Here is a 57,671-nt window from a genome sequence, read left to right as displayed (position 1 = left end):
TCCCGGCCCGAACTGCCCGATCCGCTCACCCCGCAGGAGCGGCAGATCGCCGATCTCGCAGCGCAGGGGCTCACCAACCGGCAGATAGCAAGCACGCTGGCGCTGAGCCCGCGCACCGTCGGCTACCACCTGTACAAGATCTTCCCGAAGCTGGACATCACTTCCCGCGCCCAGCTAGGCGCAGCGCTGCGTCGTCTACCCGGCTGACCGGCGGGTCAGTCCTCGTCGGTGTCGTCGCGGGCGAGGAATGTGGCGAGGCGTTCGGTCGCGTCCTCGAATTCCGGGTTCAGGTCCACGAACGCGCGCATCCGGTCCGCGAGCCACGCCAACGTCACCTCTTCATCGCCGCGACGCTGCTCCAACTCCTCGATGCCACGGTCGGTGAAGTACACCGGCTCCTCCTCACACCCGACGGCCACCGGACCGCCAACCTGCACGGCAACCGAGAACCTTACGGCCACCCGCCGTCGGACTACGCGGGCCACCTGCGAAAAGCAAGAAAGCGGGCCGCCGGAGTGTCGGCGGCCCGCTTCGAGGGAGTGCGGATCAGGCGAAGGTGTTCTGCACGACCTCGGCCTGCTCCACGTCGTGCACCGCCTTGAGCCCGGTGGCCGGGGCGGCCATCGGCCGGCGGGACACCCGCTGCAGCTCGCGCAGCCGCTCCGGGAAGTGCTCGCGCAGCTTCAGGCCCAGGAACGGCCAGGCGCCCTGGTTCGCCGGTTCCTCCTGCACCCACCGGACGTCGGTGGCGTTCGAGTAGTGGTCCAGCAGCGCACCGAGCTTGCGGTGGGGCAGCGGGTAGAGCTGCTCCAGCCGCACGACCGCGGTGTCGGTGTGGCCCTGCTTCTCCTTCTCCGCGGCCAGCTCGTAGTAGAGCTTGCCGGAGCACAGCACCACGCGGCGCACCGCGGACGGGTCCGGCTGCGTCGGATCGTCGATGACCGAGGTGAACTTGCCCTCGGTGAAGTCGCCGACCGAGCTGGTCGCGGCCTTCATCCGCAGCATCGACTTCGGCGTGAACACCACCAGCGGCCGGTGGATGCCGTCCAGCGAATGCCTGCGCAGCAGGTGGAAGTAGTTCGCCGGAGTGGACGGCAGCGCGACCGTCATCGAGCCCTCCGCGCACAGCTGCAACCAGCGCTCGATGCGCGCCGAGCTGTGGTCCGGGCCCTGGCCCTCGTGGCCGTGCGGCAGCAGCAGCACCACGTCGGAGCGCTGGCCCCACTTGGCCTCACCGGAGGAGATGAACTCGTCGATGATCGACTGCGCGCCGTTGAAGAAGTCGCCGAACTGGGCTTCCCACGCCACCAGCGCATCCGGGTTGGCCACCGAGTAGCCGTACTCGAAGCCCATCGCCGCGAACTCGGACAGCGCCGAGTCGTAGGGCAGGAACTTCGCCTGGTCCTCGGAGAGGTTCTGCAGCGGGGTGTACTCGGCGCCGGTCTTGCGGTCGATCAGCACCGAGTGCCGCTGGCCGAACGTGCCGCGGCGGCTGTCCTGCCCGGTCAGCCGCACCGGGCGGCCCTCCATCGCCAGCGAGCCGAACGCGAGCAGCTCGCCGAAGCCCCAGTCGATCTCGCCCTCGACGGCCATTTTGGCGCGCCGCTCCAGCACCGGCTTGACCCGCGAGTGCGGGGTGAAGCCCTCCGGCAGGTCCACGTGCGACCGGGCGATGCGGTCCAGCGTGTCCTGCGAGATCGCGGTGATCAGCTTCGTCGGCACCTGCTGCTCCGACTCCACCGACGGGCTCGGCTCCGGCGGGTACTTCTCCAGCTCGCGGACCTCGTTGAACACGTGCTCCAGCTGGCTGGCGTAGTCCTTGAGCGCCTTCTCGGCCTCGTCGACGGTGATGTCGCCGCGGCCGATCAGCGCCTCGGTGTAGGTCTTGCGCACGCTGCGCATCTTGTCGATCGCGTCGTACATCGACGGCTGCGTCATCGACGGGTCGTCGCCCTCGTTGTGCCCGCGGCGGCGGTAGCACACCATGTCGATCACGACGTCCTTGCCGAACTTCTGGCGGTACTCCACGGCCAGCTTCGCCACCCAGACGCACGCCTCGGGATCGTCGCCGTTGACGTGGAACACCGGCGAACCGGTCATCTTCGCCACGTCGGTGGAGTACTTGCTGGAGCGGGAGTGCTCCGGCGCGGTCGTGTAGCCGACCTGGTTGTTCACCACCACGTGCACCGTGCCGCCGGTGCGGTAGCCGCGCAGCAGCGAGAGGTTCAGCGTCTCGGCGACCACGCCCTGCCCGGCGAACGCGGCGTCGCCGTGCATCAGCACCGGCAGCACCGTGAAGCCCTCCTGGCCCTTGTCCAGGATGTCCTGCTTGGCGCGGACGATGCCTTCCAGCACCGGGTCCACGGCTTCCAGGTGCGAGGGGTTCGAGGTCAGCGACACCTTCGTCTCGCCGTCGCCGAACATGCGGAAGTACTTGCCCTCCGCGCCCAGGTGGTACTTCACGTCGCCGGAACCGTGCGCCTGGCCGGGGTCCAGGTTGCCCTCGAACTCGCGGAAGATCTGCGAGATCGGCTTGCCGACGATGTTGGCCAGCACGTTGAGCCTGCCGCGGTGCGGCATCCCGACGACGACCTCGTCCAGGTCGGATTCGGCCGAGGAGTCCAGCACCGCGTCCAGCAGCGGCACCACCGTCTCGGCGCCCTCCAGCGAGAACCGCTTCTGCCCGACGTACTTGGTCTGCAGGAACGTCTCGAACGCCTCGGCGGCGTTGAGCTTGGACAGGATGTACTTCTGCTCGGACTGCTCCGGCTTCTCGTGCGGCTTCTCGACCCGGTTCTGCAGCCATTCCCGCTCGTCCGGTTCGAGGATGTGCATGTACTCCACGCCGACCGTGCGGCAGTAGGAGTCCCGCAGCACGCCCAGCACGTCGCGCAGCGACATGTACTGCTGACCCGCGAAGCCGCCCACGGCGAACTCCCGGTCCAGGTCCCAGAGGGTGAGGCCGTGCGAGAGCACGTCCAGGTCCTCGTGCCTGCGCTGCCGGTAGTTCAGCGGGTCGATGTCGGCCATCAGGTGCCCGCGCGTGCGGTAGGCGTCGATCAGCTCCAGCACCCGCGCGGTCTTGTCCACCGCGCCCTCGGGGATGTCCTGGGTCCAGCGGATCGGCTCGTACGGGATGCGCAGCGACGAGAAGATGTCGTCGAAGAACCCGTCCTCGCCCAGCAGCAGCTCGTGCACCTTGCGCAGGAAGTCGCCGGACTCGGCGCCCTGGATGACCCGGTGGTCGTAGGTCGAGGTCAGCGTGACGATCTTGCTGATGCCCATCTCGACCAGGGCCTTCTCCGAGGCGCCCTGGAACTCCGCCGGGTAGTCCATCGCCCCGACGCCGATGATCGCGGACTGGCCCTTGGTCAGCCGCGGCACCGAGTGGTTCGTGCCGGACGGGCCGGGGTTGGTCAGCGAGATCGTGGTGCCCGCGAAGTCCTCCGCGGTCAGCGCGCCGTTGCGGGCCTTGCGGATGATGTCCTCGTAGGCCTGCCAGAACTGCTGGAAGCTCATCTGTTCGCAGCCCTTGATGGAGGCCACCACGAGGTTGCGCGAACCGTCCTTGCCGGGCATGTCGATCGCCAGGCCGAGGTTGACGTGCTCCGGCGTGATCGCGGCGGGCTTGCCCTTGGCGTCCTCGCCGAAGTGCCGGTTCATGTTCGGGAAGTCCCGCAGCGCCCGCACCATGGCGTAGCCGATCAGGTGCGTGAACGAGACCTTGCCGCCCTTGTTCCGCTTCAGGTGATTGTTGATCACGATGCGGTTGTCGAACAGCAGCTTGGCCGGGACCGCGCGCACGCTCGTCGCGGTCGGCACGGTCAGCGACTGCTCCATGTTCTTGGCGATCGCCGCGGCCGCGCCGCGCAGCGGCTTGGTCTCCTCGCCCGCGCCGTCGTCCTTGACCGGAGCGGCCTTCGCGGCCTGCTGCGGGGACGGCTTCGGCTCGGCGGGCTTGGCCGACTTCGACTCCGCCGCGTTCTGCTCCGCGGGCTTGCCGGCCTTCGGCTCGGCGGGCTTGGCCGGCTTCGACTCCGCCGCCTTCGGCGGTGCGGAGTTGCCGGCCTTCGGCTCGGCAACCTTGGCGGGCTGGGACTGCTGCGCGTTCTGGGTTCCGGCGGATCCGATCTGCCCGTTGCCGGTACCGCGCGACGCGGTCGCCGTGGTCGTGCCGGAAACGGTCGTCGTGCTGCTCGCAGAACCGGCCGCGCTCGCGGAGTTGTCGGCGGCTACCGAACCCGAGGCCGCCTGCCCCGGCTTGTAGTCGGCGAAGAACTCGTGCCACGCGGGGTCAACCGACGCGGGATCTTGGAGGTACTGCTCGTACATCTCCTCGATCAACCACTCGTTGGGGCCGAACTGTGACGCAGGGCTGCTGCTGGACACGGCTGGCGCTCGCCTCGATCCATCTTCTCGTGATGTACACACACTCACGTACCAGGCTAGCGGTCCGATTCGTGCGGTTGGCACACAGTCGGACGTCCGCCGGAAGAGTTCGGTCACAGGATCGATACGGAAACCCCGATACCGGGCCGAGTTGGCCCGTCCGGGTCTCGCCGCCGGATGCGGCTCGCTCGTATCATGCGCCGTTCTCGTCGCCGGTCTCGCCGGTACGCCTCGCACCGTTGTCGCGAGCATCCGGCGCAACGTTTCGGCAGCGGCCGCGGATTCCCGCGACGTGAGCGGTTGGTTCCCACATCGCGGTCGATTACGCGCAACGCATCGCGCGCGGACACGCCGGGTAGCAGCAGCTCAGTGCCGTGTCCGCACCGTTCCGACGCCTGGTGCGGAGTGCGAGTGCGCGTCGGTGGCGTGCCACAGCCGCGCGTACTGGCCGCCGAGCTCCATCAACTCCGAGTGGCTGCCGTCCTCCACGACCTGCCCGCCGTCGATCACCACGATGCGGTCCGCCCGGGCTGCGGTGCCCAGCCGGTGCGCCACCACGAACGTCGTGCGGCGCGCGGCCAGCTTGTCGCTCGCCGAGATGACCAGCGATTCCGTCGCCGGGTCCAGCGCCGCGGTCGCCTCGTCCAGCAGCAGCAGGTCGGGGCGGACCAGTTCCGCGCGGGCCAGCGCCACGAGCTGGCGCTGACCGGCCGAGAGCTCCCGGCCGCGTTCGCCGACCTGCTGGCGGAACCCGTTCGGCAGCATCGCGATGCCGGGCAGCGCGCCCACGTCGCGGGCGGCGGCCTCGATCTCCGCATCGGTCGCGTCCGGGCGGCCGTAGGCGATGTTCGCGGCGACGTCGCCTGCGAACAGGTAGCCCTCCTGCGGGACGACCGCGAGCCGGTGGTGGTAGCCGGCAGGTTCGAAGCGGCGCACGTCGATCCCGTCGATCAGCACCGCTCCCGCGGTCACGTCGTAGAACCGGGCGAGCAGCTTCACCAGCGTCGACTTGCCCGCCCCGGTCGGCCCGACCAGGGCGACCGTGGTACCCGGGTCGATCTTCAGCGAGATGTCCCGCAGCGCGGGCTCGTCGGTGCCCGGGTACCGGAACGACACGTCGCGCACCTCGACCTCACCGGCGAACCGGGGCGGCACCTCGACCGGCTCGGCCGCCGCGGGCACCGAGGTCGGCGTGCGCAGCAGCTCACCGATGCGGCGCAGCCCGACCCGCGCCTGCTGGTACTGGTCGAACACGCCCGACAGCTGCTGCACCGGCGAGAAGAACATGCCCAGGTAGAGCAGGAACGCCACCAGGACTCCGGCGGTCAGGTCGCCGGTGGCGACCCGGGTGGCGCCGACGCCCAGCACCGCCGCTTGCGCCAGCTCGGACAGCAGCGTGGTGAACGGGAAGAACGTGGCGATGTAGCGCTGCGCCCGCAGCCTCGACCGCCGGTAGGCGTCGCTGCGCTGCGCGAAAACCTTCGCGGAATGGCGTTCGCGGCGGTGCGCCTGGGCGACCCGCAGGCCGGAGACGTTCTCCTGCAGGTCCGCGTTCACCGTGCTCACCCGTTCCCGGGCCTCCGCGTAGGCGGTCGCCGCGACCCTGCGGAACAGCACCGTCGCGACGATCAGCGGCGGCAGCACCGCCAGCGCCACCAGTGCCAGCGACAGGTCGGTGATCAGCAGCGCGACCGCGATGCCGACGATGGTGAACACGCTGACCACGGCGGTGGCCATGCCGGTCTGCAGGAACGTCGACAACGCGTCGACGTCGGTGGTCATCCGGGTCATGATCCGCCCGGCGAGTTCGCGCTCGTAGTAGTCCAGCCCGAGCCGCTGCAGGTGCGCGAAGCTGCGCACCCGCAGCAGGTACAGCAGCGTCTCGCCGGTGCGGGCGGTGATCACGGTCTGCGCCTTGATCACCAGCCAGGCCGCGAGCACCACCGCAGCGCCGACCGCGGTGACCGTCCACAGCGTCGCCGGATCGCCCGCGCCGACTCCGCGGTCGACGCCCTCGCGCACCAGCGACGGCAGTGCGATCGAAGTCAGCGCGTCTCCGGCGACCAGCGCGACGGTGAGCACCAGGCCCCAGCGGATCGGCCGCAGCAGCCGCGTCAGCCGGAACTGCGGGTCGGGGGCGGTGGCGTCGACGCCGGGCAGCCGCGGAGCCTCGGTGGCCGCGGGCAGTCGTCGGATCCCTGCTTTCAATTCCGGGGTCAGGGGAGTGGCGTCCTTGCTGCTCGTCGAGGTTCCGCGCGCACCAGGGCCTTGCGGCGCCGTGATCGTGTGCGCTGCCTCCGGCTCGTCCGCGACCTCCGGCCACAGTTGCGCCGAGGTCGTCTCCGGAGCCGCGTGCGGCGTCTCGATCGACTCGCCCGGCCCGGCCAGCAACGAGCGGAACAGCGTGCAGCGCCGCTCCAGCTCGTGCTGCGTCCCCACATCGACGACGCGGCCCTCCTCCAGCACCGCCACCCGGTCGGCCAACGCGAGCGTGGAGCGGCGGTGCGCGATCAGCAGCGTCGTGCGCTGCGCGGTGACCGAGCGCAGCGTGTCGTGGATGGCGGCCTCGGTGGCCGGGTCGACCGCCGAGGTGGCGTCGTCGAGCACCAGGATCCGCGGGTCGGACAGCAGTGCGCGGGCCAGCGCCACCCGCTGCCGCTGACCGCCGGAGAGCGTCAGGCCGCGCTCGCCGACCATCGTGTCGTAGCCGTCGGGCAGCTCGGTGATGAACTCGTGCGCTTCCGCGGCGCGGGCCGCGGCGACGATCTCCGCTTCGGACGCGTCCGGCCGCCCGTAGGCGATGTTGCCGCGGATGGTGTCGGAGAACAGGAACGCCTCTTCGAACACCACGCCCACGGCCTTGCGCAGCGACTCCAGCCGCACGTCGCGCACGTCGTGCTCGGTCGTCCCGTCCGCGGTCCCGATCCGCACCGCGCCTTGCTGGACGTCGTAGAAGCGGGGCAGCAGCAGTGACACCGTCGACTTGCCGGAGCCGGCCGAGCCGACCAGCGCCACCGTCTCGCCGGGCCGCACGGTCAGCGACATGCCGTCCAGCACTCGCTGATCGCGGGTGTACCCGAACCCGGCGTCGTCCAGCCGCACCCGCAGCGGCACCTCGGGCAGGTCCACGGCGCCGGGCCGGTTGCGCACGTCCGGCCGCGAGTCGATCAGGTCGGTGATCCGCTCCATGCCCGCGCGGGTCACCTGCCCCTGCACCAGCACGCTGGCCAGCATCCGGGCCGGGCCGCCGAGCATCGTGACGTAGGCGGCGAACGCCACGAACGTGCCGATGCCGACCTGGCCCTGCAACGCCATCCAGCCGCCGAGCCCGAGCACGCCGACCTGCCCTGCCGAGGGCAGCGCGGTCAGGGTCGCCTGCGGCAGCGAGGTCATCCGTGCCGCGCGGAGCCGTTCGGCGAACAGCCGCCGCGCGCGGGCCTCCAGGCCGGAGACCTCCCGCGCCTCCTGCCCGAAGCCCTTCACCACGCGGACCCCGGCGACCGACTCCTCGACCTGCTGCGCGATGTCCGCGGCGCATTGCTGCGCCGACCACGTGGCGGGGAACAGCCGCTTGCGGCTGTGCGCGGACACGATCGCGATCAGCGGCATCACGACCAGCACGACCAGCGTCAGCAGCGGGGACAGCCACAGCATCGCGGTCAGTGCGAACACCGCGAGCACCACGGTGCCCGCCGCCAGCGGCAACATCGCCAGCAGCGCGTTCACCAGCTGCAGATCGGTGATCGCCCGGGACACCACCTGCCCGGTGCGCAGCGCGTCCTGCTTGCCGCCGTCCAGCCGCTGCACCGAGCCGAACACCGCTCGCCGGAGGTCGTGCTGGACGTCCAGCGCCAGCCTGCCCGCGGAGTAGCGGCGCACGAACGCCGCGCCGAAGCGGAACACGCCCAGCCCGGCCAGTGCCGCGGCCAGCCACCACAGGCGGCCGGTGCTACCCGCGACCGCGTCGTCGACGGCCGTCTTCGTCAGCAGCGGGACGAGCGCCTCGAGTCCGACCGCGGCCACCGAAGCGCCCATCGCCAGCAGCACGGCGATCGGATGCCGCCAGCAGGCGGCGAACAGCCGGCGGATCCACCCGGGGCGGGTGCGCTCGGCGCCGCCGTCGGCGGCCGTGTCGGAGTCGCTCACCAGGCCAGGTTATGTCCCGAGCCCGACATCACGGCCCGTTCGACGACGTGGTGTTCGTTGCCCCTTCGGGTCGTTGTGCTGGGCGGAATGCCACGTACCGAAACAAAACGGACCCCCCGTTGCCGGGAGGTCCGTTCGTCGCGGCGTCGGGTCAGGTGATGTCCCGGCGCCTGCTGAAGTACCAGCCGCCGAGCACGAACACCGCGGTGTAGCCGGCGAACGTCAGCAGGCTCAGCCACCACGGGTGGTGGTACGAGCCGCCGAAGAAGAAGTGCAGCACGTCGAACACGTCCTGCGGCACCATCTGCTCGTTGCTGCCCGCCGCGGCGCGGATGAAGATCGGCACCGCGAGGTTGCCGACGATGCCGCTGCCCGCGGTTCCCGGCAGGTACGCGCTCACGCCCTGCGGGTCGGAGGTCATCAGGAAGCTGGTGACGATGAACTCGAACACGAACTTGTAGATCAGCAGCACCATGATCGCCACGACCGGGCTGGAGACCACCGCGCCGAACCCGACGCCGAGCAGCGTCCACAGCACCATCGCGAGCAGTCCGGCACCGCCGACCGCGAACCAGTCGGCCAGGTTGCCGAGCCCGTTCGTCCCGGCGCCCACCAGACCCCCCGCGGTGGCGGCCAGCACGTTCACCAGGCCGTAGAGCAGGCCCAATCCGGTGTAGCTGATCAGCTTCGCGCTCAGCACCGCTCCGCGCGAGCTGGCGGTCAGGTACGTCGTGGTGATGCTCTTGCTGCGGTGCTCGCCGGTGATCGCCAGCGCACCCAGCAGCCCAGCGAAGATCACGCTGAAGTTCGTCGACATCGACATGGTCAGCAGGCCCAGCGGCAACGGCCTGCCGATCTCCTGCTCGATCGAGTTGATGGTGCCGAATCCGGTGCCCATCCAGCCGGAGCCGAAGCTGATCACGGCGACCGGGATGAGCAGCGCCCACCACAGGTTGGTGGTGAAGACCTTCCGGAACTCGGACTTGATCAGGCCGCCCATCAGGCGCCACCTCCGAGGCCGTCGCGTTGCTGGGAGTCCGACTGCTGCGCTTGCTGGTACGGATCGGGCCCGTTGCCGGGTGGTCCCCAACCGCCCGCCGGGCCGTGCTCCGGCTGGTAGGCGCCCGCCACGTACTGGCCGCTGGTGAGCCGGAAGAACAGCTGCTCCAGGTCGACCTGCTCGTCCTCCAGCCCGTAGATCGCCACCCCGGCTTCCAGCGCGAGGTCCGCGACCGCCTTGGAGTCCGAGCCGGTGACGCCCAGCCGCCCGTCGGCGAGGTACTCCACCTCGTTGCCGGCTTCCTGCAGCTCGGTGACCAGTGTGTTCGGGTCGCTGGCCTGGACCAGCACGCGCGAGCTCTGCTGCGCGCGCAGTTCGTCGAGGTGGCCGTTGTAGACGCACTCACCGCGACTGACGATCACGACGTGATCGACGGTGTGCTCCATCTCCCGCAGCAGGTGGCTGGAGACCAGCACCGTGCGCCCGGACGCGGCGAACGATCGCAGGAAGCTGCGCAACCACGCGATGCCCTCCGGGTCGAGGCCGTTGGCCGGTTCGTCCAGGATCAGCACCTGCGGATCGCCCAGCAGCGCGGTGGCCAGCGCCAGCCGCTGCCGCATGCCCATCGAGAACCCGCCCGCGGCGCGGCCCGCGGCGCCGGTGAGCCCGACGAGTTCCAGCGCGTGGTCGACCTGCTGGTCCGGCACGTTCATCGCCGCGGCGTAGCAGCGGAGGTGGTTGCGCGCGGTGCGCGACGGGTGGAAGCTCTGCGCCTCCAGCACCGCGCCCACCACGGTGGCGGGGTTGCGCAGCTGCGCGAACGGCACCCCGTTGATCGTGCTCGAGCCCTCGGTGGGGTTCACCAGCCCGAGCACCATGCGCAGCGTGGTCGTCTTGCCGGAACCGTTCGGTCCGAGGAACCCCGTCACCACCCCGGGCTCGACCGCGAAGCTGAGGTCGCGGACCGCGCCGACCTGGCCGAAGTTCTTGCTCAGGTGCTGCACCAGGATCCGGCCGCTGCCGTCGTGCACACGCTCCTCCATCGTCGCCGTTGGCGCGCCGGTGCTCGGCGCGGCCACCATCCTGCCTGACGGTGCAGCGGTGATCGTCCAGGCGTGGGCGGGTCAGCCGCCGCGGTGCGGTGGCCAGGAGATTTGCCGCTCCGCGCCGGACGCGGCGGTGCGGCTGCGAGGCACCCGGTCGAACTCCAGGTGACCGCCGACCGGCGGGAAGCGGTGGGGGCGCGGGTCGTGCGCGAGCGCGGTGAACTCCGGCCCCGGCGATGCGGTGCCGGGTTCGCCGGTTTCGTCGTCGTGCCACTGCGGCCAAATCGGGATCTCGCCGGTCTCGCCGGAGTCCGCGGCATCCCCGGCGTCCTGCTCGGGGTCGTGCTCGGGCGGCGGGAACTGCGGGGCGGGTTCGGCCGTCGCCTGCCCGAACCGGTCGCCGATGAGCTGGCGGTGCACCACCAGCCACACCTCGCACGGCCACCGCCGGCTGCGCAACGTTCCCGAACAGGCAGGGCAGTGACCGTCGAGATCGGGCTGGTGCCGGGCCAACAGCGCGCGGAGACCTTCGGTGAGGCGGCGCAGCTCGGAACGCGTCACCGGCAGCAGGGCCTCGGCGCCGCCGTCGGCGGCCACTCGGTCCAGTCGCGCCAGCCGGTCCAGGACGGCCTCGCGCATCTTCGCCTCGTCCACGGTGGGCTCCCCCGTATTCTCGGGCCCGATCGTCGGCCCTTCGCGTCCGGCCGGGTCGCGGCCGGTGCGCCGAGCGCGGGCGCCCGCGGCCGATCTTCGCGCCCTCCCATCGGCAGGTGTCCGGCCGAGCTGCACCCGGACGCGTCGAACTCACTCCTTCGGGTGGTTATCGATTCGGCTGCCGATTCGAGTCGCCGACGCGCTCCGCGTCGTCGGAAATCAGGCGTTCGTGGCCTACACTGGTGTTGGCGGCCCGCTCCCGGTGACCCCCAGGCCGGTTGAGCGGGCCGCCCCATACGTTCCGTGCAGCGCTCCGGGGCTCTCGCCCCCGTCAGTCCAGTACCCCCGTCAGTCCAGTACCGCGGACGGATCCGTCAGCGGCAGGTCGTGCGCCTCCGCGACCGCTGCGTTCACCAGCTTCCCGCCGTGCGTGTTCAGCCCGCCCGCCAGCGCCGGGTCCGCCGCGCACGCCGCGCGCCACCCGTGATCGGCGATGCGCAGCGCGTACGGCAGCGTCACGTTGGTGAGCGCGTGCGTCGAGGTGTTCGGCACCGCGCCCGGCATGTTGGCCACGCAGTAGAACAACGAGTCGTGCACCCGGTAGGTCGGGGCGTCGTGCGTGGTGGGCTCCGAATCGGCGAAGCAGCCGCCCTGGTCGACCGCCACGTCCACCAGCACGCTGCCCGGCTTCATCCGCGACACCAGCTCGTTCGAGACGAGCTTCGGGGCTTTCGCGCCGGGGATCAGCACCGCGCCGATCACCAGGTCGGCCGCCTGCACCGCGGATTCCACGGTGTACCGGTTCGAGGCCACGGTGCGGATGCCGCCGCGGTAGTCGCGGTCGATGTCGCGCAGCTTGTCGACGTTGGTGTCCAGCAGTTCCACGTCCGCGCCCATGCCGAGCGCGACGGTCGCGGCATTCAGCCCCGCGACCCCGCCGCCGATCACCACGACCCGCGCGGGCGCCACTCCGGGAACACCGCCGGGCAGGACACCCCGCCCGCCGCTGGGACGCAGCAGCGCGTAGGAGCCGACCTGCGGGGCCAGCCTGCCTGCGACCTCGCTCATCGGCGCCAGCAGCGGCAGGTTCCCGCCGGGTGCCTGCACGGTCTCGTAGGCGATGCCGGTGACCCCGGCGCGCATCAGCGCCCCGGTCAGCTCGGCCGATGCGGCCAGGTGCAGGTAGGTGAACAGCAGTTGCCCCTCGCGCAGCCGCGGGTACTCCTCCGGTACCGGCTCCTTCACCTTGAGCACCAGTTCGCCCGCTGCCCACGCCTCGTCCGCCGAACCGACCAGCTCCGCCCCCGCCGCGAGGTAGTCCTCGTCCGGGATCGACGAGCCGGACCCCGCGCCGGCCTGCACGAACACCTCGTGGCCGTGTGCGCGCAGCTCGTGCACGCCTGCCGGGGTGCACGCCACTCGGTACTCGTGGTTCTTGATCTCTTGCGGCACCGCGATCTTCACCCGTGCTCCCTTCCGCGTGGCTGCCACCATCCTCCGCCGGTACGCCGCGCCCGTGCTCGTCGCCGCGGTGCCATCGGCGCGGTGGACGCGCCGCGCGAAGGGCTCAGCCCGGCCAGCTGAAGGTCGCCAGCCCGCCCGCGGGCAACGTGTAGTCGAAGGCGCGGTTCTGCGCGGACACGGTGAAGGTCTGCTCGCCACCGGTCGGGTTGTGCGCGATCAGCGCGATGGAGCCGTCGGGGTTGCGGAACGCGGCGTTGCGGACTTCGCCGAGGTCGTTCGAGCCGACCCGGACGGCCCCCGGCCGCACGAACTTGCTGGCGTGCCCGAGCGCGTAGTACTCCGCGTTGTAGCGCACGTCCCCGCCATCGACGGTCGTCACGCCGGTGCAGTCGGTGCAGGCGCCGTCCAGGACCGGCCCGTGCGCGGGATCCAGCGCCAGGTTCCACAGCAGCACGCTGCTCGCGTGGTTCCGGGTGCCGCCGATGATCAGGTTGTCGGCCTGCCAGGCCAATGTGTCGCGGAAGGTGTTCGCGGGGTCGGCTGATTCGGTGCCGGAGCACTCCGTCAGGTGGATCTCGGCGTCCGGATGCGCTTCGTGCACCGCGGACTGCGCCGACGGGTCGCCGCCGTAGCAGTGGAACGCCGCGCCGTCGGTGTACTGCGCGGCGGCATCGAGGACCTGGTTCGGGTAGTCGACGTCGTCCCAGTTGTGGTCGTAGGCGAACACCTCGGTCCCCAGCCCGGCCTGCTCGAGCTTCGGCCCGAGGTCGTTGCGGACGAACGCGGCCTGCGCGTCCGGTGCCATCGGGCTGCCCGGGTACGACTCCTGCGTGTTCAGCGGCTCGTTCTGCGGGGTCAGCGCATCGATCGGCACACCAGCCCGCTGGTACGCCTGCACGAACTTCACCAGGTAGTCGGCGAACACCTGGTAGTTCTGCGCGGGCAGTTCGCCGCCGATCATCGAGCCGCCGGATTTCATCCAGCCCGGCGCGCTCCACGGCGTGGCGACCGCGTTCAGCTCCGGCGAGAGTTCCTTCGCGCGCCGCAGCAGCGGCAGGATGTCGGCCTCGTCGTGCGCGATGGAGAACTCGGACAGGTCGTAGTCGTCCTGGCCCGGAGGCACCTCGTCGTAGCTGTAGACCTCGCGCGCGAAGTCCGAGGCGCCGATCACCTGCCGCACCGCGGTCAGCCCGATGCCCTCGCGCTGGTCGAACAGCTCGGTCAGCAGTTCGTCGCGCCGCGGCGAGGCGTTCATCAACGCCGCCGACGAGTCGGTCAGCGCCGCACCGAACCCGGTCATGGTCTGGTGGGTCTCGCCCGGATCGACGGTGATCGTGCGATGCCCGCCGCCCGAGCCGAACTCGACGTCCGGCTGGCGCGCGAGCAGCTGCCCGCCGTCCTGAGTGGTCAGCCACACGCCGACCGACGGCTCGGCGTGCGCCGCAGGCGCGAGCACGAGACCCGGCGCGAACGCCGACAACACCAGCGCAGCCAGCTTTGACCTGCGAGTTCCGCGCACCGGAACCTCCCGTCGATCGGTTCCCGACCAGGGTGGTTGAACCAATCTCGCGGTGGCTAGCGCCGTTCGGCGGCACCTGCGCACCGACCATCGGGCGTGCCCGGTCCGGTGGGAGGGGCTTTGCCAGCCGCAGCGGTGCGTTTATCGTTGCCGCACACGCGACAACCGCATACCGCCGCAGAACCCGGGCGGGAGAGACCCTGCGCAGCAGGGCGCCGAAGGAGCAAACTCTCCCCGCAAACTCTCAGGCACCATGACCGCTCGGGCGAGGCGACTCTGGAAAGCGCGCGCTCCGGCGCCGCACCCACGGTGCAAGCCGCCTGCGGCGGTGAAGCTCTCAGGTTCCGCAACAGAGGGGGAGGCCCAGGACCCGGGCACGACCGTGCCCACGACGCCCTTCAGGAGCCTCCATGTCCCTGCCCGAGCAGCTGCGCTACACCGAAGAGCACGAGTGGATCGAGGACCGCGGTGACGTGGTCCGCATCGGTGTCACGCCGTACGCGGCTGAAGCGCTCGGCGACATCGTCTACGTGCAGCTCCCGGAGACCGGGGAACGCATCGAATCCGGCCAGTCCTGCGGCGAGCTGGAATCCACCAAGTCCGTCAGCGACCTGTACGCCCCGGTGACCGGTGAGGTCGTAGCGGTCAACGAGGCCGTCGTGGACGACCCGGCGGCGGTCAACGCCGACCCGTTCGGCAACGGCTGGCTGCTCGAAGTGCGCGCGGAGAGCACCGGTGCTGTGCTCACCGCCGAGCAATACGCCGCGTTCACCAGCGGCGAGTAGCCGAGCCAGGCCGGAAGGGGCAGGCCATGGCGATCAGTGTCTTCGACCTCTTCTCGGTGGGCATCGGGCCGTCGAGCTCGCACACCGTCGGCCCGATGCGGGCGGCGGGCCGGTTCGTCGCGGGGTTGCACCGCGACGGGCTGCTCGACCAGGTGGTGCGGGTGAAGGCCGAGCTGTTCGGCTCGCTGGGCGCGACCGGGCACGGCCACGGCAGCCCGAAGGCGGTGCTGCTCGGGCTGGAAGGCCACGACCCGGAGACCGTCGAGCCGTCCTCGGTCGAGCACCGGATGGACGAGGTGCGTTCCGGCGGCGGCTTGTTGCTCAACGGTGCGCGCGAGGTCCGGTTCGACCCCGACAAGGATCTGGTGATGCACCGGCGCAAATCCTTGCCGTTGCATCCGAACGGGATGCGCTTCAGCGCGCACGGGCCGCTCGGCGAGTCCGGCCCGCTGCGCGAAGCGGTGTTCTATTCGGTCGGCGGCGGTTTCGTCGTGGACGAGGACGCCACGGGCGCGGACCGGATCAAACCGGACGAGACTCCGTTGCGGCACCCGTTCAGCACCGGTGCGCAACTGCTCGAGCAGTGCTCGGAATCCGGCGCGCGGATCAGCGACGTGATGCTGGCCAACGAGCTGTCCTGGCGATCCGAGGAACAGGTGCGCGCGGGACTGCTGCACATCTGGTCGGTCATGCAGGAGTGCGTGGAAAACGGCTCCCGCAACGACGGGGTGCTGCCCGGTGGGCTCAAGGTGCGCAGACGCGCGGCGACGCTGCGGGCGAGCCTGACCGAGCGGGACGACCCGATGGAATGGCTCACGCTGTTCGCGCTGGCGGTGAACGAGGAGAACGCCGCGGGCGGGCGGGTCGTGACCGCGCCCACCAACGGTGCAGCGGGGATCGTGCCCGCGGTGCTGCACTACTACGCGCGGTTCGTGCCGGGCGCCGACGAGGACGGCATCGTGCGCTTCCTGCTCGCGGCCGGGGCGATCGGGGTGTTGTTCAAGGAGAACGCTTCGATCTCCGGTGCCGAGGTCGGTTGCCAAGGCGAAGTCGGTTCGGCGTGCTCGATGGCCGCCGCCGGGCTCGCCGAAGTGCTCGGCGCGACGCCGGGGCAGGTGGAGAACGCCGCGGAGATCGGGGTGGAGCACAACCTCGGTCTCACCTGCGATCCGGTGGGCGGTCTGGTTCAGGTTCCGTGCATCGAGCGCAACGCGGTCGCCTCGGTCAAGGCGGTCACGGCCGCGCGGATGGCCTTGCGCGGCAACGGCAGCCACGTCGTCTCGCTGGACAAGGCGATCCGCACGATGCGCGACACCGGCCGGGACATGAAGGTCAAGTACAAGGAGACGGCCCGCGGCGGTCTCGCGGTGAACGTGATCGAGTGCTGAGCCTGCGGGGAACGGGTCGTTCACCGCAGGCCAGCGGTTCCGCTGGATGGTCCGCGGAAAAACCGCGGCGGTCCGCTACAGGATCAGCGCGTAGGCCAGTGCGGTGGCTGCGGCCACCAGGGACAGAGCGGTCACGCCGGCGTGCAGCACTCCGTCGGGGAGCGGCTCGTCCGCTCGGAGGTTGCGTTCGGCCCGCCGGTGGCGGCGCCACGCCAGGAACGCGATCACTGCTGCCACCGGCAGGAACACCGCAGCGGACACCGCGGCGGCCACTGCGCTGCGGTGCGCGATCAGCCGCAGCAGCACCGCCATCCCGGCGACGAAGGCCATGATCGTGCGCAACCACGCGAGCGTGGTGCGCTCGACCTGCAAACCGGGATCCCAGGGCTCCTCGTGCGGCACGCTCAGAACCCGGTGATCAGCAGCAGGACGAACGAAGCCACGCCGATCGCGCCGAGGCCGTAGCCGATGAACGGCGCGAGCTTCGGCGACGGCAGCGGTGCGCCGGTGCGCAACGCGCGCTCCAGCCGCACCCAGCGCCCGAACGCGGCCACGCTGCACACGACCCCCGCCAGCAGCAGCAACACCGCAAGGGCGGTGCGCAGCGGGCTGTGCGTCGCGGCCGCGGCGTTCAACGCCTCCACGCCGACCCCGGCCGCCATCAGCGCCAGCGCCGTCCGGATCCACGCCAGGAACGTCCGCTCGTTGGCGAGGGTGAAGCGGGGATCGGGTTCGGTGCCCGTGCCGTAGAGCCGCTGCGGCCACCGAGAAGCGGACGATTCCCGTTGCCCGTCCGGTCTCCCGGCGGATTCGTGCTGCTCTGCGGCCATGCCGTCACGGTAATACGTCCAGTGTGGCCAGTCGGTCGAGTAGTGGTGCCGCACACGCGAACGACCCCGCGCGAAAGCCTTGCGCGGGGTCGTCGTGCGGCGGGATCAGAAGTCGTACACCGCGCCCAGCTTCGCCGCGGCCACGCACTCGTTGCCGAACTCCTGCCGGAAGTGCACCGGCTTGCCCTGCCAGTTGCCGTGCGCGGTCGCCACGACGGGCTTGAGCACCATCGGACACGGCGTGGCCGCGTGGTTCTGGCTGAGCCGGTGGAAGTCCCCGCCCGCGTCCCGCAGGCTCGCGCAGGCGGCGTCCGCCCGCGGGTGCGTGCCGCCCGCCGGGTCGCAGCTCAGCAGCGTCGTGCGCGGGGTTTCGACGCCGTTCTCGGGTCCGACCGAGAGCGTGAAAGCGCTGCGCTCGGCCGCGTCCGGGGCCGCGTTGGCCACTCCCGCGGGCACGGACGCGGCGGTGAGCAGTGCGGTCAGCAGCAGGGTGCGGGTCAGTTTGGTGGCAGCCATGTCAGGTGCGCCTCCGGGGATTCGGGGAAGTGTCCGCTCAGATGTATCGGCACATTCCCGGTCCGAACCGCACCAATACTCAAAGATCACCGAATCGAGGTTCCCCCGGTGGCGCTTCGGTGACCATCAGTGATCAACGGCGGCGATGCCGATCGGCTGCCACCACTCGGTGGTGAGCAAGTCAGGAGTACAGCGACTCCAGCACTTCGGCGTACTTGTCGTGGATGGCGTGGCGGCGCAACCGCATCGACGGGCCGAGCTCGCCGCCCTCGGCGCCCCACGTGCGGTCCAGCAGCCGGTGCCCGCGGACCTGGCCGGACGCGTCGAGCCACGAGTTCGCCGCCCCGACCGCGCGGTCCACCTCGGCGAGCACCTCCGGGTGCCGGGCCAGTTCGGCAGGCGAGGTGCCGTCGATGCCGTGCTGCCGCGCCCATTCCGGAGCCGCTTCCTCGTCCAGCACCAGCAGCGCGACCAGGTGCGGCCGTCCGTTGCCGAAGACCAATGCGTGCCCGATCAACGGATGCGCTCGCAGCGCGTTCTCCACGACGTCGGGAGAGACGTGCTGCCCGTCGGCGTCGACGATGAGCTCGTCCTTGCGACCGGTGATCGAGAGGAAGCCGTCCGCGTCGACGCTTCCCGCGTCGCCGGTGCGCAACCAGCCGCCGGAGTCGGTGATCGAGCGGATCACCCCGTCGTCCTCGAGCCTGCCCGCGCACACCATCGGCCCGCGCACCAGCAGTTCGCCGTCCTCGGCGCGCACCTGGACACCGGGCAGCGGGCGTCCCGCGGTGCCCGGCCGGGTGCTGCCCGGGGAACCGGACGCGGTCCAGCCGGCGGTCTCGGTCAGGCCCCAGCACTCGAAGATCTCCAGGCCGCTGGCGGCGAACAGCTCCGGCACCTCCCGGTTCAGCGGCGCGGAACCGCTGGCCGCCCAAGTGGTGGCGTCGAGTCCGATCTTGGCGAGCGGATCGTGCCCGTCGGCCGAGGCGCGCAGTTTCGCCGCGAGCCGTTCCCACAACCGCGGCACGCCGACGAGCGTGTGCGGTCGGATGTCCGGCAGCGCATCGACGACCTCACTGATCCCGTTGCAGAAGTGCACGTGCGCGATGTCGTGGATGGCGCTGTACAGGCTGGTCGCGCGCTCGGCCATGTGCGCCATGGGCAGCGAGCAGACGGTGCGCGAGTGCGGCTGCGCGCCGGTGAGCCGATGCCGTGCATCGGCTGCGGCGAGCACGTTGCGGTGGGTCAGCACGACACCGGTCTGCTGTCCGAGCGGGTCCTGCGAGTACGACACGGTCACCGGATCGTCCGGTCCGACGTCGTCGGCGTGCCGCCGCACCAGCCCCGGGTCTTCGGCGAGCAGCCGTTCGCCTCCGGCGCGCAGCGCGTCCCAGGACCGGAAGCGGCGGTCCTCGTCCGGGATGGCCTGCTCGTCGAGCACGACCACGTGCTCCAGCCCTTCCGCGTCCCGCAGCGCCGCCGCGGACCTGCGCACGTGCTGGGCGTTCTCCAGCAGGAGCAGCCGAGCGCGGCTGTGCCGGGCCACGTGGCCGACGTCGCCGGTGCTGAGCGCGGGGGCGACCGCCACCGGGACGGCGCCGAGGTGCGCGAGCGCGGCATCGGCCAGCCACTGCTCGGGCCGGTTGGACATCATCAGCACCGCGGTCTGCCCCGGCCGCAGGCCGAGCGCGGCGAACCCGGCGGCCAGCGAACGCACCTCGCGCTCGGCTTCGCCCCAGGTCCAGGTGCGGTCGCCTGCGGTAAGCGCGGGCCGGTCGGGATGTTCGGCGGCGTTGCGCCCGAACAGCCGCGGAACGGTCAGCGGCGCCGCGGACTCCGCGAATGCGTCCATGCGGTGGCTCCTCCCCACTTGCGAGGTGGCCACGGTCGCGACGCGCGTGACCCAGCCGATCGAACCGCGCCGGTGGCCGTTTTGACCAGGAGCCGGACGAGTGCCGCCCGGTGCGCGGATCAGCGGTTCTCGTGCTCGTGCGTGTCGGCGTTCCGTGGGTTCTTCCGCTGCCAGGACGAAACGTTCCCGCATTCAGGTTGAATCGGCGAGCGCCTGATCCGCCGCGCCGTGGTCGCGGCGGATGCGGTGGAAGGTCTCGTCGACGGGGAGCGGTTTTCCCACAGCCCGCGGAAAACGGGCGGTAAGTCCGTTTTATTCGGGTTCCCGAACGTGCTCGCGGATCACGTTGTTGACCGCGTTCTGGAAACCGTTGACCAGGACTTGGATGGTCAGCGGCCGCAACTGGTCGGTGGCCTCCCGCACCCGCTCGCGCTCCTGCTCCGGCCTGCCCCGCTCGACGTACGGGCGCAGCACGTTCGCGGCGAACAGCTCGCGCAGTTCGACGGCGATCTGCGTGGTGTGCCGGTCCACGATGTCCTTGGCCCGCAGCAGCATCTCCAGCGGCAGGCCGAGGTCGAGGATCTGCAGCCCGACCCCGAGCATCGCGGTGTTCGGCAGCCGCACGTGGTCGAGCCCGTCGCCGGTCCGCTCCAGCACGCCCAGCGAGATCAGCTGCTCGACGAGATCGTCGTCGAGGTGCCGCCCGGCGCGCTGGTTCAGCTCGTTGCGGGAGAGGTCCTCGGTCTGATCACTGGTCCACGGCGCCAGCAGCGCCCGCTGCAGCGCGAGGTCCTCCGGCGTGGCGTCGTCGGGGATGCCTTCCAGGTGCCGTTCGATCGCGGAGAGGGTGAACCCGAGCGTCTGCAGCTCGCGGATCAGGTCCAGCCGGGCGAGGTGATCGGCGCCGTAGAGTCCGAGACGCCCGCGCAGGCGCGGTGGTGGGATCAGTCCGCGCGACGAGTAGAAGCGGACGGTGCGCACGGTGACTCCGGCGCGGGCGGCCAGTTCGTCGATGGTCAGCTCTTCGTCCGCTGTTCGGAGCATAGTGGGACACCTTACTCCTTGACCTCTGTGACACCAACGATGTAACACTAACTGCGTCGTAAATGTTCTGTCGTCGGACTCGGCGGGTGCCCGGCCAGCGGAACCGCAGGCGCCCCAGCGGGTTCCCGGACAGGTACCGGCAACCGTCGATCCGCGCGGCCGGACAGCGGCGAGGTCGGACAACGGTGTCGAAGACGGGCTTGCGCGGCGACGTCGCCGCGGGCGGAGGTGCAGGCGTGACGGCAGAGGGACACGGCGGACCGCCGGCGGGACAGAACGGCCCCTTGGCGGGCGTGCGCGTGGTCGAGCTGGCGGGCATCGGCCCGGCACCGTTCTGCGCGATGCTGCTGGCGGACCTGGGCGCGGACGTGGTGCGCGTCGGGCGTCCCGGCGGCGGACCCGGCGAGCACGACCTGCTCGACCGCGGCAAACGCGCGATCTCGGTGGACCTCAAGCACGAGCGCGGTCCGGCATCGGTGCTCGCGCTGGCGGAGCAGGCCGACGTGCTGATCGAAGGCTTCCGCCCCGGCGTGGCCGAACGCCTCGGCGTCGGTCCGGAGCAGTGCTGGGAGGTCAATCCGCGGCTGGTCTACGGCCGGATGACCGGCTGGGGCCAGGACGGGCCGCTGGCCTCGAACGCCGGGCACGACGTCGGCTACATCGCGCTGACCGGCATGTTGCACGCGATCGGCCGCAAGGGCGGGCCGCCGCAGGTGCCCGCGAACCTGCTCGGCGACTTCGGCGGCGGTTCGCTCTACCTCGCGGTCGGTGTGCTGGCGGGGGTGTTGCAGGCGCGTGCAGGCGGGCGGGGCCAAGTGGTCGACGCGGCGATCGTGGACGGCGCGGCGCATCTCGGCTCGATGCTGTTCGGGATGGCCAACGCGGGTGCCTGGAACACCGAGCGCGGCACGAACCTGCTCGACACCGGTGCCCCGTACTACGACGTCTACGAAACTTCCGACGGCGAGCACATGGCCGTCGGTGCGCTGGAACCGCAGTTCTACGCGGAACTGCTGGAACGCCTCGGGCTCACCGGGCAGGTCCCGGACCGGGACGATCCGGCGAACTGGCCGGAACTGCGCAACAAGCTCGCCGAGGTCTTCGCGCAGCGCACCCGCGCCGCGTGGACCGAGGTTTTCGACGGTTCGGATGCCTGCGTCTCTCCGGTGCTTTCGATGACCGAAGCGGCCGACCACCCGCACCTCAACGCCCGCGGAACGCTGGTGCGCCCGGACGGCGTGCTGCAACCGGCCCCGGCGCCGCGGTTCTCCAGCACCCCGACCCCGCCGCCGCGCCCGGTGCCGTCGCCGGACGCCGCGGTGCTGGCGGACTGGCAGGTCCCCGGGGCGGACGATCTGCTGTCCTCCGGCGCGATCCACGGAAAGGAAGCGTGACATGCGCAGGGAACTGTTCGAGGCCGAGCACGAGGCGTTCCGCGAGACCGCCAGGGCCTTCATCGCCAAGGAGCTGCTGCCGCACCAGGAGGAGTGGGAGGCGGCGGGCGTGGTCAGCCGCGACGCCTGGCTGGCCGCGGGCAAGCAGGGCCTGCTCGGCATGGCCGTGGACGAGGAGCACGGCGGCGGCGGAGTCGACGACTTCCGGTTCAACGTCGTGTTCGACGAGGAACTGGTCAACGCGGGCATCAGCGGCTTCGGCGTGCCGGTGCACAACGACATCAACATCCCGTACCTCACCCGGTTGGCCACCGAGGAGCAGAAGCGGCGCTGGCTGCCCGGCTTCTGCAGCGGCGAGATCATCACCGCGATCGCGATGACCGAACCCGGAACCGGCAGCGACCTGCAGAACATCCGCACCACCGCGATCCGCGACGGCGACGAGTACGTGCTCAACGGCTCGAAGACGTTCATCTCCAACGGCATCAACGCCGACCTGGTGATCGTGGCCGCCAAGACCGACCCGGACGCCGGCGCGCAGGGCGTGAGCCTGCTCGTGGTCGAGCGCGGCATGGCGGGCTTCGAGCGCGGCCGCAACCTGGAGAAGATCGGGCAGAAGTCGCAGGACACCGCCGAGCTGTTCTTCAACGACGTGCGGGTGCCCGCGGCGAACCTGCTCGGCGAGCAGGGGCAGGGCTTCATCTACCTGATGCAGAACCTGCCGCAGGAGCGGCTGTCCATCGCGGTGGCCGCGGTCGCCGCCGCGGAGCGGACCCTCGAGGACACCAAGCAGTACTGCCGCGAGCGCACCGCGTTCGGCCGTCCCATCGGCAAGTTCCAGAACACCCGGTTCGAGCTCGCGGAGATGGCGACCGAGGTGCAGATCGGGCGGGTGTTCGCGGACCGCTGCGTGCAGCTGCACCTGACCGGTGAGCTCAGCGTCGAGCACGCCGCGATGGCCAAGTGGTGGCTGACCGAGCTGAACAAGCGGGTCGTGGACCGCTGCCTGCAGCTCTACGGCGGCTACGGCTACATGATGGAGTACCCGATCGCGAAGGCGTTCCTGGACTCGCGGGTGCAGACGATCTACGGCGGCACCACCGAGATCATGAAGGAGATCGTCGGCCGCTCCCTGGACATCTGAGAAACTTCTTGAACTTGTTTTGCGTAGGTGCCCGGGTAGCGGAACCTCACCGGCCTTCTCGCTGTGGGATCGATTTCTGACGTATGCCCATACGCGGCGAAATCGCTGTCCCCGCGAGAAGACCGCTGAGAACCCGCCGGTGGTCCGGTTGCTCAGGTGGTTACTGCTCAGCGGCTCCGCCGCTGACAAGACAACGACAAGAGAACGGCACCACACGGACCTGCGATCGAAGTACGGCGATCCTTCGTCCCGGCAAGATCGGATGCCGGGGTACCGCACTCGGAAGATTCCGCTCGCGACCCTTGCGCGGCGGGTCATGCTTGTCGTCGAAGACGGCGGCTCGGGCCCGGTGGGCACGGAAGGTGCGGCATGGATTGGATGGTCACCCCCGGCAAGGACGGCGCGCTCTCCGAGGTGCTGCCGTCGGTGCTGGCCGCGCTGGGCACCGCGGGTTTCACCGACTCGCTGGGGATTCCGCGGTGCCGCGCCGCGGCGGTGCTGCTGGTCGACGGCCTCGGCTGGGAGCTGCTGCGGGAACACGCCGCGGACGCGCCGTTCCTCGCTTCGCTGGCGGTGCGCGAGCCGATCAAGGCCGGTTTCCCGACGACCACCGCCACCAGCATCACTTCGCTCGGAACCGGGCTGCGGTCCGGTGCGCACGGCGTCGTCGGCTACACCTTCGCCGAACCGTCCGGCGGCCTGCTGCACCCGCTGGCGTGGGCGACGCACGGCACCGTCCGCGATGCGCAGGGCCACCGGCGCAGCCTGCTGGAGACCTGGCCGCCGGAGACCGCGCAGCCGCAGCCGACGATGCTGGAACGCGCCGCCGACGCCGGGGTGCGCGTCCGCGCGATCGCGCCCGCGGAGTTCCGGGGCACCGGGTTGACCCGGGCGGCGCTGCGCGGCGGCGAGTTCCGGGGCGTGCGCGCGCTCGGCGACCTCGGCGCCGAGGTCCTCACCGCGCTGCAGGAACCGGCCCCGGTGCTGAGCTACGCCTACCACGGGCACCTCGACCTGGTCGGGCACGGCCACGGGCCGGGCTCGCTGCCGTGGCGGTTGCAGCTCGCGCAGGTGGACCGGCTGGTCGAATCGCTGGCCGAACGTCTTCCGGAATCGGCCTCGCTGCTGGTGGTGGCCGATCACGGCATGGTCACCGTCGACCCGTCCGAAGCGCTGGACGCGGACACCTCGCCCGCGCTGTCCGAGGGCGTGCGGCTGCTGGGCGGCGAGCCGCGCGCCCGGCACGTCTACACCGAACCGGGCGCCCGCGCGGACGTGCTCGAGACCTGGCGCGCGGCGGTGGGGGAACGCGGCGCCGTCGTCACCGGTGAGCAGGCCATCGACGAAGGCTGGTTCGGCTCCGAGGTGGCCGACGAGGTGCGCCCGCGCATCGGCGACGTGCTGGCGGTGCTGCGGGAGTCCGCGGTGATCCGGTCGGTGGCCGAGCCCGGTGAGTCCTCGCTGCGCGGGCATCACGGTTCGCTCACCGCCGCGGAGCAGTTCGTCCCGCTGCTGGTGGCGCAGGGCTGATCGCCGAACGTGCGCTGCTCCGGTGAGCGCGCCGGGTCCAAGAGCGGACGTCCTCCGTCGGACCGGGCGGTTTCGTCCGTCCCGGCCGTGCGGCGCAAGATGCGTGCAGGCCGGCGTCCGGTCGGCAGGCCTTCCCGGCAGTACCTGAGCGATTTCGCGGCGGCCCGAGGTCAATGGTCCGGGGCACAATGAAGGTCCAGCGGGAGGCAGCTTGTCGGCCTCTTGTATCTATGCGGTCGACAACCTAGAGTTCCCGATGCCCGGAACGGTGTTTCCGCAGAGCGGAAGTCCTCATTGCTGAGGAGGCTGACCATGTCGACCAGCGCTGCAACCCCGAGCCCGGGGCCGACCGCGGCTGCCGCCCCGGCGGCCGACCTGGACCGGTTGGTCCGCCGGTTCCGCGCGGTGCTGCCCGCGGAATCGGTGATCACCGACCCGCAGCGGCTGCGCACCTACGAATGCGACGGCCTGGCCAGCTACCGGGTGGTGCCCGCGGTGGTCGTGCTGCCCGCCGACACCGAGCAGGTGCGCGAGGTCGTCGCGGCCTGCGCCGAGCAGCAGGTGCCGTTCGTGGCCCGCGGCTCCGGTACCGGGCTTTCCGGCGGCGCCCTGCCGGACGCCGAAGGCGTGCTGATCGTGACCTCGAAGATGCGCCGGATCCTGGAGATCGACGTCGCCAACGAGCGCGCCGTGGTGGAGCCGGGCGTGATCAACCTCGACGTGACCACCGCCGCCGCGCCGCAGGGCTACTACTTCGCCCCCGACCCCTCCAGCCAGCAGGTCTGCTCCGTCGGCGGCAACGTCGCGGAGAACTCCGGCGGCGCGCACTGCTTGAAGTACGGGTTCACCACGCACCACATCCTGTCCCTGGAGGTCGTCACCCCGGACGGCGATGTCGTCGAACTCGGCGGCGCCGCGCGCGAAGCGCCCGGATACGACCTGCTCGGCACGTTCATCGGCAGCGAGGGCACGCTCGGGGTGGTCACCAAGATCACCGTCCGGCTGCTGCGGAAACCCGAGACGGTGCAGACGCTGCTGGCCGGTTTCCGCACCACCGACGACGCGGGCGGCGCGGTCTCGGCGATCATCGGCGCCGGCGTCACCCCGGCCGCGGTGGAGATGATGGACGCGCTGTCCATCGAAGCCGCCGAACAGGCCGTGGCCTGCGGCTACCCGGAAGGCGCTGGCGCGGTGCTGGTGGTCGAGCTGGACGGCCCGGTCGCCGACGTCGAGCACACCTTCGACGAGGTGCAGCGGTACTGCCGCGAGCACGGCGCCTTCGAGATCCGCGTCGCCGCCGACGACCACGAGCGGGCGATGATCTGGAAGGGCCGCAAGTCCGCCTTTGCCGCGGTCGGCCGGATCAGCCCGGACTACATCGTGCAGGACGGGGTGATCCCGCGGACCGCGCTGCCGGAGGTGCTGGGCCGCATCGCTTCGCTGTCGGCCGAGTCCGGGGTGCGGGTGGCCAACGTCTTCCACGCCGGGGACGGCAACCTGCACCCGCTGGTGCTGTTCGACGAAGCCGAGCCGGGCGCGGCCGACCGCGCCGAAGAGGTCTCCGGCGCGATCCTCGACCTGTGCATCGAGCACGGCGGCTCGATCACCGGCGAGCACGGCGTCGGCGCCGACAAGGTCAAGTACATGGGCCGGATGTTCACCGCCGACGACCTGGACACCATGCAGCGGGTCCGCTGCGCCTACGACCCGGCCGGGATCTGCAACCCCGGCAAGGTCTTCCCGACTCCGCGGCTGTGCGGCGAGGTGCCCGGCCCGCGCCGCGGTGTGCACCCGTTGACCGAGGCAGGATTGGCGGACCAGTTCTGATGACCGAGACCAGCGCTTCCGCGCCCACCGCGCTCACCTCCGCCGTCGGCTACGACCGGATCCGCCGGGCCGCAGCGGGCGACGAGATCGCGGGCGTGCTGCCGTCCTGGGTCGCGTCCGCGTCGAGCACCGAAGAGGTCTCCGCGATCCTGCGGGCCGCCGACGAGCACGGGCTTTCGGTGGTGCCGAAGGGATCCGGCAGCAAGCTCGACTGGGGCGCCGCGCCGCGCTCCGCGGACGTGCTGCTGGACGTCTCGCAGCTGCGCGGGGTGGTCGAGCACGCGGCCGGTGACCTCGTGGTCACCGCCAAGGCGGGCACCCCGCTGGCCGAGGTGCAGGCGGCGGTTTCCGAGGCGGGGCAACAACTTCCGATCGACCAGCCGCTGCCGTCGGCGACCCTCGGCGGGGTGGTGGCCACCGCGACCTCCGGGCCGGGGCGGCACTTCTTCGGCGGGGTGCGCGACCTGCTGATCGGCATCACCGTGGTGCGCGCCGACGGCACTGTGACCACCGCGGGCGGCAAGGTCGTCAAGAACGTCGCCGGCTACGACCTCGGCAAGCTCTACACCGGTTCCTACGGCACCCTCGGCGTGATCACCGAGGTGGTGTTCCGGCTGCATCCGCTGGCCGACGAGCACCGGTGGATCCGCAGCGTCCTGGACGGTCCGCAGGAGGCCGCCGAGACCGTCGCAGCGCTGCGGCGCTGCCAGGAGATGCCCACCGCCATCGAGCTCGACAGGTCCGAAGTGGACGGACCGATCACGGTGTGCGCGCAGCTGGAGGGGCGACCCGCGGCCACCCACGAGCGCGCCGTCCGGCTGGCCGGTGAGATCGGCGGGGAAGTGCTCGAGCGCGCGCCCGAATGGTGGGGGCGGTTCCCGGCCGAGCCGGACGGCAACGCGCTTCGGCTCGGCGTGGAGCCCGCAGCGCTGGCCGAGCTGCTGACCTTCGCCGAGCACGCCGCGCAGGACTCCGGCGTGCCGCTGACGCTGCGCGGTGCCGCCGGGCTGGGCGTGCTGCACGCGGGGATTCCGTCGAGCTGCGAGCCGAAGCTGCTCGGCTCGCTCGTGGAGGGATTGCGCCAGCAAGCCGAATACGCCGTGCTGCTGCGCGGAAATCCCGCCGCGCGCGAAGCCATCGACCCGTGGGGGCCGCAGCCGATCGGCGTGCAGACGCTGCTGCGCCGCGTGAAGGACCAATTCGATCCCGGGCACCGGCTCGCACCCGGTCGTTTCGTGGGAGGAATCTGATGACCGAGACCCCGGCGCACTCCGGAGTGCCGAACGATCCGAGCGCGCCTGCCGAAACCGGCGCCGCGGCCGATCCGGGCCGTCCGGTGCGCCCCGACCACACCGACGTGCTCGGTGCGTTCGACGAGCACCACCCGCCGCAGCAGAACCTCATCGACGATTGCGTCCACTGTGGATTCTGCTTGCCCGCGTGCCCCACCTACGACCTGTGGGGCGAGGAGATGGACTCGCCGCGCGGGCGCATCTACCTGATGAAGGAAGGCCTCGAAGGCGAGCCGATGACCGACGCCATGGTCGGTCACATGGACAACTGCCTGGGCTGCATGGCCTGCGTGACCGCGTGCCCGTCCGGGGTGCAGTACGGCACGCTGATCAACGAGACCCGCGCGCAGATCGAGCGCAGGCACGAGCGCGGCCGCTGGGAGAAGCTGCTGCGCACGGCGATCTTCACGGTGTTCCCGTACCCGCGGCGGCTCAAGGCGATGCGCGGACCGCTGGCGCTGTACCAGAAACTGCGCGTCAGTTCGCTGCTGCGGCGCACGGGACTCACCGACAAGCTGCCGCCGCACCTGCGCACCATGGAGTCGCTGGCGCCGCCGATCAGCCGCGCCCCGAAGCTCGGGCGGCGGATCCCCGCGCGCGGGCAGCGGCGCGCCACTGTCGGCATGATCACCGGGTGCGTGCAGAGCGCGTTCTTCCCGGACGTCAACGCCGCCACCGCCCGGATCCTGTCCGCGGAAGGTTGCGATGTCGTGATCCCGCCATCGCAGGGGTGCTGCGGCGCGCTGAGCGAGCACTCCGGCCGCGAGGAAGAGGCGCTGAAGTTCGCGCGGAAGCTGCTGGACACCTTCGAGGAGTCCGATGTGCAGCACATCGTGATCAACTCGGCGGGGTGCGGTTCCACGCTCAAGGAATACCCCCGGCTGCTGCGCGACGACCCGGAGTACGCCGCGAAGGCCGAGCGGTTCGCCGCGAAGGTGCGCGACATCGCGGAACTGCTCACCGAACTCGGCCCGGTCGCCGAACGGCACCCGCTGCCGGTGAAGATCGCTTACCACGACGCCTGCCACCTCAGCCACGGCCAGGGAATCCGCGCCCAGCCGCGAGATCTGCTGCGCGGCATCCCCGGTGTCGAGCTGCGCGAGATCAACCGCGGTGAGCTGTGCTGCGGCTCGGCCGGGATCTACAACCTGCTGCAGCCGCAGGCGGCGGAGGAACTCGGCAACCGCAAGGCCGCCAACGTGCTCGACACCGAGGCGAGCCTGCTGGTGACCGCCAATCCGGGCTGCTCCATGCAGATCCGCACCGCGCTGGAACGCCGCGGCGCTGAGCTGCCGATGGCGCACACGGTGCAGGTGCTCGATGCCGCGATCCGCGGTGTGCCCGCGGAAAAGCTGCTGGCCGCGAGCGGCTGAGGCCGCTTCGCGAACAGAATTCAGCGGTTTCGGCCCCGGTCGCGGCGAAGGCGCCCGGGACCGGCTCCGAAGCCCGGCACGGCGGTGACCCGCCGACCGTCCACGGTGCACCGCAAGGCGGTCCGGTGCACTCGCCCGAACTTCTCGAAACGCCCCTACCACCGGTGAGTCCGCGCGGATATCGTCGCGGCCTCGACACGCTGGCCCGCGCCACAAGGGAGTGGTTGTGTACCAACAGATCCTGGACCCGCTGTTCGGCTCCCTGGGCCTGAGCGCGCTGGCCGCGGCATTGCCGCTGCTGGTGCTGTTCGCGCTGCTGGGCTTCGTGCGGATGACCGCGTGGAAGGCGTCGCTGATCGCGCTCGCCGTTTCGCTGGCGGTCGCGGTGTTCGTCTACCCGATGCCGGTCGACCAGGCGCTGCTGTCGGCCACGCTCGGCGCCGCGTTCGGCTTCTTCCCGATCCTGTGGATCGTGATCAACGCGATCTGGATCTACCAGATGACCGTGACCACCGGGCACTTCGACGTGCTGCAACGCAGCTTCTCCCGGGTCAGCGGGGACCGGCGGATCCAGGCGGTGATCATCGCGTTCTGCTTCGGCGCGCTGCTGGAGGCGCTGGCCGGGTTCGGCACCCCGGTCGCGATCACCACCGTGATGCTGCTGGCTCTCGGGTTCGGCCCGATCACCTCGGCCGTGGTCGCGCTGGTGGCCAACACCGCGCCGGTCGCCTACGGCGCGCTGGCCTCACCGCTGGTGACGCTGGCCAGCGTCACCGACATGCCGGTGGAGCAGCTCGGCGCGATGACGGGGCGGCAGACGCCGGTGCTCGCGGTGATCGTGCCGCTGGTGCTGGTCGGCATCATCGACGGGTTCCGCGGCATCCGGGAAACCCTCCCGGCCACGCTGACCTGCGGGATCACCTTCGGCGTCGTGCAGTTCGCCGCGGCCAACTACGTGTCGGTGCCGCTGACCGACATCATCGCCGCGCTGGTCGCGGCCGGGGCCACCGTGCTGCTGATGCGGGTCTGGACACCGCGCGGCGCCGAGGAGGTCGCGGCGGGCACCGACAACCGCGCCGAAATCCTGCGGGCCTACGCGCCTTACCTGATCGTGATCGCGGTGTTCGTGATCGCCCAGCTCGGACCGGTCGCCGACCTGCTCGACGCGGTCACCGTCAAGTTCGGCTGGCCGGGGCTGGACATCCGCGAACCCAACGGCGAAGCGCTGTCGCTGACCGACTTCAAGTTCGACTGGCTCTCCAGCGCCGGGACGCTGCTGCTGATCGCCGGGATGCTGACCGTGCCCGCCATCGGGATCAGCGCGCGCGGCGCGCTCGGCCGCTACGGCGCGACCTACAAGCAGCTGGCGTGGCCGATCGTCACCGTGATGACGGTGCTGGCGATCGCGTACGTGATGAACACCTCCGGGCAGACCGCGACGCTGGGCACCTGGATGGCCGCGGCGGGCGGGCTGTTCGCGTTCCTCTCGCCGATCCTCGGCTGGCTGGGCACCGCGGTGACCGGCTCGGACACCTCCTCGAACTCGCTGTTCGGGGCGTTGCAGGTCACCGCGGCCGAGAAGGCCGGGATCGAGCCGATGCTGGCGGCCGCGGCGAACGGTTCCGGCGGGGTGCTGGGCAAGATGATCTCGCCGCAGAACCTCGCGATCGCCGCTGGCGCGGTCGGCATGAGTGGGCGCGAGGGCGACATCTTCCGCCGCGTGCTGCCGTTCAGCATCGGGTTCCTGCTGCTGCTGTGCGTGCTGGTCGCGCTGCAGGCGACCCCGGTCCTCGGGTGGATGACCTGGGGCCTCTGAACATCTGTTGAGCTCGTTTTGCAGAACAGACAACACCGGAGCCGAACGCAGGTTCCGAGACGGCCTCTGAGAAACGGATCCGGGCTGTCGCTCGTTCGACCGGGGCAGGGGTTTTCCGGCGCAAGCTGCGGGGAGACCCCGCCCACTCCGGGTCACCATTGACTATGACAGTAATGGTGTAACACTCTGAGTGGAGTACCGGCCGCAACGAGGAGGCACGTCGCCCATGTCCGAGGCGTTCGTCTACGACGCGATCCGCACCCCGCGCGGTCGCGGCAAGCAAACCGGATCGCTGCACGGGACCAAACCGGTCAGCCTGGTCACCGGCCTGATCGATGAGCTGCGCCGCAGGCATCCCGGCCTGGACCCCGAGCTGATCGACGACGTCGTGCTCGGCGTGGTCTCGCCGCTCGGCGATCAGGGCGGGGACATCGCCAAGACCGCCGCGATCGCCTCCGGCCTGCCGGACACCGTCAGCGGTGTGCAGCTCAACCGGTTCTGCGCCTCCGGGCTGGAGGCGGTGAACTCCGCCGCCCAGAAGGTCCGCTCCGGCTGGGAGGACGCGGTGCTGGCAGGCGGCGTGGAATCGATGTCGCGGGTGTCGATGGGCTCCGACGGCGGCGCATGGGCGATGGACCCGGAGACCAACCTGGCGACCTCGTTCGTGCCGCAGGGAATCGGCGCCGACCTGATCGCCACCCTGGAGGGCTTCGACCGCGGCACCGTCGACGCCTACGCGGCCGAGTCCCAGACGCGGGCGGCGAAAGCCTGGGCGGACGGCCGGTTCGCCCGCTCCGTTGTCCCGGTCAAGGACCGCAACGGCCGGACCGTGCTGGACCGCGACGAGCACATCCGCGCGAACACCACCGCGGACAGCCTCGGCGGGCTCAAGTCCTCGTTCGCCGACATCGGTGAGATGGGCGGCTTCGACGCGGTCGCGCTGCAGAAGTACCACTGGGTCGAGCAGATCGACCACGTGCACACCCCCGGCAACTCCTCCGGCATCGTCGACGGTGCCGCGCTTGCGCTGATCGGCAGCGAGGGCCTGGGCGAGCGCACCGGCCTGCGCCCGCGGGCGCGGGTGCTCTCGGCAGCGCTCAGCGGCGCCGATCCGACGATCATGCTCACCGGCCCGGGGCCCGCGGTGCGCAAGGCGCTCGGCAAGGCCGAGATGAGCATCGACCAGATGGACCTCATCGAGATCAACGAGGCGTTCGCCGCGGTGCCGCTGCGGTTCATGCGCGAGTTCGGCGTCCCGCACGAGAAGGTCAACGTCAACGGCGGCGCGATCGCGATGGGCCACCCGCTCGGCGCCACCGGCGCGATGATCCTCGGCACCCTGCTCGACGAGCTGGAACGCCGCGAGCAGCGCTACGGCCTGGCAACTCTGTGCGTCGGCGGTGGCATGGGCATCGCCACCGTCATCGAACGCCTCAGCTGAACCCGGACGCTGCGGCCGCGCGCCGCGCCCGAACCCGCAAAGGACTTCCTCGCATGAGTGATCAGAGCACCATCCGCTGGGAGCAGGACAACGACGGCGTCGTCGTGCTCACCCTGGACGACCCCCAGCAGCAGGCGAACACGATGAACGAGCGCTACGTGCGCTCGATGGACCAGACGCTGGACCGGCTCGAAGCCGAGCGGGACGGCATCACCGGCGTCGTGCTCACCTCCGCGAAGAGCACCTTCTTCGCCGGCGGCGACCTGCACGACCTGATCCGCGTCCGCCCGGACAACCTCGAGCAGTTCGCCGAGACCAGCAACACCACCAAGCGGCAGCTGCGCCGCCTGGAGACCCTCGGCAAGCCGGTGGTCGCCGCGCTCAACGGCACCGCGCTCGGCGGCGGGCTGGAGATCGCCCTGGCCTGCCACCACCGCGTCGCGCTGGACGGGCCGAAGATCCGCTTCGGCTTCCCCGAGGTCACCCTCGGCCTGCTGCCCGGAGCGGGCGGTGTGGTGCGCACCGTGCGCATGATCGGCATCGCGGATGCGCTGCTGGGCGTGCTCACCCAGGGCCAGCGGCTGCGTCCGGGCAAGGCCAAGGACATGGGCCTGATCGACGAGGTCGTCGCTACCGACGCCGAGCTGCTCACCCGCGCCAAGGAGTGGATCAAGGCCAACCCGGAGGCGGCCCAGCCCTGGGACACCAAGGGGCACAAGATCCCCGGCGGCACCCCGACGAACCCGAAGTTCGCCGCGAACCTGCCCGCGTTCCCGGCGAACCTGGCCAAGCAGCTCAAGGGCGCCCCGCTGCCCGCGCCGAAGAACATCATGGCCGCGGCGGTCGAAGGCTCCCAGGTGGACTTCGACACCGCGCTGGAGATCGAAGGCCGCTACTTCGCCGAGCTGGCCGCCGGGCAGACCGCGAAGAACATGACCAAGGCGTTCTTCTTCGACCTGCAGCACATCAACTCCGGCGGCAGCAGGCCCGACGGGTACGAGACCTGGAAGGCGAGCAAGGTCGCCGTGCTCGGCGGCGGCATGATGGGCGCGGGCATCGCCCACGTCTGCGCCCAGTCCGGGATGCAGGTGCTGCTCAAGGACGTCTCGCTGGAAGCGGCCGAGAAGGGCAAGGCGTACTCCGCGAAGATCCTCGGCAAGGCCGTGGACAAGGGCCGCAAATCCGCCGCGGAGCGCGACGAGGTGCTCGCCCGGATCACCCCGACCGACCGCAACGACCAGCTCGAAGGCTGCGACCTGGTGATCGAGGCCGTGTTCGAGAGCACCGAGCTCAAGCACCGGGTCTACAGCGAGGTCGAGGACGTGATCGACGGTGACGCGCTGATCGCCTCGAACACCTCCACGCTGCCGATCACCGGGCTGGCCGAGGGGGTGCGCCGCCGGGAGGACTTCATCGGCCTGCACTTCTTCTCCCCGGTGGACAAGATGCCGCTGGTCGAGATCATCTGCGGCGAGCAGACCAGCGACCGCGCGCTGGCCAGGGCGTTCGACGTGGTCCAGCAGATCAACAAGACCCCGATCGTGGTCAACGACAGCCGCGGGTTCTTCACCAGCCGGGTCATCGGCACGTTCCTGAACGAGGGCGTCGCGATGCTCGCCGAAGGCGTGCACCCGGCGTCCATCGAGCAGGCCTCCAGCCAGGCCGGTTTCCCCGCCCCGGTGCTGCAGCTGTTCGACGAGCTCACGCTGACCCTGCCGCGCAAGATCCGGGAGGAGACCAAGCGGGCCGTGGAGGCCGAGGGCGGCACGTGGGTTCCGCACCCGGCCGAGGGCATCCTGGACCGGATGGTGGACGAGTTCGAGCGCACCGGCCGGGCAGGCGGCGCCGGGTTCTACGAGTACACCGACGGCGTCCGCGGCGGGCTGTGGCCCGGGCTGGTCGAGCACTTCGGCGCCGGCTCCGGCGATCCGGCCGCGGTCGAGTTCGACGACCTCAAGGAGCGGCTGCTGTTCATCCAGGCCGTCGAAACCGTGCGGTGCCTGGACGAGGGCGTGCTCAAGTCGGTGCCGGACGCCAACATCGGCTCGATCTTCGGCATCGGGTTCCCGGCGTGGGCCGGGGGAGTGGTGCAGTACGTCAACGGCTACCCGGGCGGGCTCGCCGGCTTCGTGGCCCGGGCGAACGAGCTGGCCGAGCGCTACGGCGAGCGGTTCGTGCCGCCGGAGTCGCTGGTGCGCAAGGCCAAGGCCGGGGAGCGCATCGACCTCGGCGAGCCGGATGCCGAGGTCGTCGGCAACACCTCGGCCGCCTGATCAGCGCTTGAATACTTGTCGTTGAGCTCGTTTTGCGTGGGTGGTCGCTTAGCGGAACCTCAGGCGCCGTCTCGCTGCGGGATCTCCTCCTTAAGTAGCGCCCTACTCGGCGTCGGAGCTGTCCTCGCGAGACGACGCCTGAGAACCCGCCGATGGTCGGTTTGCGCAGGTGGCGGAAGCGGCTGACGCCGCTTGAAAGTAGCCAACACCCAGAGCCGAACCTAGGTTCAAAGGCAGGCGCTGAAAAAGGCGCCGGACCGACTCGCGGTCCGGCGCCCTTTCGCGTTGGTCGCCTCAGCGCTGCGGCAGCTCCGGCAGCGCGTCGGTGGCGTGGCCCGCCGCCGAGCCGAGTTCGCCCGCGAGCGGCAGTTCGCCGGAGGCACCGCGCACGGTCCGCTGCGCGGTCGAGGCCGCGTCGCCGATCGGGGTCTGCTCGGCGACGTCCTGCGCGCCGGAGACCACCTCGGGCGCCTTCGGCAACCCGCCCGCGACGCCGTTGACGACCTGCTCGGGAGCCGAGGTCAGCTCGTCGGCGTGCGTCATGCCGGTGGCCGCCTTCGCGCCGGGCAGCACTTCGGAAGCCTTCGGCAGCCCCACCGCGGGCTCGTCCGAGACGAGCGGGTTGTTCCGCACCACCGGTTGCAGGGCCTTCTCCGGGCGGGCCATCGGCCCGACCGTGTAGCCGTGCACGACGTCGGCCGAGACGGCGGTGTCCGCTGTGGACACACCCTCGTGGGTCTTGCCGCGCGGGCCGATCTCGCCGCGCAGGAAGCTGCCTTCGGGATCGTGCTGCTCGACCAGGCCGGTGTGCTCGGGCTGCACGTCCAAGCCGACGTTCGGCCGGGTCTTGGTCATCCCCAGCAGGCGGTCCTTCTCCAGCCCGACGTGCTGGGCGACTCCGGCGAGCTTGGCGTTCGGCGGCTGCCCGTCGCGGAGTTCACCGGCCGCGCCGTGCGTCGTGCGCACGATGTCGGTGCCGACCTGCTTGACCACGTTCGGCGCGCTCGCGTGCAGGTCCGCGTCCACGCACGGGGCCTTGGTGCTGTTGAACTCGGGCGCCTCCTGGGCGCGGCAGGCGTCGACCGGCGCGCGGAAGCCGATCTCGTCCGGGACCGAGGACAGGTCCGGCTCGGTCAGGTCGGGTGCCGTGGCCGCTCCGGCGGTACCGGCCCCGGCCGCGGCGAATCCCGCGGCCACGACGGCGGCTTGCCAGGTGCGCGTGGTCCAGGGGCGCAAGATCAGTTCTCCTCGATGTCGCTAATGGGGAGGTGATCCCCGGCCCGGCATCGGGGTGCGGTGCCGGGACGGGGACCTGGTGTCGTCCGGCGGCGGCCCGGGCGGGCTGCGGCGGCCCGGACGCATCGGCGGACGATCAACGCGCACCACATCGGCGGCCTCGCGGAAGATCTTGACCCCGTGAGCGGGTACGCCCCTCGATCGAGTGAGTTCGGAATTCTGCCCTGGCGGCGATCGCTTCGCGGAGTTACGAGATCACGCGGGTGGCACCAGGCTGGGGCTGATCAGGGCCATGAGGTGCTGGGTCGCCCGCTCGGCGGTGATCTCGGTGCTGCGCTCCCGCCACAGCGCGAGCCGCTCGCAGGCGCCGATGATCGACTCCGCGAACGCTTCGAGGCGCTCCGGGTCCAGATCCGGGCGGGACGCCTCCAGCAGCCGCGCGGTCAGCCCGGTCTGCTGCGCGCGGGTCTCCTCCACCGCCGAGTCGACCGAGGCGCTCGGGATCGCGGCCTCGCTGCGCAGCAGTGCCCACGCCTGCGCGTGATCGTCGCTGAACCGGAAGAAGGCCAGCAGGCAGTCGTGCAGCAGCGTCTCGTTGTCCGCGGCGTTGGCGGCGGCGACCGTGGTGGCGTCGAGCAGTTCGCGGCGCGCACGCTCGACGCACGCGATGAGCAGGCCTTCTTTGGAGCCGAAGTATTCGTAGAGCATCGGTTTGGACAGCCCGACGCGCTGCGCGATGTCGTCCATGGACGAGGCTTGGTAGCCGCTGCCCGCGAAGACCTCTTCGGCCACGGCGAGGATCTGCTGCTCGCGTTCGGCACGGGGGAGGCGCTTGCGGGGGCCGTTGGTCGTGGAGGTCGCATGCTGCGCGTTCACGACGCAAACCCTACCGGTCGCCGAGCTGACCCTACCGTTGGTAACTTACTCATAGTAGGCTGCCTTCCGGGCAGGCCGGACGCCGAACAGGGAGGACCGCCAATGGCACCCACGCCAGAGCCACAACGGGCACCGCGGCACGACACGTCGGTGATCATCGTCGGTACCGGCTTCTCCGGGCTCGGCACCGCGATCAAGCTCAAGGAAGCCGGCATCGAGGACTTCGTGGTGCTGGAGAAGGACCACGACCTCGGGGGCACCTGGCGGGACAACACCTACCCGGGCTGCGCCTGCGACGTCCCCTCGCTGATGTACTCCTTCTCGTTCGAGCAGAACCCGGAGTGGTCCCGGCTGTTCGCCGAGCAGCAGGAGATCTCCGAATACCTGCAGCGCTGCGCGGACAAGTACGGCATCCGCGAGCACATCCACTACGGCGTCGAATTCACCGGCAGCGAGTACGACGAATCGACCCGCAGCTGGCACGTGGCCACCGCCGACGGGACCGAATACGTCGGCAAGGCGCTGGTCATGGGCGTCGGCGCGCTGCACATCCCCAGCTACCCCGAACTCGACGGCATCGAGCGCTTCCAGGGCGAGGTGTTCCACTCCGCGCAGTGGAACCACGACTACGACCTGCGGGACAAGCGGGTCGCCGTGGTCGGCACCGGCGCCAGCGCCATCCAGTTCGTGCCGCGCGTCGCCGAGCAAGCGGGCAAGTTGCACCTGTTCCAGCGCACGCCGCCGTGGATCCAGCCGAAGCCGGATCAGGAGATCCCGCACAGCGTGCGCAAGTGGTTCCGCCGCGTCCCGGGGCTGCAGCGGGCAGCCCGCACCGCGGTGTACTGGGTGCTGGAGTTCCGCTCGGTCGCGGTGCTGCGCAGCAAGTGGCTCGGCAAGGTCTCCGAGCACCTGGCCAAGCGCTACATCCGGCGCGCGGTGAAGGACCCGGCGACCCGCGAAGCGGTCACGCCGAAGTACGCCATGGGCTGCAAACGCATCCTGCTCTCCAGCGACTACTACCCGGCGCTGAACCGGTCCAACGTGGACCTGCGCACCGACGGGGTCGCGGAGGTGCGGGAGAACTCCGTGGTCTCCGGGGACGGTCAGGAGCACCCGGTGGACGCGATCATCTTCGGCACCGGGTTCCACGTCACCGACGCGTTCGACCACCTCGACGTGGCCGGGCGCAACGGCTACAAGCTCCGGGACGCCTGGAAGGACGGGATGCAGGCGCACCTGGGCATCACGGTCTCCGGTTTCCCGAACATGTTCTTCCTGCTCGGGCCGAACACCGGGCTGGGGCACAACTCCGTCGTGTTCATGATCGAGTCGCAGATCAACTACGTGCTCAGCTGCCTGCGGCCGATCCTGCGCGGCGACGTCGACCAGGTCGACGTGCGCCAGTCGGTGCAGGACGAGTTCAACGACCGGATCCAGCACCAGCTCTCGGACGCGGTCTGGTCCGCCGGCGGGTGCCAGAGCTGGTACCTGGACGTCAACGGCGTGAACCGCACGGTGTGGCCCGGTTTCACCTGGAACTACTGGCTGCGCACCCGCAAGGCCGACCCGGCGGACTTCGAGATCACCGCGGGTGCGGGGCGGCGTTGAAGCTTCGCACGGCAGTTCGATATACTGTGCGGGTTCGTTGCCGCCACCCCCGGTGAGGACAGCGCGGTCCGGGTCTCAGCTGTTCGGGCCGCAGCTCTCCGACTCGGGGGCACCCTGAGCTGGGGGCTGTCATGTCCAAGGCCCGCGCGTTGTCCACCGACGAGATCCGCGGACTCCGGGAAGAGCTGTCCGGTGGCGGCACGCCGACGGTGTGGTTCACCGCTTCGGCGGTCGGCGTCCCGGAGGGGCGGTCCGGCAAGGTGATCGCGCTCGACGAGCCCGCCGAGGGCGATTTCATCCAGGTCCGCCCGGCCGGGTCGAAGGACGTGCTCTCGTTCTCGGCGGCCGAGGTCACGCTGGTCAAGCCGCCGCGCAAGCGCAAGGAGCCGGAGCAGGCGGGGGCGAAGGCGACGAGCCCGGCCAGCACCGGTTCGGCCGGTGTCGCCGCCGCGTCCGGTGGCGGTCCCGCGTCCGGCGGCGGGGCTGCCGGTTCGGGCAAGGCCGGGGAGAGCGCGACCGGTGCCGGGAGCAAGCCGACGACGCAGCACGATGGCTCCGCCAAGGCGGGCAACGCCCCGAAGACGGCCGCGAAAGCGCCGGCGTCCGCGAACTCGCAGGCCGCGGACCAGAAGGCCGCCGGCAGTGCCGCGCGGCGCAAGCCGAAGTCGCCGGCGGGCGCCACCGTGGTGCTCACCGCGGACGAGGCCGGGCAGTGGAACGTCGAGGTCAGCACCGGCAAGAAGCGGGTGCTGCGGCCCACGCCGGTGACCGCCTCCGCCGTCGCACAGGCGGCCAAGTCGCTGCACTCCGATGTCGCAGCCGCGGTGGAGCCGCTGCTGGAGGCCGCCCGCGATCAGCAGCGGGACCGGGTCGAACAGCTGCAGCGGGAGCTGGCCGAGGCGCAGCGCAAGCTGGACGAACTCGCCGATTGATCCCGGCGGGCGGGCGCGCCTGCGGATCGGGGCCCCGCTGCGCACATCGCTGCCGGGAAGCTCTCTAGAATCGGAATCGTGAAGCGCAAGCTGCTGACCCCGCGTTGGATGGCGCTGCACGCCCTGTTCGTCGTCGCCACGATCGCGACGGGTTTCCTGGCGGTGTGGCAGTGGGACCGCGCGCACGACGCCGGCGGCAGCTTCCAGAACCTGGGCTATGCCTTGCAGTGGCCGCTGTTCGGCGTGTTCACGGTGTGCCTGTGGGTGTGGCTGATCCGGATGGAATCGCGCGCCGGCCCGGACGCCGAAGCCGCGAAGGCGGATCTCCCGGACGAGTCCGGCACGGCGGCCGCTACGCCGGGCACGCGACGCCGCCCGCTGGTGCCGCCGCCCGCGTCCTCGGTCGACGAGGACGAGGACCCGGAACTGGCGGCCTACAACCGCTACCTCGCCGAACTGGACGAAGCCGACCGGCGGGACCGCTGAGCGCCGCGCTCAGTTGAACGTGATGTCCCCGCGGATCTCGTTGGTCTGCACCAGGTTGCGCACGTCGCCGGAGTTCTGGTTCACCACGTGACCCGAGGCGGTCATCTCCTTGTGCACCTCGCCGCCCGCTTCGCGCAGCTGCTCGCGGAAGTCCGGATCGTCCCCGGCGACCCGGTCGAGCCGTTCGGCCAGCGCGGTGATCTGCGGGCGCTGCGCACCGGGCGCCTCGGCGGCCTCCAGCGCGGCCAGCGTCTCGGTGTCCTCGCTGCGCCTGCGCAGCAGTCCGCGCACCTTTTCCAACGCGCTCTTCGCCGCGGCCCCGAGTGCGACGGCGGCCTGACCGCCGAGGGCGGTCGCCAGGGAATCAAAGAACGGGTCCATCGGCTCCTCCGCTTCGGCTCGAAGTGACCAAGTGTAGTCGATCGAGCACGTGGTCCGGCGCATTCCGGCGTATCGGCCTGCGAGTACGTTTTTCCCCGCGGTGCCGGGGAGAACGCCGCCGCGCTGATCGGCCGCGGCGGCCGATGTGATATCAACGAAAGGACCGGCGAGGCACCCGGGAAGAGCCGATCTCGGTCGGGCTGCCGGACCGCCGGGGGCCGCCTGGTCCGAGCATCGGGCCTGCGCTCCCGGTGCAGATCGAGCCTTCGCGACGTGTGGTGATTGGGGCTGGAGTGCGCAGCGGCGTGCTGTTGAAGATGTTCGGGCTGTGCGTCCTGGCCGGTGTGCTGGTGGCGTTCCTGATGATGCCGATGGCCTCCGGCGCGGGCGCCGTGGTCAACCAGACCACCGACGCGATGGCGAGCATGTCCAGTTCGCTGGCCAAGCGCGACATGCCGCAGGTCTCGACGGTGACCGACCGGGACGGCAAGCCGATCGCGCACTTCTTCAAGGACTACCGCGTCGAGACCAAGCCGGAAGAGGTTCCGGAGAACATGAAGTCCGCGATCACTTCGGTCGAGGACAAGCGGTTCTGGAACCACGGCGGCGTGGACTGGCAGGGCACCATGCGCGCGATGGCCAGCAACGCGGGCGGCGGTTCCACCCAGGGCGCCTCCACGATCACCCAGCAGTACGTGAAGAACTACCTGGTGCACGTGGTCGCCAAGAACGAGGTCGACGCCGAGCGGGCCAAGGAGACCACCATCGCCCGCAAGCTGCGCGAGGCGAAGATGGCCGTCGAGCTCGAGCGGACCATGACCAAGGAGGAGATCCTCACCGGTTATCTGAACGTGGTCCCGTTCGGCAACCAGACCTTCGGCATCGGCGCCGCGGCGCGGACCTACTTCAACACCACGCCGGACAAGCTGACCGTGTCGCAGTCCGCGCTGCTGGCCGCCATCGTGAACCAGCCCGGCTCGCTGAACCCGGAGACCAATCCGCAGGACGCGATCCAGCGCCGCAACACGGTGATCGACCTGATGACCGATCCGCACAACCGGTACGTGCTCACCAAGGAGGACGCCGAGAAGGCCAAGGCGGAGCCGCTGGGCGTGGCCTCGCCGCTGGGCCGGCCGCCGAACGGCTGCGTCGGCCTCGGTGACGGCACCACCGACGGGTTCTTCTGCGAATACCTGCGGGACTACCTGGAGAAGTCCGGCATCGACGACGACAAGCTGGAAACCGGCGGCTACACGGTGCGCACCACGCTGGACCGCCGTGCCAGCGACGCTGCCAAGCAGGCCGCCGAGAAGCAGGTGCCGACGCAGACCGAAGGCATCGCCAACGCGATGGCCGCCGTCCAGCCCGGTGACAAGCACCAGGTCCGTGCGCTGGTGGCGAACCGGGACTTCGGCAACAACCCGAGCGCGGGCCAAACCGCCTACGACATCGTCAGCCGGGTGCAGCCCTTCGGCGCGGGCTCGATCTACAAGGTGTTCACCGCCGCTGCGGCGATCAACCAGGGCAGAAGCATCTTCGACACGATCGACGTGCCACCCAGCTACACCTCGCAGGTGTTCAAGAACGGCACCGCGCCGTACACGGTGAGCAACGCCGAGGGGGTGCAGCCGGGGCCGCGGACGTTGCAGATGGCGCTGGCGACCTCGCCGAACACCGCCTTCGTCAAGCTCGAGGAGCAGGTCGGGCTGAACAACGCCGTGGACATGGCCTCGAAGCTCGGGCTGCGGCAGGGCATGAACGGGGTGAACAGCAGCGGCAGCACGCTCGACGAGGACGGTTCCAACGGCCCGTCGCAGGCCGAGGCGGTCAAGCGCAACAACCGCGGCGCGTTCACCCTCGGCTACACGCCGACCAGCGTGCTGGAGCTGTCCAACGTCGCGGCGACGATCATGAGCGGTGGCAAGTGGTGCCCGCCGACGCCGGTCGAAGAGGTCACCGACCGCAACGGCAACCCGGTGCCGCTGAAGGAAGCGCCGTGCGAGCAGGTGATCTCGCCGCAGGTCGCGGGTCAGCTGGCGCAGGGCATGAGCCTGGACGACAAGGTCGGTACCTCGAAGCAGGCCGCGCAGGCCGCGGGCTGGAACCGGCCGCTGATGGGCAAGACCGGGACCACGCAGGAGCACAAGTCGGCCGCGTTCCTGGGTGCCACGCCGCAGATGGCCGGTGCGGTGCTGACCTACGCCGACGGTTCCAGGCCGCGCGGGATCTGCGACAGCGGCGGCGACGCACCGCCGTTCCTGTGCGGTGAGGGCAACATCTACGGCGGCAAGGTCCCGGCGCGGACCTGGTACGACGCGATGATGCAGGTCCACGCGCCGCTACCGGTCGTGCCGCTGCCGGGAGGCTGACCGGCCGGCGATCCGTCACGAAGCACCCCGCTGCGGAGAGTTCCGCGGCGGGGTGCTTTTGCGTGCGTCGGAATCGCTCACCGGCTGCCGCCGACCGAGGCGGAAACGTCGTGCTGCGAACGTTCCCCGCGCGGAGCGGTCCTGCGCGCTCGCCGACCGCCCCGGAAAGCCTTGGCACCGGCCGACATTCAGGGAGATGGTCGGGGTAGGCGCCAGCGCCCGGATCACCTCAGCGGCGGCTGAGGCGCCGGACGCCGCGCGAAATGCCCGCGCTCTGCTGCGGCAGCTCGACCGGCAGTTTCCGCAGCAGCGCCAGCACCAGGATCGCGAGCGCGAGCACTATCCAACCGGACCAGCCGAGCAGTCCGGTCGTGACGCTGTCGACCGGGCTCCCCGCCGCGCTGAACAGCAAGCCGAGCCCGGCCGCGGAGTTGAGGAAGCCGTGCGCGATCGCGGCGGGCCACACGCTGCGCGACGCCAGCCGCAGCCAGCCCAGCAACGCGCTGGTCAGCACGCCGTAGCAGCCCATCATGATGAACGCGACGACGATCGGAGCGCTCGGGTAGTTGTAGCCGAGCACCAGCAGCGGCCCGTGCCACAGCGCCCACAACACGCCGGTGATCAGGAAAGCCGCTGGCTGGCCGAGCGGCAGCAGCGCCCGCGTCAGGTAGCCGCGCCAGCCGAGTTCCGCGCCGAACGCCGGGATCACGTTCAACCACCCCAGCAAGAACACCTGCAGCAGCTGGTCCAGCGCCAGCTGTCCCGGCGTGATCCCCTCGGCAGGCCCGTAGGTCTCGGCGAGCCCGGAGAACCCGAACCAGTCCGCCCGGTACACGCCGAGCATCCAGCCGACCACCAGCGCCAGCAGTGCCAGCACCGCGGGCCCGAACCAGGCGATCAACGCGTATCCCCACCAGCGCCGGAATCCGCCTTCGCTGGTGATTCCCAGCTCCCTGGCGATCGAATCGCGCGGACTGATCCACTTTTGCACGACGATCCCGGCCAGCGCGGGCGCGGACATCATCCCGAGGATGATCACCGGTGCCCAGCCGGAGGTGAGTCCGGTTCCGGTCAGGAACAGCGGGATCGTCAGCGGCCAGGCCACCAGGTAGCTCAGCCCGACGAAGCTCACCGTCCCGCGGACGTCGACGTGATCGTGTTCAGCGCTCACTCCTACATCTTGCCAAGGCGAGGCGGTCGAGCCGCTGTGACGTGCGAGGCGGTCGAGCCGCGGCGACACGCGAGGCGGCCGAGCCGCTGGACATGCGAGGCGGTCGAGCCGCGGCGACATGCAAGCATGGGCGGATGACCAGCTTGCTCCCCTCCACGCAACGCGCCCTGTTCCGGCGATTGGCCGTCGAGCAACGGCAGAACCGCATCCCGTCGCTGGTGGCCGGTCTCGTGCGGGACGGCGAAGTGCTCTGGTTCGGCGGCAGAGGCGCGGTCGAGGGCGCCGAGCCCACAGCGGACACCCAGTACCGCATCGGCTCGATCACCAAGACCTTCGTGGGCGTGCTGGTGCTGCGGCTGCGCGACGAGGGCAAGTTGCGCCTGACCGACACGCTCGACGAGCACCTGCCGGGCACCGCGGTCGGTGATCGCAGCATCGCGCGGCTGCTCACGCACACCACCGGCATGAGCGCGGAACCGCAAGGCCCGTGGTGGGAACGCACTCCCGGCGGTTCGCCGCAGGACCTGCTCGCCTCGATCGACGAGTCCGCGCTGCGTCCGCCGCCGCAGCACGGTTTCCACTACTCCAACACCGGCTTCGGCGTGCTCGGCGAGCTGGTCTCGCGGCTGCGCGGCAGGTCCTGGTTCGCGGCGGCGGAACAGGAGATCCTGCGTCCGCTCGGGATGGACCGGACCTCGTTCGGCCCGCAGGCGCCGCACGCCAAGGGTTTCGCGGTGCACCCGTGGGCGGACGTGCTGCTGCCGGAACCCGCCGAGGACCACGGCGCGATGTCCCCGGCAGGCCAGCTCTGGTCCACTGTGGACGACATGTTGCGCTGGGCGCGGTTCGTGGACGGGGACACCGGCGAGGTGCTGCACCCGGACACGGTGGCCGAGATGCGCGCACCCGGTGCCGTGGACGACGGGGACGTGTGGCGTGCGGGCTACGGGCTCGGTCTGCAGCTCGTGCGGGACAACGGGCGGCGGCTGGCCGGGCACACCGGTTCCATGCCGGGATTCCTCGCCACCGTGATGACCGATCCGGCGCAGTCGACCGGCGCGGTGTTCATGGCCAACAGCACTTCCGGCGTCTCCGGCGGGCTGATCACCGACTTGCTGAACATCCTGGACGAGCACGAACCGCGCATCCCGCAACCGTGGGCACCGAGCGCGGTGAGCCCGGAACTGCTGGAACTCACCGGCCAGTGGTATTGGGGTCCGACGCCGCACGTGCTGCGCGTGCTGCCGGAGGGGCTGCTCGACCTCGTCCCGTGGCAGGGGCGCGGGCGCGCGTCCCGCTTCCGCCCCAACTCGGACGGAACGTGGACCGGGATGGACGGCTACTACTCCGGTGAGCTGCTGCGCATCGGACGCGATGCCGACGGCGTTCCGAGCCACCTGGACCTGAACACGTTCATCTTCACCCGCACTCCTTACGACCCGGCCGCACCCGTTCCCGGCGGCGTGCAGGAGTGGCGTTCCGGCGAATGAGTCCCACCTGCGGCCGATCCGCGCCACCTCCTGATCAGGTTAGCCTGGCCTTCACTCGTGGAGGTGTGCATGGATCAGCCCAGGACCGTGACCGCGCCGGAGGAGCTTCGCGCCGAGTTGCCCGCGGACGCCGCTACGACCGCACGAGTCGGCCGATGGCGCGGGCGGATCGAGGACGTGCTCGCCGGGCGGGACGACCGGGTGCTCGCCGTGGTCGGCCCGTGCTCGGTGCACGACCTCACCGCCACCCGGCGGTACGCGGCTCGGTTGCGGGATCTGGCGGACGAGCTCAGCGGTGAACTGCTCGTGGTGCTGCGCAGCTTCTTCGAGAAACCGCGCAGCACGGTCGGTTGGACCGGCTTGTTCACCGACCCGGCGCTGGACGGCGGTTCGGACGTGGAGCGCGGGATGCGGTCGGCGCGCCGCCTGCTGCTGGACGTCGCCGAGCTGGGACTGCCTGCCGCGACCGAGTGGGTCAGCCCGTTCGCCCCCGCCTACCTGGCCGACCTGGTCGGCTACGGCACGATCGGCGCCCGCACCGTGGAAAGCCAGCCGCACCGGCAGCTCGCCGCGGCGCTGCCGATGCCGGTCGGCATGAAGAACGGCACCACGGGCTCGTTGCGGGCGGCCGTCGACGCGGTGGTCGCCGCTCGGCACCCGCACGGATTTCTCGGCATCGGCCCGCGCGGCAGCGTGGCCTGGACCAGCGCCACCGGGAATCCCGGCGCACACGTGGTGCTGCGCGGCGGCGTGAGCGGGCCGAACTACGACGCGATCTCGGTGCACCGCCTGCTGCGGCGGTTGCGGACGGCCGGATTGCCGGAGGCCGTGGTGATCGATGCGAGCCACGGCAACAGCGGCAAGGACCACGCTCGGCAGCCGGGCGTGGTCGGCGACATCGGTGCTCAGCTCGCGTCCGGGAACCGGGCGATCCGCGGCGTGATGGTGGAGAGCTTCCTGGTTCCGGGCAGGCAGGACGTCCTGCCCGGCCGCGCGCTCACCGAGGGGCAGAGCATCACCGACTCCTGCTTGGGCTGGGACGACACCGCGGAACTCCTGCGGCGGCTGGCCGCGGCCGTGCGGGCGCGGCGGCGGACCGGCGACCTCGTCGACTGGCTCGCGCTCGCCTGAACCGTGGAGGCGCAGCGGGCCGTGCGGCAGGGGAGCCGTTGCTCAGCCGGTGCGGTCTGCCCAGCGGCGCATCGCGTAGCTGACCAACGTGATCAGCATCTTCTTGGCCGACTCCCGGCTGCGCGCGTCGCAGCGGATCACCGGAACGTCCTCGTCGAGAGCGGCCGCCTCGCGCACCGCCGCGACCTCGTGGTGCAGCACGTCGTCGAAGCCGTTCAGCCCGACCACGTACGGCAGGTCGCGCGATTCCAGGAAGTCGATCGCCGGGAACGAATCCGCCAGCCGCCGGGTGTCGGCGAGCACGATCGCGCCGATCGAGCCGCTGACCAGGTCGTCCCACATGAAGTAGAACCGGTTCTGGCCGGGGGTGCCGAACAGGTGCAGCTGCAGGTCGTCGTCCAGGCTCACCCGGCCGAAGTCCATGGCGACCGTGGTGGTTCGCTTCGCCGGGGTGTAGCCGACGTCGTCGATGAGCTTGCCGGACTCGCTCAGCTCGGCTTCGGTGTTGACCGCCCGGATGTCCGACACCGCGCGCACGAAGGTCGTCTTGCCGACGCCGAAGCCCCCGGCGATCAGGATCTTGACCGCGGTGGTGCCGCCGGAGTCCACCGGAACGCGGTGCGCGACCGGCGCGTCCGCGGCGGCCTCGAATCGGGAGTTCCCGAGCTGGGTGCCCTCGAGCTGGGGGCCGTCGACCTGCGTCATGCGCGCGGACCGGGGATCGGCTCGGCGTGTTCGGCGCGCAGCTGCGGGGTGAGCCGTTGCCCTGCGCGTTCGACCAGCATCGTCATCTCGTAGGCGACCAGTCCCATGTCGCAGCGCGGCGAGGCCAGCGCGGTCAGGCATGAGCCGTCGCCGATGCCCATCTGGATCAGCATCCCGTGCTCCATCTCCACGATGGTCTCGGTGACCTCGCCTGCCGCGAAGCACCTGGCGGCGCCCTGGGTGAGGCTCAGCAGCCCGGACGACACGGCGGCGAGCTGGTCGGCGCGGTCGTCCGGCAGCCGTTGCGACGCGGTCAGCAGCAGTCCGTCCGCGGAGACCACGACAGCGTGCGCGACGCCGGGTACGCGCTCGACGAAATCGCTGACCAGCCAATCGAATTGGGCAGAGCCGGATCGGTGATCGTTCATTGGACCGTCCTCATCTTCGCCCGTTTGCACAGACCGCAGCGCCTGCCGACCGCAACGGCCGAGCGGGCTTCGGGGGCGCGGTCGCGTCGGGGCGTTCGCCGCCGGATGGAGGTTTCCGGCTGGTCGGCGCTGCGGTTCGCGGTTCGAGGGTTCGCGGTTCGAGTTCGTTCGGGGTTCGGCAAATACGTGCTGCGGAGATCCTTGGCGCCGGAAACTTTATCGCACCGGTCGAACTCGTCCGGATCTTCGCGCGGACCCGGCTGACCTGCTCGTTCGTCCGGATCTCGGAAGATGTCGGTCGTTCGGCGGGGCATTTCCGGCCGAGGTGGGCACCGATAGTGCTGGGATTCCGGCCGATTTCGCGGCCGCTGCGTCACCCGTTCGTGTAAACGATTATGCAGCGTGATCGACCGCGGTGGTTCCCGGCGTTCTCCGCAGCGATCCGCCGCCTTTCCGGCGGAGCCCGTATTGCACTGCGGATTCCCGTTGCGCGCCGCGGCGCCGGAGGTTCCGGGGAAGACTCCGGCGCCGCGCTCGAGGTCGTCGCGAATTTCATCATTACGTGTGGCTCGGCTCGTCGCGGAACAACCTCACGGGAGTCCGGGACCGGCGCAGCGCACGTCCCGTCCGGGCAGCTCCCCGGTCAGCAGGTACCGCGCGGCGGTCCCGTCTAAGCAGGCGCTGCGCTGGCTGGCGAACGCGCCGTGCGAGTAGCTCTCGTCCAGCACGGCGATCCGCGAACCGGGCAGCTCGTCGCGCATCCGCAGCGCACCGTCCAGCGGCGTCGTCGGATCGTGCTCGGCCTGGGTAAGCAGCACCGGCGGCATCGCCGGATGCCCGTAGCGCGGCGTTTCCCGCGGAGGCGCCCAGAAGGCGCAGGTGGTGGCTTCCAGGCCGGTCAGCACCGGCTGCGGATCGGCGGCGCGCAGCGCCCGCACCGAACCGATCACCTCGGCCGGTGTCGGCCGCCTGCTGTCGGCGCACTTGACCGTTCGCAGCGCGGCCTCGTAGTTGCGGTCGTCCTCCGCCGACAGCTGCGCGCCGTCACCCGTGCGCAGCAGGTGGGCGAGGGCTTCGGCGAACGGCTTCCACCGCTCGGTGCGCGAGAGCGCGCGGTAGACGGCGCGGTCGAACTCGTCGGCGCCCAGCTCGCCCGCGGGCAGCCGATCGCGAGCCGCCAGGTAGTGCGCGCGCACCGCGTCCCGATCGGCGCCGAGGCCGAACTCGGGATGTGCCGCGATCCAGTCGAACAGCACGTCGCGCTGGCGGATCATGGCGAATCCCTGCCGCACGTCGAACCGGTGCCACTGGTCCGGCCCGACCACGCTGTCCAGCACCATGCGCCCGGTGCGCCGCGGGAACTCGGCCGCGTAGGCGGCGCCGAGATAGGTCCCGTAGGAGACGCCGAGGTAGTTCAGCTTCGGTTGGCCCAGCGCGTTCCGGATCCGGTCCATGTCGCGGGCGGTGTTCGCGGTGTTGATGTGCTCCAGCTCGGCTCCGGCACCGCGGGCGCAGTCGTCGGCGAGCCGGCGGAGCCCGTCGAGGTACGCCCGCTCCTCCGCGGGCCCGGCAGGCACCGGATCGGGGCGCGGATGCTCGAACAGGCCACCGGCGGGGCCGCAGTCGACCGGCGCGCTGCGGCCAACTCCGCGCGGATCGAAACCGACGATGTCGTAGGCGCGGCGCACGGAATCGGGCAGTTGGGCGCGTTTGCTCTCCGCGTAGTCCAGGCCGGTGCCGCCTGGACCACCGGGGTTGACCAGCAGTGCGCCGCGGTGCTCGGACTCCGGGCCGGAAGCGCGGATGCGCGAGATCGCGATGGGGATCTGCGGCCCGTCCGGCCGCGCGTAATCCAGCGGAACCCGTACTTGTCCGCATTGGACTTCGGGGGAGTCGGTCACGTCCGGCGGGCAAGGTCCGAAGTGGACGGTCTCCGGTGTCGCCGTCGCTGGCGCGGCGGAGTCAGCTGGCCCGGGTCCTGCGGGTGGGGCCGCAGGTGCGGCCGAGCTGAGCAGCGGGATGAGCAGTGCGCCGGAGAGCGCACGAGCAGCAGTGATCACTACGGGTGACTCCATCGTTACCTGAATGGGGTTTGCGAAGCTCTATTGAACATGATTATCGTTACTGTCCGCTGCTGGCAATCGGGCGGATGGAGTCGAAGTGGGTCACCTGCTGATGGTGGAGAGCTGGGTCGGAGCGATGAGCACGCTGCTGCCCCGCGGCATACGGGAATCCGGGCACCACTTCAGCTTTCTGACCAGGGACGTGCACCACTACTTGCGCGCCTGGCAGCAACCCGGTGCGCACCCGCTGCTCGGTGCCCGCAACGTGCTCGGCAGCGAGACCAACGAACTGCCGGAACTGGTCGAGCACGTCGCGGGCCTGCAACCGGCGCTCGGCTTCGACGGCGTGCTGACCTCGTGCGACTACTACCTGGTCGCCGCCGCGCACATCGCCGAACGACTCGGCCTGCCCGGCTCCCCGCCGCAAGCGGTGGAAGCCGCCTGCAACAAGGACCGCACCCGGCTCGCGCTGCGCGAGGCCGGCGTGCCCGGACCGGCGTTCGCGCTCGCCGACAGCCCCTCCGGGCTGGTCGAAGCCGCGACCGCGCTCGGCTTCCCGCTGGTGGTCAAGCCGGTCGACCTGTGCGCGGGGATGTTCGTGCGCAAGGTCGCCGACGCCGACGAGTTGCGCGCGGCAGCGGGCGATCTGGCCGGTTTCCCGGTCAACGCGCGCGGTCAGCGCCGCAGCAGCACCGTGCTGCTGGAGGAACTGCTCACCGGCCCGGAAGTGAGCGTCGAAGCCGTCACCGCGCGCGGGCGCACCACCGTCGTCGGCGTGACCGACAAGAGCGTCGCCGGTTCGCCCTGGTTCGTCGAGACCGGGCACATGTTCCCCGCCGATCTGGACGCGGCCGTCGAGCGCGAGGTCACCGCGACCGCCGTCGCCGCGATCGAGGCGCTGGGCCTGGACAACACCGTCACGCACACCGAGATCAAGCTGACCCCGGACGGTCCGCGCGTGGTCGAGGTCAACCCGCGTCCGGCGGGCAACCAGATCACCGAGCTGATCCGCCGGGTCGCGGGCATCGACCTCCCGGCCGTGCACGCGCAGCTGGCCCTCGGGGAAGAGCCCGCGCTGCGCGAGGTCCGCACCGGTGCCGCGAGCGCTGCGATCTCCTTCCTGCTGCCGCCGCGGCCCGGGCCGGTGCACGAGATCCGGGGCGCCGAGCAGGTCGCCGATGCGACCGGTGTCGTGGACTTCGCGTGCAAGCAGCAAGGCCACGTCGCGGGCGCGGCGACCAGCAACAACAACTACCTCGGGCACGTCATGGTCACCGACCCGCTGCTCGGTGCCGCGCGCTCGCGCGCGGAAGCCGCCATCGCCGCGCTCGACGTCGTCTACGCCGAAGACCGGGTCGGGGCATGAGCCCGGAGCCGGGGTCGCTGGACGAGTTAGCAGCGGTCGTAGCGGACGGAGCGGCCGGGGACGCGATCGCGCACGCGGAGGTGAGCGTCGGTTTCCTGACCCAGCAAGGGGTTCGGCACGCCGGACGCGAGCGCGGCTACCGCAACCACGTGCTGAGCCTGCGGGTCGAGGACGCCGTCGGATCGTGCGCGGTGGAACCGGGTGCGCTCACCGACGAGCTGGTCGTCGACTGCGCCGGGGCGCCGGTGCGCGAATTGCTGCGGCACGACGAGATCGCGGTGCGGATCGCCGCGCTCGACGCCTACCTCATGTGGCGCCGCCCGCACCACGAGCACGCCGAGCAGGTCGTCGTGCAGCGCGGCACTTCGTTGCAGAAGTCCTTGCAGCGCGCGGAATCCGTCGTGTCGCTGCTGCCGCCGGGCGTGCGCCGGGTGCTGGTGATCGGAGTGGTCAACTCGCTGCTGCAACGGCTGCGCGAGCGCGGCATCGACTACCTCCCGTGCGACCGCAAAGGCGGCGAAACGGAGTGGGGCGAGCCGATCGGCACCGCCGCGATGTCCGAAGTGGACGGATGCGACGCGGTGCTTGCCTCCGGCATGGTCGCAGGCACCGGCACCTTCCCGCCGCTGCTCGAACATTGCCGCCGAACCGGCAAACCGCTCGCACTGTTCGCCCAGACCGGTAGCGCCGCCCTGCCATGGTTCATCGGCTCCGGGGTCACCGCCGTGTCCGCCGAGCCGTACCCGTTCTTCTGGCTCGACGGCGGGCCCACCGCGATCTACCGGTACTCGACCGCACCGCAGGAGGACGTTCGTTGACCGAGCCGACCAACCCGGGTCTGCTGTCGCTGCTGCGGGGAACGCCGCTGGCGCACGTGCACACCCCGCTGCCGGACCAGCACCCGGGCTTCTGGGCGAAGCTGGAATGCCTCAGCGCGGGCGGGATGAAGGCGCGGGCGGCGGTGTCGATGCTGCGCGGAGCCCGGTCGCGCGGCGAACTCCGGCCCGGTGCGCCCGTCGTGGAGTCCACCAGCGGCACCCTCGGCGTCGGGCTGGTCTTCGCCGGGCAGGCGCTGGGGCACCCGATCGTCCTGGTCGTGGACCGCGAACTGGAAAGCAGCATGCGCTCGCTGCTGCGCGCGCACGGCGCCCGCGTGGAGGTGGTCGACCGGCCGCACCCGGTGGGCGGGTGGCAGCAAGCACGGCTGGAGCGGGTCCGCGAGCTGTGCGCGGAGCTGCCCGGTGCCTATTGGCCGGACCAGTACAACAACCCGGACAACCCGGCCGGGTACCACGGACTCGCCGAGGAGATCGTGGCGGAACTGGGCACCGCTGACGTGCTGGTGTGCAGCGTCGGTTCCGGCGGGCACAGCGCGGGCGCGGTTCGCACGCTGCGGCGGCATTGGCCGCGGCTGCGGCTGATCGGAGTGGACACGGTCGGCTCCACCATCTTCGGCCAGCCTGCGCGGCACCGGATCATGCGCGGGCTCGGCAGCAGCATCTTCCCGCGCAACGTGGCTTACGGAGAGTTCGACGAAGTGCACTGGGTCGGTCCCGGTGAGGCCGTCGACTCCTGCCGCAGGCTGGCCGCGCACTCGTTCGTCAGCGGCGGGTGGAGCACCGGGGCGGTCGCGCTGGTCGCGGCGTGGGCGGCCCGGCGCGAAGTGGGAACGCGGGTCGTCACCGTCTTTCCGGACGGGCCGCAGCGCTACCTGGACTCGATCTTCAACGACGACTTCTGCCGCGCGAACGGGCTGCTGGACCGGCCGATCGCGAATCGTCCGGTCGAGATCGCGCACCCGCAGGCGTTGGAAGTGCACGGGTGGGCGCGTTGCCGAGCGGTGCACGACCCGGCGTCGGCGGTGGAGGTACCGGCATGAGAATCCGTTGGCACAGCGAGAAGTTGCTGCTGCGCGAACCGTTCCGGATCTCGCGCTCGGTGATGCATGAACGCGGTGCGGTGTGCGTCGAGCTCTCCGACGGCGAGCACGTCGGGCGCGGCGAAGCCGTCACCAGCGTCTACTACGAGCTGGATGAAGCACGGATCATCGAGCAGCTCGCCGGGTTGCAGCCAGCGGTGCAACGCTGCGACGACCCGGCCGACTTCCTCGGCGAGCTGCCCGCGTGGTCGGCGCGGCTCGCCCCCGGCGTGCTGTCCGCTGTGGACGCTGCGCTGCACGAGCTGCTCGCGCTGCGCAACGGAATCGCGGTGCACGAGCTGCTCGGCGCGCCGCCGCCCGGGGACGTGCCCACCGCCTGCACCATCGGGATCGTGCCGGCCGAGCAGGCGGTGCGGACCGCGGTCGACCTCACCGGCCAGGGCTTCCGCGTCCTCAAGATCAAAATCGGTGCTGCTGCCGGCGAGCGCGGTGGAGACGACCTCAGCAGGCTCGCGGCGATCCGCGCCGCGGCACCGAACGCCCGGCTCCTGCTCGACCCGAACGGCGCGTGGGAACCCGAGAAGGCGTTGCGGTTCCTCGAAACCGCCGAGCAATACGGCGTTTCCGCCGTGGAACAGCCCATCGCGCCCGGCGACAAGGAACGGCTCGGCTGGGTGGCGCAGCGCAGCCCGATCCCGGTGATCGCCGACGAGGACGCGGCGTCGCTGGCGGACGTGCGTGAACTCGGTTCGTCGGTGCACGGCGTGAACATCAAGCTCGCCAAATGCGGTGGCTTGCAGGCGGCGAGTGAACTCATCACGACGGCGCGGGGCGCCGGTGTGGACGTGATGCTCGGCTGCCTGGTCGCGAGTTCGCTCGGCATCGCGCCCGCGGTGCACCTGGCAGGCCTGGCCGGCTGGGTCGATCTCGACGGGCATCTGCTGCTCGCCGAAGACCCGTGGGAGGGCATCGGCGGCACCGACGGCGTGCTGCGGCTCAGCGGCGAACCGGGGTTGGGCGTGCGCCCGAGGCGGGCGTTATGAGCACGTGGCGGCTGATCCGCAGCTTTCCGCTGGCGGTGCAGGTGCTGCTGGTCAACCAGCTCGGCGTGAACACCGGCTTCTACCTGCTCATCCCTTACCTGTCCGGGTACCTCGGGCACGACCTCGGGATGTCCGCGGCGCTGGTCGGGGTGGTGCTGGGGGTGCGCAACCTGAGCCAGCAGGGGCTGTTCCTGCTCGGCGGCACCGCATCGGACCGGCTCGGCGCGCGCGGCGTGATCATCGCTGGTTGCGCGCTGCGCACGGTCGGGTTCGGGCTGTTCGCGCTCGGGACCTCGCTGCCCGTGCTGCTGTTCGCCTCCGTCCTCAGCGGACTTGCCGGGGCGTTGTTCAACCCGGCGGTGCGGGCATACCTCGCCGAAGAGGCGGGGGATCGGCGCGCCGAGGCGTTCTCCCTGTTCAACGTGTTCGCCAATACCGGCGCGCTGCTGGGGCCGTTGCTGGGCAGCGCGCTCGTCGTCGTCGGTTTCGCGACCTCGGCGGTCGTCGCGGCGGTGCTGTTCGCGCTGCTGACCATCGCACAGCTCGCCGTGCTGCCGCCGCGAGCGGTACCGCGGCGGTCCACGACGGTGCTGGCGGATTGGCGGGGAGTGCTCAGCGACCGCCGCTTCCTGGTGTTCACGTTGGCGCTGACCGGGATGTTCGCGTTGCAGAACCAGCTCTACCTGGTGCTGCCGATGGAGGCCGCCCGGCTCACCGGGTCCAGCGGCACCGTGGCCGCGGTGTTCCTCGTGTCCACAGTGGCCAGCCTTGCGCTGCAGGTGCGGATCACCCGGTGGTTCCAGCACAGGTGCAGCCGGGGCAACGCGATCGCCATCGGAATGGTGCTGATGGGCCTGGCCTTCGTGGCCACCGCTCTCGGAGCGGCGCTGGTCGCGCCGGCGGATTCCGCGAGCGGTGCCGCCGAGATGTTGCTGCGGTTGTCTCCGGTGCTGCTGGCGGCGCTGGTGCTCACCGGCGGGCTGATGCTGGCGCAGCCGTTCGTCAACGAACTCATCCCCGCATTCGGGCTCGGATCGTTGTCGGGCACGTATTTCGGGGTTTTCTACCTCGCTTCCGGGGTCACCGCCGCAGCGGGCAACGCGGCGATCGGATGGCTCAGCGATGCGGCTGGCGGTGCGTGGCCGTGGGCGCCGTCCGCGCTGTGCGCGCTGATCGGTCTGGTGTCCGGAATCGCCGTGTTCGCCCTGGAGCGCAACGGACTCGTCGGCCCTGCGACGTCCGGATCAGCCGAACCGACCGGATCAGCCGGACGACCCAAACCATCGGGAGACCCGAGTTGTCGCACGACGCCAACTTCCTGACCGACAACCCCGAGCTCTACGAGGCGCAGTTCCCCGACGCAGACCGGCTCGCGGCGCGTTTCGTGCTGGACATGCTCGGCCGGTTCGGCGGCGGCCGCGAACTGCTCGACGTGGGGTGCGGCACCGGGCGCGACGCGGCCTACTGGACGCAGCACGGCTACGACGTCACCGGGCTGGACAACTCACCGCGCATGGTGGAGCACGCCGCAGCTCGGTGCCGCGAAGCCAGCTTCATCGTCGCGGACATGCGGGAGTTCGACCTCGGCGCGGTCTTCGACGTCGTCACCTGCCTCGACAGCGCTTTCCTGTACTGCCACAGCAATGCCGAATTGGACTCCTTCCTGGACCGCTGCCGCAGGCATCTGCGTCCCGGCGGGCTGCTGGTCGCGGAAATGCGCAACGGAACGTTTTTCCTTGGCAACACCGAACTTCTGGACGGCCCGCGCGAGCGCACCCTCAGCTGGGAAGGCGTGTCCTACCACTCCAGCACCCGGTTGTGGATCGACCACGCGGAACAGCTTCTGCGCCGCGAACGGATCTGGGACTGGCCCGGCAACCCGTGGCCGCTGACCCAGCGGTCGGCTTGGCGGCTGCTGTTCCCGCAGGAACTGCGGCACGTGCTGGAACACGCCGGTTTCGAGGTGCTCGCGCTGTTCGACGAGCCCGGCCCGCGCACCGAACCGGCTTGGCAGCCCGGTGCCGAACTCCGCGACGGCCTCGCCGGGGACCGGCTGCACCTCATCGCCCGCACCGTTCCGTGAAGCCGAGCCCTTCGCGGAGGCGGCGCGCGGCAGCACGGACCGCTCCCGCACCTGAACTCGTCCGACCTGACTGGGAATGGAGAACCGCGCCGATGAACGACCACAAGCCCGCCACGAGACCTGCCACGGCGACGCCGGAAGCCGCCGCGGACTCGGGACCGCTGGGCCGCGGCGGCTTGAGCCGGCGCGGCTTCTTCGGCCTGACAGCGGCCGCAGTGACGCTGGGTGCGGCCTCCGGGTGCACCGCCGGTGGTGCGGCGCAGGAGGCCGGACCACCGCGCCCCGGCGGGCGGTTGCGCGCGGTGTTCCCCGGCGGCGGTGCCGAAGAAGTGCTGGACCCGCACACCACCGACCTGTACGCGGAGGTCGCCCGCGCCAAGGCGCTGTTCGACAAGCTCGCCGAGTACGGGTCGGACATGTCGCCGCAACCCAGGCTTGCCGAGCGGTGGGAGTCGAGCCCCGACCTGACGACCTGGCGGGTTCCGTTGCGGCAAGCGGTGTTCCACGACGGCAGGCCGGTGCGCGCAGCCGACGTGCTCTACAGCTATGCCCGCATCCTGCGGCCGGACAGCACCCGCCGGGCCAAGGCCAGCCTGTCGGTGATCGACCTGCCGAACAGCCGCGCGCTCGACGACCGCACCGTCGAATTCCGGCTGAAACGCCCGTACGCGGAGTTCCCGAACGCGATGGCGACGTTGGGCGCCTACATCGTTCCGGAAGGAGCGGAGGACTTCGCCGCCCCGATCGGCTCGGGACCGTTCCGGTTCACCTCCTTCGAGCCGGGGCGCAGCTTCCGCGCCGCCCGCAACCCGGACTACTGGGACGGCGCCCCGCACTTGGACGAGCTGGAGATCCTGATCAGCAACGACGAGGCGGCGCGGGTCAACGCGCTGCTGGGCGGCCAAGCCGACTACGCCCACGACCTCACCGCCACCACCGCGCGCAGCCATGAAGCGACCGGGCAGGTACGGATCCACCGGCTGCCGCTGAGCAACTTCCACGCCCTGGCGATGAAGGTCGACCGCCCGCCGTTCGACCGGCCCGAGGTCCGGCAGGCGTTGTGCCATCTCGTCGATCGCGAAGAGATGGTGCGCTCGGTGCTGCAAGGCAGCGGCCAGGTCGCCAACGACCTCTACGGCAAGGGTTACAAGTACTACGCGGACACCCTCCCGCAACGCGTCCAGGACCCCGACCGCGCGAAGTCCTTGCTGCGCAAGGCGGGAGCGGAAAACCTCACCCTGCAACTGCTCACCTCCGATGTGGCACCCGGCCTCCGCGAGGCGGCGCTGGCCTTCGCCGACCAGGCCAAGAAGGCCGGGATCACGGTCAACGTCACGTTGGGCAACAAGGACACCTACTGGTCGGACATCGCCGACAACGGCGCGCTGGTCAGCTACCGCTCGGGCGCCATGCCGATCGAGTCGCACATCTCGCAGCGCTTGTTGTCCGGCTCCACCACGAACAACACCAAGTGGCGGCGACCGGAGTTCGACGCGCTGTACCAGCAGGCGCAGTCCACTTCGGACGAGTCGCACCGCGCCGAGCTCTACGGGGCGATGCAGCGGCAGCTCTTCGACGAAGGCGGATTCTGCTGGTGGGGCGTGTCGGACTGGATCGTGGCCACCGCCGGTCGCGTCGGCGGCGTCGATGACGGCGCGCCGGCGAACACGCTGGACTGGGCTCGTTTCGACAGGGTGTGGC

46 protein-coding genes and 1 riboswitch (3 of these 47 running past the window's edge) are annotated in these 57,671 nt (G+C 70.8%); of the genes, 26 read left to right on the top strand and 20 right to left on the bottom strand.

The annotated features are described in order from the left end of the window. Window positions 1-207, top strand: the 3' portion of a protein-coding gene (locus V1457_RS02590; RefSeq protein WP_338599795.1) for a LuxR C-terminal-related transcriptional regulator. 2,403 nt of this gene lie to the left of the window's left edge; only the last 207 of its 2,610 coding nucleotides appear in the window; its start codon lies off the left edge, out of view; it ends in the stop codon at window positions 205-207. 8 nt (window positions 208-215) lie between these two features. Here the strand turns inward: V1457_RS02590 and V1457_RS02585 are convergent, their stop codons facing one another. The 8 genes from V1457_RS02585 to V1457_RS02550 form a co-directional block, all read right to left on the bottom strand. Beyond that, a complete protein-coding gene (locus V1457_RS02585; protein ID WP_200073201.1) occupies window positions 216-392 on the bottom strand; it encodes a DUF6104 family protein in 177 nt (58 codons plus the stop codon). Window positions 393-546: 154 nt separating this feature from the next. Continuing rightward, window positions 547-4,332, bottom strand: coding sequence for a multifunctional oxoglutarate decarboxylase/oxoglutarate dehydrogenase thiamine pyrophosphate-binding subunit/dihydrolipoyllysine-residue succinyltransferase subunit (locus V1457_RS02580; RefSeq protein WP_407074770.1), 3,786 nt, complete (start codon window positions 4,330-4,332; stop codon window positions 547-549). Between the two features lie 423 nt (window positions 4,333-4,755). Then, complete coding sequence (locus V1457_RS02575) at window positions 4,756-8,535, bottom strand: ABC transporter ATP-binding protein (RefSeq protein WP_338599787.1); 3,780 nt, start codon at window positions 8,533-8,535, stop codon at window positions 4,756-4,758. Window positions 8,536-8,686: 151 nt separating this feature from the next. Continuing rightward, window positions 8,687-9,535, bottom strand: a complete 849-nt coding sequence (locus V1457_RS02570) for an ABC transporter permease (RefSeq protein ID WP_295146627.1) — start codon at window positions 9,533-9,535, stop codon at window positions 8,687-8,689. Next, the gene (locus tag V1457_RS02565) at window positions 9,535-10,566 is read right to left on the bottom strand and encodes an ABC transporter ATP-binding protein (protein ID WP_200073198.1); all 1,032 of its coding nucleotides are present in this window, start codon (window positions 10,564-10,566) and stop codon (window positions 9,535-9,537) included. The genes V1457_RS02570 and V1457_RS02565 overlap by 1 nt, the downstream gene beginning before the upstream one ends. Before the next feature lie 93 nt (window positions 10,567-10,659). Then, the gene (locus tag V1457_RS02560) at window positions 10,660-11,235 is read right to left on the bottom strand and encodes a hypothetical protein (RefSeq protein WP_200073197.1); all 576 of its coding nucleotides are present in this window, start codon (window positions 11,233-11,235) and stop codon (window positions 10,660-10,662) included. Between the two features lie 348 nt (window positions 11,236-11,583). Continuing rightward, a complete protein-coding gene (gene ald / locus V1457_RS02555; RefSeq protein ID WP_338599778.1) occupies window positions 11,584-12,699 on the bottom strand; it encodes an alanine dehydrogenase in 1,116 nt (371 codons plus the stop codon). A gap of 103 nt (window positions 12,700-12,802) precedes the next feature. Next, window positions 12,803-14,218, bottom strand: coding sequence for a glycoside hydrolase family 30 beta sandwich domain-containing protein (locus V1457_RS02550; RefSeq protein ID WP_338599774.1), 1,416 nt, complete (start codon window positions 14,216-14,218; stop codon window positions 12,803-12,805). A gap of 179 nt (window positions 14,219-14,397) precedes the next feature. Then, a riboswitch (glycine riboswitch) is annotated at window positions 14,398-14,488 on the top strand. A gap of 140 nt (window positions 14,489-14,628) precedes the next feature. Between V1457_RS02550 and gcvH the strand changes: the two genes are divergently transcribed. Further along, the gene (gene gcvH, locus V1457_RS02545) at window positions 14,629-15,003 is read left to right on the top strand and encodes a glycine cleavage system protein GcvH (RefSeq protein ID WP_200073194.1); all 375 of its coding nucleotides are present in this window, start codon (window positions 14,629-14,631) and stop codon (window positions 15,001-15,003) included. A gap of 26 nt (window positions 15,004-15,029) precedes the next feature. After that, window positions 15,030-16,391: an L-serine ammonia-lyase gene (locus V1457_RS02540; RefSeq protein WP_338599769.1), complete on the top strand. Its 1,362-nt coding sequence runs from the start codon at window positions 15,030-15,032 to the stop codon at window positions 16,389-16,391. A 75-nt stretch (window positions 16,392-16,466) separates the two neighbouring features. Here V1457_RS02540 and V1457_RS02535 read toward each other — a convergent pair whose 3' ends face one another. The 5 genes from V1457_RS02535 to V1457_RS02515 form a co-directional block, all read right to left on the bottom strand. After that, complete coding sequence (locus tag V1457_RS02535; protein ID WP_200073192.1) at window positions 16,467-16,793, bottom strand: DUF202 domain-containing protein; 327 nt, start codon at window positions 16,791-16,793, stop codon at window positions 16,467-16,469. A gap of 2 nt (window positions 16,794-16,795) precedes the next feature. Then, window positions 16,796-17,221 carry a YidH family protein gene (locus V1457_RS02530; RefSeq protein ID WP_200073191.1) on the bottom strand — a complete coding sequence of 142 codons (426 nt, stop codon included), beginning with the start codon at window positions 17,219-17,221 and terminating at the stop codon, window positions 16,796-16,798. Window positions 17,222-17,326: 105 nt separating this feature from the next. Further along, complete coding sequence (locus tag V1457_RS02525) at window positions 17,327-17,737, bottom strand: SSI family serine proteinase inhibitor (protein ID WP_200073190.1); 411 nt, start codon at window positions 17,735-17,737, stop codon at window positions 17,327-17,329. A 181-nt stretch (window positions 17,738-17,918) separates the two neighbouring features. Beyond that, window positions 17,919-19,589 carry an AMP-binding protein gene (locus tag V1457_RS02520; RefSeq protein ID WP_338599764.1) on the bottom strand — a complete coding sequence of 557 codons (1,671 nt, stop codon included), beginning with the start codon at window positions 19,587-19,589 and terminating at the stop codon, window positions 17,919-17,921. Window positions 19,590-19,901: 312 nt separating this feature from the next. Further along, on the bottom strand, window positions 19,902-20,633 hold the full coding sequence (locus V1457_RS02515; protein ID WP_200073188.1) for a MerR family transcriptional regulator: 732 nt from the start codon (window positions 20,631-20,633) through the stop codon (window positions 19,902-19,904). Between the two features lie 236 nt (window positions 20,634-20,869). On the opposite strand from V1457_RS02515, the gene V1457_RS02510 reads away from it, so the two are divergent. The 9 genes from V1457_RS02510 (at window position 20,870) to V1457_RS02470 (ending at window position 34,723) form a co-directional block, all read left to right on the top strand. Further along, window positions 20,870-22,027 carry a CaiB/BaiF CoA-transferase family protein gene (locus V1457_RS02510; protein ID WP_338599759.1) on the top strand — a complete coding sequence of 386 codons (1,158 nt, stop codon included), beginning with the start codon at window positions 20,870-20,872 and terminating at the stop codon, window positions 22,025-22,027. 1 nt (window position 22,028) lies between these two features. Next, the gene (locus tag V1457_RS02505; RefSeq protein WP_200073186.1) at window positions 22,029-23,171 is read left to right on the top strand and encodes an acyl-CoA dehydrogenase family protein; all 1,143 of its coding nucleotides are present in this window, start codon (window positions 22,029-22,031) and stop codon (window positions 23,169-23,171) included. Between the two features lie 369 nt (window positions 23,172-23,540). After that, window positions 23,541-24,701 (top strand): nucleotide pyrophosphatase/phosphodiesterase family protein, encoded by a 1,161-nt coding sequence (locus V1457_RS02500; protein ID WP_338599756.1) that lies wholly within the window; start codon window positions 23,541-23,543, stop codon window positions 24,699-24,701. Window positions 24,702-25,013: 312 nt separating this feature from the next. Continuing rightward, a complete protein-coding gene (locus V1457_RS02495; RefSeq protein ID WP_295140432.1) occupies window positions 25,014-26,528 on the top strand; it encodes an FAD-linked oxidase C-terminal domain-containing protein in 1,515 nt (504 codons plus the stop codon). After that, window positions 26,528-27,778 carry an FAD-binding oxidoreductase gene (locus V1457_RS02490; protein WP_200073183.1) on the top strand — a complete coding sequence of 417 codons (1,251 nt, stop codon included), beginning with the start codon at window positions 26,528-26,530 and terminating at the stop codon, window positions 27,776-27,778. Before V1457_RS02495 ends, V1457_RS02490 begins: the two co-directional genes overlap by 1 nt. Continuing rightward, window positions 27,778-29,193, top strand: coding sequence for a glycolate oxidase subunit GlcF (glcF, locus tag V1457_RS02485; protein ID WP_338599751.1), 1,416 nt, complete (start codon window positions 27,778-27,780; stop codon window positions 29,191-29,193). The genes V1457_RS02490 and glcF overlap by 1 nt, the downstream gene beginning before the upstream one ends. Window positions 29,194-29,419: 226 nt before the next feature. Beyond that, entirely contained in the window at window positions 29,420-31,009 is a 1,590-nt protein-coding gene (locus tag V1457_RS02480; protein ID WP_200073181.1) for an L-lactate permease, read from the top strand. Window positions 31,010-31,235: 226 nt separating this feature from the next. Continuing rightward, window positions 31,236-32,450 (top strand): acetyl-CoA C-acetyltransferase, encoded by a 1,215-nt coding sequence (locus tag V1457_RS02475; protein ID WP_200073180.1) that lies wholly within the window; start codon window positions 31,236-31,238, stop codon window positions 32,448-32,450. A gap of 53 nt (window positions 32,451-32,503) precedes the next feature. Next, on the top strand, window positions 32,504-34,723 hold the full coding sequence (locus V1457_RS02470) for a 3-hydroxyacyl-CoA dehydrogenase NAD-binding domain-containing protein (RefSeq protein WP_200073179.1): 2,220 nt from the start codon (window positions 32,504-32,506) through the stop codon (window positions 34,721-34,723). Window positions 34,724-35,017: 294 nt separating this feature from the next. Here the strand turns inward: V1457_RS02470 and V1457_RS02465 are convergent, their stop codons facing one another. Together V1457_RS02465 and V1457_RS02460 are read right to left on the bottom strand one after the other, a co-directional pair. Continuing rightward, window positions 35,018-35,959, bottom strand: a complete 942-nt coding sequence (locus V1457_RS02465; RefSeq protein ID WP_200073178.1) for a hypothetical protein — start codon at window positions 35,957-35,959, stop codon at window positions 35,018-35,020. A gap of 255 nt (window positions 35,960-36,214) precedes the next feature. Then, window positions 36,215-36,835 (bottom strand): TetR/AcrR family transcriptional regulator, encoded by a 621-nt coding sequence (locus V1457_RS02460; RefSeq protein WP_200073177.1) that lies wholly within the window; start codon window positions 36,833-36,835, stop codon window positions 36,215-36,217. Between the two features lie 102 nt (window positions 36,836-36,937). Here V1457_RS02460 and V1457_RS02455 point away from each other — a divergent pair, with 102 nt between their 5' ends. The 3 genes from V1457_RS02455 (at window position 36,938) to V1457_RS02445 (ending at window position 39,861) form a co-directional block, all read left to right on the top strand. Then, the gene (locus tag V1457_RS02455; RefSeq protein ID WP_200073176.1) at window positions 36,938-38,443 is read left to right on the top strand and encodes an NAD(P)/FAD-dependent oxidoreductase; all 1,506 of its coding nucleotides are present in this window, start codon (window positions 36,938-36,940) and stop codon (window positions 38,441-38,443) included. A 131-nt stretch (window positions 38,444-38,574) separates the two neighbouring features. Then, on the top strand, window positions 38,575-39,375 hold the full coding sequence (locus tag V1457_RS02450) for a DUF6319 family protein (protein WP_338599741.1): 801 nt from the start codon (window positions 38,575-38,577) through the stop codon (window positions 39,373-39,375). A gap of 78 nt (window positions 39,376-39,453) precedes the next feature. Further along, window positions 39,454-39,861, top strand: a complete 408-nt coding sequence (locus tag V1457_RS02445; protein ID WP_338599738.1) for a hypothetical protein — start codon at window positions 39,454-39,456, stop codon at window positions 39,859-39,861. Between the two features lie 9 nt (window positions 39,862-39,870). Here the strand turns inward: V1457_RS02445 and V1457_RS02440 are convergent, their stop codons facing one another. Next, the gene (locus V1457_RS02440; protein ID WP_200073173.1) at window positions 39,871-40,242 is read right to left on the bottom strand and encodes a hypothetical protein; all 372 of its coding nucleotides are present in this window, start codon (window positions 40,240-40,242) and stop codon (window positions 39,871-39,873) included. Window positions 40,243-40,559: 317 nt separating this feature from the next. Here V1457_RS02440 and V1457_RS02435 point away from each other — a divergent pair, with 317 nt between their 5' ends. Continuing rightward, entirely contained in the window at window positions 40,560-42,611 is a 2,052-nt protein-coding gene (locus V1457_RS02435; RefSeq protein WP_295146303.1) for a transglycosylase domain-containing protein, read from the top strand. 229 nt (window positions 42,612-42,840) lie between these two features. Here the strand turns inward: V1457_RS02435 and V1457_RS02430 are convergent, their stop codons facing one another. Beyond that, on the bottom strand, window positions 42,841-43,782 hold the full coding sequence (locus V1457_RS02430) for a CPBP family intramembrane glutamic endopeptidase (RefSeq protein ID WP_307850309.1): 942 nt from the start codon (window positions 43,780-43,782) through the stop codon (window positions 42,841-42,843). 134 nt (window positions 43,783-43,916) lie between these two features. Here V1457_RS02430 and V1457_RS02425 point away from each other — a divergent pair, with 134 nt between their 5' ends. Beyond that, the gene (locus V1457_RS02425; protein ID WP_338599731.1) at window positions 43,917-45,272 is read left to right on the top strand and encodes a serine hydrolase domain-containing protein; all 1,356 of its coding nucleotides are present in this window, start codon (window positions 43,917-43,919) and stop codon (window positions 45,270-45,272) included. A 69-nt stretch (window positions 45,273-45,341) separates the two neighbouring features. Next, window positions 45,342-46,403 (top strand): 3-deoxy-7-phosphoheptulonate synthase, encoded by a 1,062-nt coding sequence (locus tag V1457_RS02420; protein WP_338599728.1) that lies wholly within the window; start codon window positions 45,342-45,344, stop codon window positions 46,401-46,403. Between the two features lie 42 nt (window positions 46,404-46,445). Here V1457_RS02420 and V1457_RS02415 read toward each other — a convergent pair whose 3' ends face one another. The 3 genes from V1457_RS02415 to V1457_RS02405 form a co-directional block, all read right to left on the bottom strand. Then, window positions 46,446-47,108: an ATP/GTP-binding protein gene (locus tag V1457_RS02415; protein WP_200073169.1), complete on the bottom strand. Its 663-nt coding sequence runs from the start codon at window positions 47,106-47,108 to the stop codon at window positions 46,446-46,448. Then, window positions 47,105-47,536, bottom strand: coding sequence for a roadblock/LC7 domain-containing protein (locus tag V1457_RS02410; protein WP_200073168.1), 432 nt, complete (start codon window positions 47,534-47,536; stop codon window positions 47,105-47,107). Before V1457_RS02410 ends, V1457_RS02415 begins: the two co-directional genes overlap by 4 nt. Before the next feature lie 590 nt (window positions 47,537-48,126). After that, window positions 48,127-49,437: an alpha/beta hydrolase gene (locus V1457_RS02405; protein WP_338599723.1), complete on the bottom strand. Its 1,311-nt coding sequence runs from the start codon at window positions 49,435-49,437 to the stop codon at window positions 48,127-48,129. Between the two features lie 259 nt (window positions 49,438-49,696). Between V1457_RS02405 and V1457_RS02400 the strand changes: the two genes are divergently transcribed. Beyond that, window positions 49,697-50,965, top strand: coding sequence for an ATP-grasp domain-containing protein (locus tag V1457_RS02400; RefSeq protein WP_200073166.1), 1,269 nt, complete (start codon window positions 49,697-49,699; stop codon window positions 50,963-50,965). Next, window positions 50,962-51,783 (top strand): hypothetical protein, encoded by an 822-nt coding sequence (locus V1457_RS02395; protein WP_233628364.1) that lies wholly within the window; start codon window positions 50,962-50,964, stop codon window positions 51,781-51,783. The genes V1457_RS02400 and V1457_RS02395 overlap by 4 nt, the downstream gene beginning before the upstream one ends. Continuing rightward, complete coding sequence (locus V1457_RS02390) at window positions 51,780-52,844, top strand: PLP-dependent cysteine synthase family protein (RefSeq protein ID WP_295145816.1); 1,065 nt, start codon at window positions 51,780-51,782, stop codon at window positions 52,842-52,844. Before V1457_RS02395 ends, V1457_RS02390 begins: the two co-directional genes overlap by 4 nt. Continuing rightward, window positions 52,841-53,887 (top strand): dipeptide epimerase, encoded by a 1,047-nt coding sequence (locus tag V1457_RS02385; RefSeq protein ID WP_338599716.1) that lies wholly within the window; start codon window positions 52,841-52,843, stop codon window positions 53,885-53,887. Before V1457_RS02390 ends, V1457_RS02385 begins: the two co-directional genes overlap by 4 nt. Continuing rightward, window positions 53,884-55,209, top strand: coding sequence for an MFS transporter (locus V1457_RS02380; RefSeq protein WP_338599713.1), 1,326 nt, complete (start codon window positions 53,884-53,886; stop codon window positions 55,207-55,209). Before V1457_RS02385 ends, V1457_RS02380 begins: the two co-directional genes overlap by 4 nt. Further along, window positions 55,185-55,970: a class I SAM-dependent methyltransferase gene (locus V1457_RS02375; protein WP_338599710.1), complete on the top strand. Its 786-nt coding sequence runs from the start codon at window positions 55,185-55,187 to the stop codon at window positions 55,968-55,970. Before V1457_RS02380 ends, V1457_RS02375 begins: the two co-directional genes overlap by 25 nt. 92 nt (window positions 55,971-56,062) lie before the next feature. Continuing rightward, a protein-coding gene (locus V1457_RS02370; RefSeq protein ID WP_338599707.1) for an ABC transporter substrate-binding protein crosses the window boundary here: on the top strand, window positions 56,063-57,671 show its 5' portion. Its footprint extends 8 nt past the window's final position; the window shows 1,609 of its 1,617 coding nt (coding positions 1-1,609); it begins with the start codon at window positions 56,063-56,065; the stop codon falls past the right edge of the window. Beyond that, window positions 57,667-57,671 carry the 5' portion of an ABC transporter permease gene (locus tag V1457_RS02365; RefSeq protein ID WP_338599704.1) on the top strand. It continues 952 nt past the right edge of the window, so the window shows 5 of its 957 coding nt (coding positions 1-5); it begins with the start codon at window positions 57,667-57,669; the stop codon falls past the right edge of the window. Before V1457_RS02370 ends, V1457_RS02365 begins: the two co-directional genes overlap by 13 nt.

Origin of the sequence: Saccharopolyspora sp. SCSIO 74807, assembly GCF_037023755.1 — a bacterium.
Classification (GTDB): domain Bacteria; phylum Actinomycetota; class Actinomycetes; order Mycobacteriales; family Pseudonocardiaceae; genus Saccharopolyspora_C; species Saccharopolyspora_C galaxeae.
This window is presented reverse-complemented; position numbering and strand designations above follow the sequence as displayed.

Excerpts from the sequence above, each read along its gene's own strand:
- V1457_RS02580 (WP_407074770.1), bottom strand. The coding sequence starts at position 4,332 with ATGTACGAGCAGTACCTCCAAGATCCCGCGTCGGTTGACCCCGCGTGG.
- V1457_RS02570 (WP_295146627.1), bottom strand. The coding sequence starts at position 9,535 with ATGGGCGGCCTGATCAAGTCCGAGTTCCGGAAGGTCTTCACCACCAAC.
- gcvH (WP_200073194.1), top strand. The coding sequence starts at position 14,629 with ATGTCCCTGCCCGAGCAGCTGCGCTACACCGAAGAGCACGAGTGGATC.
- V1457_RS02540 (WP_338599769.1), top strand. The coding sequence starts at position 15,030 with ATGGCGATCAGTGTCTTCGACCTCTTCTCGGTGGGCATCGGGCCGTCG.
- V1457_RS02530 (WP_200073191.1), bottom strand. The coding sequence starts at position 17,221 with ATGGCCGCAGAGCAGCACGAATCCGCCGGGAGACCGGACGGGCAACGG.
- V1457_RS02525 (WP_200073190.1), bottom strand. The coding sequence starts at position 17,737 with ATGGCTGCCACCAAACTGACCCGCACCCTGCTGCTGACCGCACTGCTC.
- V1457_RS02520 (WP_338599764.1), bottom strand. The coding sequence starts at position 19,589 with ATGGACGCATTCGCGGAGTCCGCGGCGCCGCTGACCGTTCCGCGGCTG.
- V1457_RS02515 (WP_200073188.1), bottom strand. The coding sequence starts at position 20,633 with ATGCTCCGAACAGCGGACGAAGAGCTGACCATCGACGAACTGGCCGCC.
- V1457_RS02505 (WP_200073186.1), top strand. The coding sequence starts at position 22,029 with ATGCGCAGGGAACTGTTCGAGGCCGAGCACGAGGCGTTCCGCGAGACC.
- V1457_RS02500 (WP_338599756.1), top strand. The coding sequence starts at position 23,541 with ATGGATTGGATGGTCACCCCCGGCAAGGACGGCGCGCTCTCCGAGGTG.
- V1457_RS02495 (WP_295140432.1), top strand. The coding sequence starts at position 25,014 with ATGTCGACCAGCGCTGCAACCCCGAGCCCGGGGCCGACCGCGGCTGCC.
- V1457_RS02490 (WP_200073183.1), top strand. The coding sequence starts at position 26,528 with ATGACCGAGACCAGCGCTTCCGCGCCCACCGCGCTCACCTCCGCCGTC.
- glcF (WP_338599751.1), top strand. The coding sequence starts at position 27,778 with ATGACCGAGACCCCGGCGCACTCCGGAGTGCCGAACGATCCGAGCGCG.
- V1457_RS02475 (WP_200073180.1), top strand. The coding sequence starts at position 31,236 with ATGTCCGAGGCGTTCGTCTACGACGCGATCCGCACCCCGCGCGGTCGC.
- V1457_RS02470 (WP_200073179.1), top strand. The coding sequence starts at position 32,504 with ATGAGTGATCAGAGCACCATCCGCTGGGAGCAGGACAACGACGGCGTC.
- V1457_RS02455 (WP_200073176.1), top strand. The coding sequence starts at position 36,938 with ATGGCACCCACGCCAGAGCCACAACGGGCACCGCGGCACGACACGTCG.
- V1457_RS02450 (WP_338599741.1), top strand. The coding sequence starts at position 38,575 with ATGTCCAAGGCCCGCGCGTTGTCCACCGACGAGATCCGCGGACTCCGG.
- V1457_RS02440 (WP_200073173.1), bottom strand. The coding sequence starts at position 40,242 with ATGGACCCGTTCTTTGATTCCCTGGCGACCGCCCTCGGCGGTCAGGCC.
- V1457_RS02435 (WP_295146303.1), top strand. The coding sequence starts at position 40,560 with ATGTTCGGGCTGTGCGTCCTGGCCGGTGTGCTGGTGGCGTTCCTGATG.
- V1457_RS02425 (WP_338599731.1), top strand. The coding sequence starts at position 43,917 with ATGACCAGCTTGCTCCCCTCCACGCAACGCGCCCTGTTCCGGCGATTG.
- V1457_RS02420 (WP_338599728.1), top strand. The coding sequence starts at position 45,342 with ATGGATCAGCCCAGGACCGTGACCGCGCCGGAGGAGCTTCGCGCCGAG.
- V1457_RS02415 (WP_200073169.1), bottom strand. The coding sequence starts at position 47,108 with ATGACGCAGGTCGACGGCCCCCAGCTCGAGGGCACCCAGCTCGGGAAC.
- V1457_RS02410 (WP_200073168.1), bottom strand. The coding sequence starts at position 47,536 with ATGAACGATCACCGATCCGGCTCTGCCCAATTCGATTGGCTGGTCAGC.
- V1457_RS02395 (WP_233628364.1), top strand. The coding sequence starts at position 50,962 with ATGAGCCCGGAGCCGGGGTCGCTGGACGAGTTAGCAGCGGTCGTAGCG.
- V1457_RS02385 (WP_338599716.1), top strand. The coding sequence starts at position 52,841 with ATGAGAATCCGTTGGCACAGCGAGAAGTTGCTGCTGCGCGAACCGTTC.
- V1457_RS02380 (WP_338599713.1), top strand. The coding sequence starts at position 53,884 with ATGAGCACGTGGCGGCTGATCCGCAGCTTTCCGCTGGCGGTGCAGGTG.